Origin of the sequence: Novosphingobium aeonii, from assembly GCF_052279045.1 — a bacterium.
In the GTDB taxonomy this organism is placed as follows: domain Bacteria; phylum Pseudomonadota; class Alphaproteobacteria; order Sphingomonadales; family Sphingomonadaceae; genus Novosphingobium.
On the sequence record NZ_CP176832.1, the window covers coordinates 1,492,373 to 1,546,471 of the forward strand.

General features: G+C 65.8%; 54 protein-coding genes and 1 tRNA gene (2 of these 55 only partly in view). 24 read left to right on the forward strand and 31 right to left on the reverse strand.

The features are described 5' to 3' along the window. Both ACLIMP_RS07380 and virB11 read left to right on the forward strand, forming a co-directional pair. Nucleotides 1–336 carry the end of a TrbI/VirB10 family protein gene (locus tag ACLIMP_RS07380; protein WP_324698510.1) on the forward strand. 762 nt of this gene lie to the left of the window's left edge, so 336 of the gene's 1,098 nt are visible here — the last part of the coding sequence; its start codon lies off the left edge, out of view; its stop codon occupies nt 334–336. Nucleotides 337–342: 6 nt separating this feature from the next. Next, nucleotides 343–1,383, forward strand: a complete 1,041-nt coding sequence (gene virB11, locus ACLIMP_RS07385; RefSeq protein WP_054440227.1) for a P-type DNA transfer ATPase VirB11 — start codon at nt 343–345, stop codon at nt 1,381–1,383. 34 nt (nt 1,384–1,417) lie between these two features. Here the strand turns inward: virB11 and ACLIMP_RS07390 are convergent, their stop codons facing one another. Then, complete coding sequence (locus tag ACLIMP_RS07390; RefSeq protein ID WP_082370498.1) at nt 1,418–1,585, reverse strand: DUF1674 domain-containing protein; 168 nt, start codon at nt 1,583–1,585, stop codon at nt 1,418–1,420. Between the two features lie 54 nt (nt 1,586–1,639). On the opposite strand from ACLIMP_RS07390, the gene ACLIMP_RS07395 reads away from it, so the two are divergent. Further along, nucleotides 1,640–2,869, forward strand: a complete 1,230-nt coding sequence (locus ACLIMP_RS07395; protein WP_324698513.1) for an RsmB/NOP family class I SAM-dependent RNA methyltransferase — start codon at nt 1,640–1,642, stop codon at nt 2,867–2,869. A gap of 88 nt (nt 2,870–2,957) precedes the next feature. Here ACLIMP_RS07395 and ACLIMP_RS07400 read toward each other — a convergent pair whose 3' ends face one another. Both ACLIMP_RS07400 and msrA read right to left on the reverse strand, forming a co-directional pair. Then, nucleotides 2,958–4,034: a choice-of-anchor A family protein gene (locus ACLIMP_RS07400; protein WP_054440229.1), complete on the reverse strand. Its 1,077-nt coding sequence runs from the start codon at nt 4,032–4,034 to the stop codon at nt 2,958–2,960. A 190-nt stretch (nt 4,035–4,224) separates the two neighbouring features. After that, the gene (msrA, locus tag ACLIMP_RS07405; protein WP_324698515.1) at nt 4,225–4,770 is read right to left on the reverse strand and encodes a peptide-methionine (S)-S-oxide reductase MsrA; all 546 of its coding nucleotides are present in this window, start codon (nt 4,768–4,770) and stop codon (nt 4,225–4,227) included. Between the two features lie 119 nt (nt 4,771–4,889). Here msrA and ACLIMP_RS07410 point away from each other — a divergent pair, with 119 nt between their 5' ends. The 4 genes from ACLIMP_RS07410 to ACLIMP_RS07425 all read left to right on the forward strand — a co-directional run bounded on the left by ACLIMP_RS07410 (nt 4,890) and on the right by ACLIMP_RS07425 (nt 7,299). Further along, on the forward strand, nt 4,890–5,750 hold the full coding sequence (locus ACLIMP_RS07410; protein WP_324698517.1) for a class I SAM-dependent methyltransferase: 861 nt from the start codon (nt 4,890–4,892) through the stop codon (nt 5,748–5,750). Nucleotides 5,751–5,764: 14 nt separating this feature from the next. Then, complete coding sequence (gene aguB / locus ACLIMP_RS07415) at nt 5,765–6,628, forward strand: N-carbamoylputrescine amidase (RefSeq protein WP_324698519.1); 864 nt, start codon at nt 5,765–5,767, stop codon at nt 6,626–6,628. A 45-nt stretch (nt 6,629–6,673) separates the two neighbouring features. After that, nucleotides 6,674–7,183, forward strand: coding sequence for a 2-amino-4-hydroxy-6-hydroxymethyldihydropteridine diphosphokinase (gene folK / locus ACLIMP_RS07420; RefSeq protein WP_054440232.1), 510 nt, complete (start codon nt 6,674–6,676; stop codon nt 7,181–7,183). Nucleotides 7,184–7,223: 40 nt separating this feature from the next. Continuing rightward, nucleotides 7,224–7,299, forward strand: a tRNA-Lys gene (locus tag ACLIMP_RS07425). Between the two features lie 85 nt (nt 7,300–7,384). Here the strand turns inward: ACLIMP_RS07425 and ACLIMP_RS07430 are convergent. From ACLIMP_RS07430 to ACLIMP_RS07450, 5 genes are all read right to left on the reverse strand, one after another. Continuing rightward, a complete protein-coding gene (locus ACLIMP_RS07430; RefSeq protein WP_324698554.1) occupies nt 7,385–8,626 on the reverse strand; it encodes an anaerobic sulfatase maturase in 1,242 nt (413 codons plus the stop codon). Between the two features lie 48 nt (nt 8,627–8,674). Beyond that, complete coding sequence (locus ACLIMP_RS07435) at nt 8,675–10,264, reverse strand: arylsulfatase (protein ID WP_324698556.1); 1,590 nt, start codon at nt 10,262–10,264, stop codon at nt 8,675–8,677. Nucleotides 10,265–10,472: 208 nt separating this feature from the next. Further along, entirely contained in the window at nt 10,473–11,030 is a 558-nt protein-coding gene (locus tag ACLIMP_RS07440; protein ID WP_324698558.1) for a hypothetical protein, read from the reverse strand. A 168-nt stretch (nt 11,031–11,198) separates the two neighbouring features. Then, nucleotides 11,199–11,474 (reverse strand): helix-turn-helix domain-containing protein, encoded by a 276-nt coding sequence (locus ACLIMP_RS07445; RefSeq protein ID WP_054440236.1) that lies wholly within the window; start codon nt 11,472–11,474, stop codon nt 11,199–11,201. Nucleotides 11,475–11,528: 54 nt separating this feature from the next. Further along, a complete protein-coding gene (locus ACLIMP_RS07450) occupies nt 11,529–12,437 on the reverse strand; it encodes a DMT family transporter (RefSeq protein ID WP_324698560.1) in 909 nt (302 codons plus the stop codon). 103 nt (nt 12,438–12,540) lie between these two features. On the opposite strand from ACLIMP_RS07450, the gene ACLIMP_RS07455 reads away from it, so the two are divergent. After that, nucleotides 12,541–12,999, forward strand: coding sequence for an Lrp/AsnC family transcriptional regulator (locus ACLIMP_RS07455; RefSeq protein ID WP_054440238.1), 459 nt, complete (start codon nt 12,541–12,543; stop codon nt 12,997–12,999). A 20-nt stretch (nt 13,000–13,019) separates the two neighbouring features. Here ACLIMP_RS07455 and ACLIMP_RS07460 read toward each other — a convergent pair whose 3' ends face one another. Beyond that, on the reverse strand, nt 13,020–13,427 hold the full coding sequence (locus ACLIMP_RS07460) for a low affinity iron permease family protein (protein ID WP_324698562.1): 408 nt from the start codon (nt 13,425–13,427) through the stop codon (nt 13,020–13,022). A gap of 182 nt (nt 13,428–13,609) precedes the next feature. Here ACLIMP_RS07460 and ACLIMP_RS07465 point away from each other — a divergent pair, with 182 nt between their 5' ends. After that, nucleotides 13,610–15,424: a diguanylate cyclase gene (locus ACLIMP_RS07465; protein ID WP_324698564.1), complete on the forward strand. Its 1,815-nt coding sequence runs from the start codon at nt 13,610–13,612 to the stop codon at nt 15,422–15,424. A 27-nt stretch (nt 15,425–15,451) separates the two neighbouring features. Here the strand turns inward: ACLIMP_RS07465 and ACLIMP_RS07470 are convergent, their stop codons facing one another. Both ACLIMP_RS07470 and ACLIMP_RS07475 read right to left on the reverse strand, forming a co-directional pair. Next, nucleotides 15,452–16,579, reverse strand: a complete 1,128-nt coding sequence (locus ACLIMP_RS07470; RefSeq protein ID WP_324698566.1) for an acyltransferase family protein — start codon at nt 16,577–16,579, stop codon at nt 15,452–15,454. A 7-nt stretch (nt 16,580–16,586) separates the two neighbouring features. After that, the gene (locus ACLIMP_RS07475; RefSeq protein ID WP_324698568.1) at nt 16,587–17,627 is read right to left on the reverse strand and encodes a sulfotransferase; all 1,041 of its coding nucleotides are present in this window, start codon (nt 17,625–17,627) and stop codon (nt 16,587–16,589) included. Nucleotides 17,628–17,973: 346 nt separating this feature from the next. Here ACLIMP_RS07475 and ACLIMP_RS07480 point away from each other — a divergent pair, with 346 nt between their 5' ends. Both ACLIMP_RS07480 and ACLIMP_RS07485 read left to right on the forward strand, forming a co-directional pair. Beyond that, nucleotides 17,974–18,987: an SDR family NAD(P)-dependent oxidoreductase gene (locus ACLIMP_RS07480; protein WP_279388376.1), complete on the forward strand. Its 1,014-nt coding sequence runs from the start codon at nt 17,974–17,976 to the stop codon at nt 18,985–18,987. Continuing rightward, nucleotides 18,984–19,406, forward strand: a complete 423-nt coding sequence (locus ACLIMP_RS07485; protein ID WP_324698571.1) for a GtrA family protein — start codon at nt 18,984–18,986, stop codon at nt 19,404–19,406. The genes ACLIMP_RS07480 and ACLIMP_RS07485 overlap by 4 nt, the downstream gene beginning before the upstream one ends. Here the strand turns inward: ACLIMP_RS07485 and ACLIMP_RS07490 are convergent. From ACLIMP_RS07490 to ACLIMP_RS07520, 7 genes are all read right to left on the reverse strand, one after another. Next, nucleotides 19,360–20,340, reverse strand: a complete 981-nt coding sequence (locus ACLIMP_RS07490; RefSeq protein ID WP_324698573.1) for a glycosyltransferase family 2 protein — start codon at nt 20,338–20,340, stop codon at nt 19,360–19,362. The genes ACLIMP_RS07485 and ACLIMP_RS07490 overlap by 47 nt on opposite strands. Before the next feature lie 3 nt (nt 20,341–20,343). Then, entirely contained in the window at nt 20,344–21,330 is a 987-nt protein-coding gene (locus ACLIMP_RS07495) for an NAD-dependent epimerase/dehydratase family protein (RefSeq protein WP_165913221.1), read from the reverse strand. Nucleotides 21,331–21,353: 23 nt separating this feature from the next. Beyond that, complete coding sequence (locus tag ACLIMP_RS07500; protein ID WP_324698576.1) at nt 21,354–22,613, reverse strand: class I SAM-dependent methyltransferase; 1,260 nt, start codon at nt 22,611–22,613, stop codon at nt 21,354–21,356. Further along, nucleotides 22,606–23,826: a DegT/DnrJ/EryC1/StrS family aminotransferase gene (locus ACLIMP_RS07505; RefSeq protein WP_443478143.1), complete on the reverse strand. Its 1,221-nt coding sequence runs from the start codon at nt 23,824–23,826 to the stop codon at nt 22,606–22,608. The genes ACLIMP_RS07500 and ACLIMP_RS07505 overlap by 8 nt, the downstream gene beginning before the upstream one ends. Next, on the reverse strand, nt 23,817–24,965 hold the full coding sequence (rfbG, locus tag ACLIMP_RS07510; protein WP_324698580.1) for a CDP-glucose 4,6-dehydratase: 1,149 nt from the start codon (nt 24,963–24,965) through the stop codon (nt 23,817–23,819). Before rfbG ends, ACLIMP_RS07505 begins: the two co-directional genes overlap by 10 nt. Next, nucleotides 24,958–25,794, reverse strand: a complete 837-nt coding sequence (gene rfbF / locus ACLIMP_RS07515; RefSeq protein ID WP_054440260.1) for a glucose-1-phosphate cytidylyltransferase — start codon at nt 25,792–25,794, stop codon at nt 24,958–24,960. Before rfbF ends, rfbG begins: the two co-directional genes overlap by 8 nt. A 131-nt stretch (nt 25,795–25,925) precedes the next feature. Beyond that, entirely contained in the window at nt 25,926–27,551 is a 1,626-nt protein-coding gene (locus tag ACLIMP_RS07520) for a glycosyltransferase family 39 protein (RefSeq protein ID WP_443478144.1), read from the reverse strand. A 256-nt stretch (nt 27,552–27,807) separates the two neighbouring features. Here ACLIMP_RS07520 and ACLIMP_RS07525 point away from each other — a divergent pair, with 256 nt between their 5' ends. From ACLIMP_RS07525 to ACLIMP_RS07535, 3 genes are read left to right on the forward strand one after another with little or no spacing between them, the layout of a single operon-like run. Further along, on the forward strand, nt 27,808–29,040 hold the full coding sequence (locus tag ACLIMP_RS07525) for a glycosyltransferase family 4 protein (RefSeq protein ID WP_443478145.1): 1,233 nt from the start codon (nt 27,808–27,810) through the stop codon (nt 29,038–29,040). After that, nucleotides 29,037–30,011 (forward strand): ATP-grasp domain-containing protein, encoded by a 975-nt coding sequence (locus ACLIMP_RS07530; RefSeq protein ID WP_185997838.1) that lies wholly within the window; start codon nt 29,037–29,039, stop codon nt 30,009–30,011. Before ACLIMP_RS07525 ends, ACLIMP_RS07530 begins: the two co-directional genes overlap by 4 nt. Next, the gene (locus ACLIMP_RS07535) at nt 30,004–30,684 is read left to right on the forward strand and encodes an HAD family hydrolase (protein WP_324698588.1); all 681 of its coding nucleotides are present in this window, start codon (nt 30,004–30,006) and stop codon (nt 30,682–30,684) included. The genes ACLIMP_RS07530 and ACLIMP_RS07535 overlap by 8 nt, the downstream gene beginning before the upstream one ends. Here ACLIMP_RS07535 and ACLIMP_RS07540 read toward each other — a convergent pair. The 5 genes from ACLIMP_RS07540 to ACLIMP_RS07560 all read right to left on the reverse strand — a co-directional run bounded on the left by ACLIMP_RS07540 (nt 30,670) and on the right by ACLIMP_RS07560 (nt 37,824). Next, nucleotides 30,670–31,248 (reverse strand): sugar transferase, encoded by a 579-nt coding sequence (locus tag ACLIMP_RS07540; protein WP_324698590.1) that lies wholly within the window; start codon nt 31,246–31,248, stop codon nt 30,670–30,672. The two genes, ACLIMP_RS07535 and ACLIMP_RS07540, sit on opposite strands and share 15 nt — an antisense overlap. Nucleotides 31,249–31,262: 14 nt before the next feature. Then, on the reverse strand, nt 31,263–33,632 hold the full coding sequence (locus ACLIMP_RS07545; protein ID WP_185997835.1) for a GumC family protein: 2,370 nt from the start codon (nt 33,630–33,632) through the stop codon (nt 31,263–31,265). A gap of 120 nt (nt 33,633–33,752) precedes the next feature. Beyond that, a complete protein-coding gene (locus ACLIMP_RS07550) occupies nt 33,753–34,922 on the reverse strand; it encodes a glycosyltransferase (RefSeq protein WP_054440277.1) in 1,170 nt (389 codons plus the stop codon). Further along, the gene (locus ACLIMP_RS07555) at nt 34,919–36,385 is read right to left on the reverse strand and encodes a lipopolysaccharide biosynthesis protein (protein ID WP_054440279.1); all 1,467 of its coding nucleotides are present in this window, start codon (nt 36,383–36,385) and stop codon (nt 34,919–34,921) included. Before ACLIMP_RS07555 ends, ACLIMP_RS07550 begins: the two co-directional genes overlap by 4 nt. Beyond that, nucleotides 36,382–37,824, reverse strand: coding sequence for an O-antigen ligase family protein (locus ACLIMP_RS07560; RefSeq protein ID WP_132469051.1), 1,443 nt, complete (start codon nt 37,822–37,824; stop codon nt 36,382–36,384). The genes ACLIMP_RS07555 and ACLIMP_RS07560 overlap by 4 nt, the downstream gene beginning before the upstream one ends. A 214-nt stretch (nt 37,825–38,038) precedes the next feature. On the opposite strand from ACLIMP_RS07560, the gene ACLIMP_RS07565 reads away from it, so the two are divergent. Continuing rightward, on the forward strand, nt 38,039–39,445 hold the full coding sequence (locus tag ACLIMP_RS07565) for a pectate lyase family protein (RefSeq protein WP_292634683.1): 1,407 nt from the start codon (nt 38,039–38,041) through the stop codon (nt 39,443–39,445). Further along, nucleotides 39,442–40,638, forward strand: coding sequence for a glycosyltransferase family 4 protein (locus tag ACLIMP_RS07570; RefSeq protein ID WP_324698596.1), 1,197 nt, complete (start codon nt 39,442–39,444; stop codon nt 40,636–40,638). Before ACLIMP_RS07565 ends, ACLIMP_RS07570 begins: the two co-directional genes overlap by 4 nt. A 92-nt stretch (nt 40,639–40,730) precedes the next feature. Here the strand turns inward: ACLIMP_RS07570 and ACLIMP_RS07575 are convergent, their stop codons facing one another. Together ACLIMP_RS07575 and ACLIMP_RS07580 are read right to left on the reverse strand one after the other, a co-directional pair. Then, entirely contained in the window at nt 40,731–41,963 is a 1,233-nt protein-coding gene (locus ACLIMP_RS07575; protein WP_324698597.1) for an outer membrane beta-barrel protein, read from the reverse strand. Between the two features lie 4 nt (nt 41,964–41,967). After that, entirely contained in the window at nt 41,968–42,573 is a 606-nt protein-coding gene (locus tag ACLIMP_RS07580; protein ID WP_054440285.1) for a polysaccharide biosynthesis/export family protein, read from the reverse strand. 419 nt (nt 42,574–42,992) lie between these two features. On the opposite strand from ACLIMP_RS07580, the gene ACLIMP_RS07585 reads away from it, so the two are divergent. Further along, nucleotides 42,993–43,199, forward strand: a complete 207-nt coding sequence (locus tag ACLIMP_RS07585; RefSeq protein WP_054440287.1) for a cold-shock protein — start codon at nt 42,993–42,995, stop codon at nt 43,197–43,199. A 346-nt stretch (nt 43,200–43,545) separates the two neighbouring features. On the opposite strand, the gene infA is transcribed toward ACLIMP_RS07585, so the two are convergent. The 5 genes from infA to ACLIMP_RS07610 form a co-directional block, all read right to left on the reverse strand. After that, nucleotides 43,546–43,815: a translation initiation factor IF-1 gene (gene infA, locus ACLIMP_RS07590; RefSeq protein WP_054440289.1), complete on the reverse strand. Its 270-nt coding sequence runs from the start codon at nt 43,813–43,815 to the stop codon at nt 43,546–43,548. A gap of 505 nt (nt 43,816–44,320) precedes the next feature. Then, entirely contained in the window at nt 44,321–44,458 is a 138-nt protein-coding gene (locus ACLIMP_RS07595) for a hypothetical protein (protein WP_165913223.1), read from the reverse strand. 157 nt (nt 44,459–44,615) lie between these two features. Beyond that, a complete protein-coding gene (locus ACLIMP_RS07600) occupies nt 44,616–44,924 on the reverse strand; it encodes a hypothetical protein (RefSeq protein ID WP_324698601.1) in 309 nt (102 codons plus the stop codon). A 31-nt stretch (nt 44,925–44,955) separates the two neighbouring features. Next, nucleotides 44,956–45,180, reverse strand: a complete 225-nt coding sequence (locus ACLIMP_RS07605) for a hypothetical protein (RefSeq protein ID WP_054440292.1) — start codon at nt 45,178–45,180, stop codon at nt 44,956–44,958. A gap of 1,041 nt (nt 45,181–46,221) precedes the next feature. Then, on the reverse strand, nt 46,222–46,638 hold the full coding sequence (locus ACLIMP_RS07610) for a hypothetical protein (protein WP_324698603.1): 417 nt from the start codon (nt 46,636–46,638) through the stop codon (nt 46,222–46,224). A gap of 616 nt (nt 46,639–47,254) precedes the next feature. On the opposite strand from ACLIMP_RS07610, the gene rpsL reads away from it, so the two are divergent. The 4 genes from rpsL (at nt 47,255) to tuf (ending at nt 51,694) form a co-directional block, all read left to right on the forward strand. Beyond that, nucleotides 47,255–47,626, forward strand: a complete 372-nt coding sequence (gene rpsL, locus ACLIMP_RS07615; RefSeq protein WP_007682177.1) for a 30S ribosomal protein S12 — start codon at nt 47,255–47,257, stop codon at nt 47,624–47,626. A 102-nt stretch (nt 47,627–47,728) separates the two neighbouring features. Further along, on the forward strand, nt 47,729–48,199 hold the full coding sequence (rpsG, locus tag ACLIMP_RS07620) for a 30S ribosomal protein S7 (RefSeq protein WP_054440295.1): 471 nt from the start codon (nt 47,729–47,731) through the stop codon (nt 48,197–48,199). A 129-nt stretch (nt 48,200–48,328) separates the two neighbouring features. Further along, a complete protein-coding gene (fusA, locus tag ACLIMP_RS07625; protein WP_054440298.1) occupies nt 48,329–50,413 on the forward strand; it encodes an elongation factor G in 2,085 nt (694 codons plus the stop codon). Nucleotides 50,414–50,503: 90 nt separating this feature from the next. Further along, a complete protein-coding gene (tuf, locus tag ACLIMP_RS07630; protein ID WP_054440300.1) occupies nt 50,504–51,694 on the forward strand; it encodes an elongation factor Tu in 1,191 nt (396 codons plus the stop codon). A 116-nt stretch (nt 51,695–51,810) separates the two neighbouring features. Here tuf and ACLIMP_RS07635 read toward each other — a convergent pair whose 3' ends face one another. Next, nucleotides 51,811–52,311, reverse strand: coding sequence for a hypothetical protein (locus ACLIMP_RS07635; protein ID WP_324698608.1), 501 nt, complete (start codon nt 52,309–52,311; stop codon nt 51,811–51,813). 212 nt (nt 52,312–52,523) lie between these two features. Between ACLIMP_RS07635 and rpsJ the strand changes: the two genes are divergently transcribed. The 3 genes from rpsJ to rplD form a co-directional block, all read left to right on the forward strand. After that, nucleotides 52,524–52,835 carry a 30S ribosomal protein S10 gene (rpsJ, locus tag ACLIMP_RS07640; protein WP_007011873.1) on the forward strand — a complete coding sequence of 104 codons (312 nt, stop codon included), beginning with the start codon at nt 52,524–52,526 and terminating at the stop codon, nt 52,833–52,835. Between the two features lie 353 nt (nt 52,836–53,188). After that, nucleotides 53,189–53,944, forward strand: coding sequence for a 50S ribosomal protein L3 (rplC, locus tag ACLIMP_RS07645; protein ID WP_054440304.1), 756 nt, complete (start codon nt 53,189–53,191; stop codon nt 53,942–53,944). Between the two features lie 2 nt (nt 53,945–53,946). Beyond that, a protein-coding gene (rplD, locus tag ACLIMP_RS07650) for a 50S ribosomal protein L4 (RefSeq protein ID WP_054440306.1) crosses the window boundary here: on the forward strand, nt 53,947–54,099 show its start. It continues 474 nt past the right edge of the window; 153 of the gene's 627 nt are visible here — the first part of the coding sequence; the start codon lies at nt 53,947–53,949; the stop codon falls past the right edge of the window.

Here is a 54,099-nt window from a genome sequence, read left to right on the forward strand (position 1 = left end):
CGCGCCTATGTGATCTGGAGCCGCGTGATCCGGCCGGACGGCGTCTCGGTAAACCTTGGTTCGCCCGCCATTGCCTTCGGCGGTGAGACCGGCCTTCCCGGCAAGGTCAACAGCCACTTCTTCGAGCGGTTCGGCTCGGCCATGCTGCTCTCCGTCGTGGGCGGGCTTTCCACGCTGGCCACCAGCGGTTCGAGCGTGGTCGTCGGCGGCGGCCAGTCGGCGGCGGCGGCAGCGGTCCAGCAGAGCGGCAGCGTCGGCCCGACGATCCGGGTGCGGCAGGGGGAGCCGATTCGCGTCTTCACCGCCAAGGACCTGGATTTCAGTCAGGTTCAGTGAGGCGTTATGGCTGACGTTCTTTCCCTGCAAGGCGCCCCGTCCGGGGTGCTCCTGCCTGACGGCGAGCCTATGCAGGTCGCTGCGCGCTCGGTCTACCTCGATGCCTATCTGGCGCCGCTGCGCCCCTGGCTTGAGCGTGAGAGCGTAACGGAGATCCTCGTCAACCGGCCCGGCGAAATCTGGGTGGAAGACGCGGCGCTTGCGGGCATGCAGCGCATCGCCTTACCGGAAATGGACAATCGCCTGCTCCAGCGCCTGGCCGAGCAGGTCGCGCGGATCAGCCATCAGGGCATCAATCGCGAGCATCCGCTGCTCTCCGCCACGCTTCCTGCCCATGGCGGGCAGAGCGGCGCGCGCATCCAGCTCGTGGGTCCGCCTGCGACACGCGCCAACTGGGCCATGGCGATCCGCCGCCACCGCCTGCTCGAACTGCCGCTGGACGCCTACGACCGCGGCCCTATCACGCCGCCCGCCGAAGAGCCCACGCCAGATGCCATGGCCGAGCCCATCGCCTTCCTGCGCGACGCGATCCGCCGCCGCCGCACGATCCTGATCTCAGGCGGTACGTCCACGGGCAAGACCACGTTCCTCAACGCCATGCTTTCGGAAATCCCGCAGCAGGAGCGCGTGGTTCTGGTGGAAGACACCGCCGAACTGCGGCTGCCTGGCGCCAACGGGGTAGGGCTGATCGCGGTGAAGGGCGAACTGGGAGAGGCCAAGGTCTCCGCCAACGATCTTCTTCAAGCCGCCTTGCGCCTGCGCCCCGATCGCATCGTGCTGGGCGAACTGCGCGGCACCGAGACAGTCTCGTTCCTGCGCGCCATCAATACCGGGCACCCCGGCTCATTCTCGACCGTGCACGCCAATACGCCGCGCGGCGCACTTGAGCAGATCGCGCTGATGTCGATGCAGACCGGAATCGGCCTGACCCGCGCAGAGACGCTGGAATATGCCGCTTCGGTGATCGATATCGTCGTCCAGCTCGATCGCCAGGACGGGAAGCGCGGCATCAGCCAGATCGCCGAAACCGCTACGCTGGTCGGCTAGGGGGTTTTCGTCATCCGCCTGCAGGCGGCGGGGGTCAGAAGTCCACGGCGATCCCGTTGCGCACCCAGTCGCCGTAGCGGGTGGGCGAAATGCCGTCCGGATCGGGCTCGGCCTTCTGCTCGGCCGGTTTCGGGGCGGGCTCGTTCGTCCAGTGGGTGGGCTTCGCGAAGCCTTCGGGACGTTGGGTGGCGCGCTGTGTCATGAAGCTCATGTGGTGGAGGTAGCGCGAAAACGCAATCCGCTATAGGGGCTGCACATGGACATTCCCGGCCTTCCCGCGCGCCGTGCCGCGCTCAACCTTATCGATGCCGTGCTGCGGCGGGGCGAAACGCTCGACCAGGCGGGCGGCTCCGCGCTGGCCCGCGTGGGCGGAGACGCCGACCGGGCGCTTGCCCGCGCCATTGCCGGCGAGGTGCTGCGCTGGCGCACCGACCTCGACGAACTGATCGACAGCGCCACCCGCCTGCCGCTCGCGCCCGACGCGAAGGCGCGCGCGGTGCTCCAGATCATGCTCGCGCAGGTACTGCGGCTGGAGACGCCCGGCCATGCGGTGATCGCCACCGGCCTGCCGCTGTTGATGGGCGGTCCGCGCCGGCTCGCGCACGGCGTGTTCTCGACCGTAACCAAGGGCGGTGCGCAGCTTCCCGATGTGCCGACCCTGCCCGAGGACGTCGCGGGCCGCTGGGGCGTGCGCGCCGAGGCGATCGCGGCGGGGCTGGCCGAGCCGCCGCCGCTGGACCTGGCGCTGCGTCATCCCGAACAGACCGCCGAATGGTCCGAGCGCCTGGGCGGAACCTCGCTGATGCCCGGCCACGTCCGCCTTGCGCGCGGTACGGCGGTGGAGCACCTCGAAGGATTCCGCGACGGCGCCTGGTGGGTGCAGGATCTCGCCGCGAGCCTGCCGGCGCGTCTGCTGGGCGCGGGTGAAGGAAAGCGGGTGCTCGATCTGTGCGCCGCGCCGGGCGGCAAGACGCTGCAACTGGCGGCGGCGGGCTGGCAGGTCACCGCGCTCGACAATTCCAAGCGCCGCCTCGAGCGCCTGCGCGACAACCTGAAGCGCATCGGGCTCGAAGCCGAAGTGGTGCAGGCCGACGTGCTGACGTGGGAGCCGGAAGAAGCGTTCGATGCGATCCTGCTCGATGCGCCTTGCACGGCAACCGGCACCGCGCGCCGCCATCCCGACGTGCTCCACCGCATTGGCGAGCGCCAGATCGAGGACATGACCGCGCTTCAGGAGAAGATGCTGGAACGCGCTTCGGGCTGGCTCAAGCCGGGCGGGCGTCTGGTCTATGCGGTCTGCTCGATGGAGCTGGAAGAGGGCGAGGAACAGGCCGAGAAGGTTTCGCTCACCAGGGTTCCGGTCACGGCCTCCGAATTGCCCGAAGGACTCGTACCCACGGCCGAGGGCTGGGTGCGGACCGATCCGGGGATGCTGGCGGAGGTCGGCGGGCTTGACGGGTTCTTCGTTGGCCGCTGGCAGAAATAAGCACGGGAAGTTCCGGGGGATGATCCCCCGGACCTTCGCCATATCGATATTGGCGCGCCGCTATCCGCGGCGCGCAGGCTTCATGGTTTCAGGCCGCGACGGCGCGGCGGCGGCGCCAGAACACCAGCGCTCCGAGACCCAGCGCGAACAGGCCGACCATGCCCGGCTCCGGCACGTCGGTGCTGCCGCCCGAAGTGCTGCCGCCAGAACTGGTCGAGGTGCCCGGATCGCCGCCCGGCGTGTACCCGCCGGTATAGGTGCCCACGTGCATCTCGCCGTTCTGCACGAGATTGCCGAACACGGCCGAGCCCTGGATGTAGTTCGAGGTCGTCGCATTGGCGCCCGGCGCGAGAACCGAGCCGCCCCATGCCGTGGCCAGCGAAAGATCGTCGGCCTCGTAGAAGTTCCAGACGACATGTTCGCCGAGGTTGGCGGTGCCGCCGAGGAAGTTGTCGTCCAGCTTGATCGACGTGCCCGAAACGTTGACGATCGCCGTGTCGGCGCCGTTGAGGTTGAACTTGATCTCGCCGATCTTGTCGAGGTCGGCGGCGGAGATGTTGAACACGGCCACGCCGTTGGCATCGGGCTGGGCGTTGAACGTGCCGGTATTGCCGCTGATCGAGAGCTGGCTGTTGGCCGTCTCGGTGCTCATCGAGTGGCTGAGCCCCTCCATCGAGGTTTCGATGAGGCTCTTCTGCTGGGTGAGGTTCTGGGCGAACTGCGGGTCGCTGGAGGCGAGGCCCGAGGTCACGGTGTTGTTGTTGACGTTGGTGTTGCTGATCGTGCCGCCCACCAGCACCGTCTGTGCCGCGCCGTTGAGGTTGAGCCCGCTGTTGACGTTGCCGCCGACAACCGCGCCGGAGCCGTTGTTGAGGTTCTTGTAGCCGCCGTTGACGTCGCCCACCACCGTCAGCCCCGGCGTGCCGGTGCTGGAGGCGGGCAGGGCGGTGATCTGGTAGTTCGAGGCATTGCCGTCGAGATTGCCGCCTACGAAGGTCCGGCCCTCCACTTCCGACGAGGACGTGAGATCGCCCAGCACCACGAGGTTCCAGGTCTTCAACACGTCGATCCCGGCGATCATGCCCGAGGAGGCAAGCACGGGGCTGGCCGCGAAGGCGACGGCGGCAACAGCAACGGAAAGTGACAGCTTGCGGAGACGGGACATGTGCGGGACTCGCCAGAATAACGGAGCAATGAGCGAGCTAAGTACTTGTCCCGTGTGTTTTGGATACTGCCCGTTTCGCCGTGTCTCATGGTGAGACACGGCGAAGAGTCATCCCTTGCGAACGGTTAACGCGGGCGATGTCTCGCCTTGTCCCATCCGTGGGAAGGGCCGGGCAGGGCCGCGCTTCAGGTCAGGCCTTGACCTTGTTCTGGAAGCTCTTGCGCAGCTTCATCAGCTTGGGCGGAATGACCGCGAGGCAATAGGGGTTCCGCTGGCCTTCACCGTCCCAGTATTCCTGATGGTAGTCTTCGGCCGGATACCATTCGTCGTTCTGCCTGCCGTCGGCGAAACCTTCGATCGTGGTCACGACCTTGCCGCCGTTGTCCTCGTTCGAACGGGCGATGGCGGCTTCTGCCTCGGCAGCCTGCGCATCGTCGAGCGGGAAGATCGCCGAGCGGTACTGCGTGCCCACGTCGTTGCCCTGGCGGTTCAGCTGCGTCGGGTCATGGGTGCCCATGAACACGTCGAGCAGATCGCCGTAGGACAGGACCGAAGGGTCATAGTTCACGCGGATCGCTTCGGCATGGCCGGTGTCGCCGCCGCAGACCTGCTTGTAGGTCGGGCTCGGCACGGTGCCGCCGATATAGCCGCTTTCCACGGAGCTCACGCCGATGACGTCGCGGAACACCGCTTCGGTGCACCAGAAGCACCCGCCTGCCACGATTGCCGTTTCCATGTCTGATTCAATTCCTCAAATGCGCGAAGTTTGTCGCTAGATAGGTACACTTGGATGGGTTGTCATTGGGCGGCCGGAAACTAGGTTCATTCGCGACCAGAGTTCCACGGGAGAATCACATGCGCCGCGCCCTGATCGCCCTTTCCTCGTTCCTCGGCGTTATCGCCATGCCCACCGCGGCCATGGCTGCCGAGGAGAATACCGAAGCGGAAGCCTGCAAGGGCTGCGAGGCGCTGCTCGAACTGGCCGCCTCCAGCCCCTCGCGCAAGGAAGACCGCGCGCGCGACAAGTATCGCCACCCGGTGGAGACATTGAGCTTCTTCCGCGTCGCGCCGACCATGAAGGTGGGCGAGTATGCGCCGGGCGGGGAATGGTACTCGCGCCTGCTCGGGCTTTACCTCGGCCAGCAGGGCCATCTCGTCGGACTCTACTTCAATCCCGATGCTCCGGCCTTCAAGCCCGAGACGAAGGAGGGCATCCGCAAGGGCGCGGCGGGCTATCCGGCCGATGTCGCCAAGTTCACCGGCATGCCCGCCGACAGGTTCGCCGCCTATACGCTCGGCGCGATCCCTGAAGGCGAGAAGGGCACGTTCGACGTCATCATCGTGCCGCGCATGATGCATAACCTGCTGCGCTGGAACATCGCCGGCAGCGAGTTCGCGGCGATGCGCGACCTGCTCAAGCCCGGCGGGCTGATCGGCGTGGAACAGCACCGCGCTCGTCCCGATGCTCCGGCCGACTATGCCGACGGCTCGAAGGGCTACTTGCGCGAGGCCGACGTGGTCCGCTTCATGAAGGACAACGGCTTCGATCTGGTCGCCCAGTCCGAGATCAGCGCCAACCCCAAGGACACCGCCAACTGGCCGGACGGCGTCTGGACCCTGCCGCCCACCCTGGCGCTCAAGGACAAGGACCGCGAGAAGTATCAGGCGATCGGCGAGAGCGACCGGATGACCCTTCTGTTCCGCAAGCGGGACTGATAAGGGCGCGCCGTATGACCGAGATTACCGTTGCCGCGCTCCAGTTGGCGCTCAATTCCGCCGACGAGAGCGAAAACATCGCTGCCGTCTCCACGCTGGTCGAGGAAGCCGCTGCAAAGGGCGCGCAGATCGTGCTGCCGCCCGAACTGTTCTCCGGCCCCTATTTCTGCAAGGTGGAGGAAGAGGAACTCTTCGTCCTGGCGCGCCCGACCGAGCAGCATCCTTCGGTGATCGCGATGAAGGCGCTGGCGAAGGCGTTGAAGATCGTCATTCCCACCAGTTTCTTCGAGCGCGACGGCCACCACTACTACAATACGCTCGCCATGATCGGCACTGATGGCGAGATCATCGGCACCTATCGGAAGAGCCACATTCCCGACGGCCCCGGCTACGAGGAAAAGTACTACTTCCGCCCCGGCAACGACGGGTTCAAGGTCTGGGACGTGCTCGGCACTAAAGTCGGCGTGGGCGTCTGCTGGGACCAGTGGTACCCCGAATGCGCGCGGGTGATGGCGCTGATGGGGGCGGAACTGCTGTTCTATCCCACCGCAATCGGCTCGGAGCCTTACGATGCCACGCTCGACACCAGCCGCATGTGGCGCCGCGCCATGGTCGGGCACTCGGTATCGAACTGCATGCCGGTGATCGCCGCCAACCGCATCGGCGTCGAATCGGAATGCGGTACCGAGCAGACCTTCTACGGGCACTCGTTCATCACCGACGAATGGGGTGATTACCTCGCCGAGTTCGGCAAGGAAGAGACCGGCGTGCTGGTTTCCACGCTCGATCTCGCGCGTGCGGCCAGGCACCGCGCGGGCATGGGCTTCTTCCGCGATCGCCGCCCGCAGCTTTATACGCGCATCGCGCAGGATATCTGATACAAGCCCCGGCAGTTACGGCATAATCGGGGGAGGGCAGCGGCCTTGGCCAAGCATCAGTATCTCGTCGCGCTCGGCTCCAACATGCGCCACCATCGCCACGGCGGGCCTCGCAAGGTGCTCGCCGCGGCGCTCTCGGCGCTGGGCCGGGGCAAGATGGAAGTGCTCGCCGCCTCCCCGGTGATCGAGACCGCGCCGCTCGGCCCCTCGCGCCGCCGCTACGCCAACGGCGTTGCGCTGGTGCGCAGCAAGCGCGAGCCTGACGAGATGCTGCACAAATTGCGTAAAATCGAGCACAAGTTCGGCCGCCGCCGCCTCGGTCGGGCCTGGGGGGCGCGCGTGCTGGACCTTGATCTCGTGCTCTGGAACGGCGGCCCCTGGGCGGGCGGAGAGGGCGAGGAAAGCCTTGTCCTGCCTCACCCCGCCTTCCGCGCGCGTGATTTCGTGCTCGGCCCGGCCCGGCGAATTGCCGGCACCTGGCGTGACCCTTTGACAGGTCTTACGATTAATCAGCTTCATGCCCGCTTGACCAAGCCTCGCCCTGCCCTTAGGTGACCCCTTCCGCAGCCGCTTCGCGTGCTGCGCCCGGTAACGGGGGCCCTTAGCTCAGTCGGTAGAGCAACTGACTTTTAATCAGTAGGTCGCTGGTTCGAACCCAGCAGGGCTCACCACCTTTTTCATCCATTTTCGCGAGGTGCGGTGGGTTGCCTGCGGGCTTTCCGCTGGGCGTTGTCGCGCCTCAGCGGAAAGCCCGGCCTAGATCCGTCCCAGGGACTGCACGATGCGCACGAGGTCGGGGCCTATGTGGTCGTAGAAGGCGTAAAGGCCCGAGCAGAGGTAGTTGAGCCCCGTTTCGCCGCTGCGTGTGCGGAGAAGGCGGTTCTTGGGGCATTCGCCGTAGCATAGCCGCAGATATTCGCAGCTGCGGCACTTGCCGGGCAGGCTGGCGCTCTTGTTGCGGGCGAACTGTTCCTGCCGGGGCGAAAAGGCGAGGTTGCCGAGGTGGGTCTGGTTGATGTTGCCGATGCGGTACTCGGGATAGACGAAGTGGTCGCACGAGAACACTTCGCCGTCATGCTCCACCGCCAGCGCCTTGCCGCAGAACTCGGCCTGGGTACACATTTGCGCCGGCATTCCCGCCGCCTGGGCCACTGCGGTTTCGAACAGGTTGACGTGGACGCGGCCGATATCGGTCGCGAACCATTCGTCCCATACGGCGCTCAGGAAGCGGCCATAGTCGTCGGGATCGACCGACCAGTCCGTGACGATCGAATCGGCAGCACCCGGCCGGGCGCGCGCGGTGCCTTCCACAGGCGGTTCCGCGAGCAGGGCGGGCGCTTCGCTGCGAAAGCGGCGCGGTTCCACGGCTGGAGTGAACTGCACGCGCCAGGTGCCAATCTCGTCGACGAGGAAGCGATAGACATCGCGCGGGTGCAGCGCGTTCTCGCGATTGACGACGCACAGGGCCGCGAAGGGAATGTCGGCCTCGCGCAGCATCGTGGCAGCCGCCATGACGAGATCGAACGTCGGCTTGCCGTTCTTGGTGACGCGGAAACGGTCATGAAGGTGCTTCGGACCGTCGATCGACAGCCCGACGTGGAAACCGTTGGCCTTGAGGAAGCTGATCCACTTGGCATCGAGCAGCAGGCCGTTCGTCTGAAGGTCGTTTTCGATCCGCTGGCCGGGCTTGCGGTACTTGTGCTGGAGCGCGACTACCTCTTCGAAGAAGGCGAGTCCCATGAGCGTGGGCTCGCCGCCCTGCCACGAGAAGACGACCTCCTCGCCCGTTTGCGCCTCGATATACTGGCGGACGTGCTGCTCGAGCGCGGCGCTGTTCATGCGGGCGCGCGGGCGGTGGTCTAGCAGGTCGGTCTTGTGGAGGTAGAAGCAATAGGCACAGTCGATGTTGCACTCCGCCCCCCCCGGCTTGACCATGGCGTGGAAGCGATAGGTCGATCCGGGGATCAGGGCGTTACGATCAAGCGTCGGATTGTTCATTGCAGCATTACAGACCCGGCGCCTCCATGCGCGTTGATGGCTTGCCGTTCAATTCGAGACGGTCTGGAGCTTTTCCGTCATCTTCGAAAGATTGAACGAAGGGGCGATCTGCAGCGGCGGATGTTCGGTCAGTGACTTTATATGGGCTGCTAGCAGATCCTGGATCGGCCCCATGAGCCACTGCTTGCGTTCGTTTCCATAAGTCAGATCAGTGACCGTATCGAACGTTTCGTACGGATCGAAGTGAATGTTCATGACCATCGGGAACTTGAGTTCCTTCCAGGCATCGAAGAACCCTTCCGAAGTCGCGAAGTGCATCTTCCACTGGTTCAGGCGGACGGCCCTGATCTCATTCCCTTCGTAGTAGATGTAATTGTTGCGGTTGGAATGGTCCGACTTGCCTTCCCACCAGTCGAGGTTGTTCACCCCGTCGATCACCTGGTTCTTTTCCTTCAGGACGCGCCCGACGGGGTCCTGGATGCCGGCGGCGGCGGCAAGCGTGGTGAAGACATCCATGTTGGCCTGGATGCCCTGCTTCACCTGGCCGGCGGGGATGTGGCCCGGCCACCAGGCGATGAACGGCACGCGGACGCCGCCTTCGTAAGTGGTCATCTTCTCACCCCGGAAAGGTGTGGTGCCACCGTAAGTGCGGGCGTTATGCGAGGGGCCGTTGTCGGTGGACCAGATGACGATGGTGTTTTCCAGCGCACCCATCGCTCTCAGCTTTTCGAGCATCGCGCCGACCTGCATGTCATGCTCGATCATGCCCGATCCGTAGATGTCGTCGGACATGGTGGCATCCTGCGCCAGATATTGGTTCTGGTCGGTAAGATGCTGGAACAAGTGCATCCTGCTGGGATTGAGCCAGACGAACCAGGGCTTGCCCGAATCCTTTGCGCGTTTCACGAAATCGAGGCTGGCATCGATGAAGTTCTGGTCGATGTTTTTCATGCGCTCGATCGTAAGCGCGCCGGTATCCTGGATCTTCTGCTTGCCGACCTTGCCGAAGCGCGGGTCGACGGTCTGGTCATCGGTGCCGGTGGCCCAACTGTGAAGCACGCCGCGGGGGCCGTACCTGGTCTTGAAGGCAGCGTCCTTGGGATAATCCCGCTGTTCGGGCGTTTCCTCGGCGTTCAGGTGGTAGAGGTTGCCGTAGAATTCGTCGAATCCGTGGACCGTGGGCAGGGAGGAATTGCTGTCGCCGAGATGATTCTTGCCGAATTGCCCGGTGGCGTAGCCCTGTTCCTTCAGCAATTCGGCCAGGGTGGGCGATCCGGCCTTCAGCCCGAGCGGCGATCCCGGAAGGCCGACCGAGGTCATGCCGGAGCGGATAGGATATTGCCCCGTAATCAGCGATGCGCGGCCGGCGGTTGAGGATGGCTGGCTGTAATGTTCGGTGAACATTGCCCCTTCCCTGGCCAGCCGATCGATATTGGGCGTGGTATAGCCCATCACGCCGTTGCCGTAGGCGCTAACGTTCGACCAGCCGACATCGTCGGGGTAGATGATGAGGATATTGGGGTGGCCGGCATCGCCGCCGCCCGACTGGGCATGTGCCATAGGGGCGGCTGCCGCGACCAGTGCGAGCGCCAGTGCTGCGCGTCCGATGCCTCTGCGGAAGTCGGCGAATTGCTTCATCGCGTAATGCCCTGTTGCTTGAGCCTGAGCGCTGTCCGGCGAACCTGCCCACCGGCTGCGCTCATCTCCAACCCATGAAGATTGCAATGATTTTGTCCGGGGCGGGGGCTGTCAGCTATCGGGGAAAACCCCGAGCCCGGTGCGCATTTTGCCTGAGTTCCCGCGGTTCTCCCTCAGGGGAGTGGCGCGGCGGCGGCCGGTGCCGTGTTCAGGGCTTCAGAAGGCGCAGGGCCATGTGCCGGAGGATGCGGTCCGGTCCGGGCTTTTCGCCGACCACGAAGTACCAGCATTGGCCGTGCGGTTCCGAGCCGGGGTCAGGCGGGACGATCGCCAGTCCCACCACCGGGGAAGGGGGCAGGATGACGCTGAGCCCATCCGGGGCCATCCGAAATCCGCTGAAGGCCATGAAAGCGCGGATCTCATCGGCAAAGCGGCAGGATTCGGGGTCTCCCGCCATGCCCGCCACCGCCCAGGGCCCGGTCTTGTCGAGCTCGGCCAGCATCCGCAGCTTGAGCAGGCGGGCGACCGGCGCGTCGAGGCGGCGTTCGGGCGTGGCGCTGCGCAACAGGCGGGCGACCGGGCCGGTGCGCCGGGGGCTCCGGCCCGCACCTCGCCCGGATCCCCAGACGAACAGCCATAGAACCGATGCGGTGCCAAAGAGGATGGCGCCCGCGACCGTCAGGGCGCGATCATGGCCGGCGATCCCCGCCGCCGCCATCACCGGACCGATGGCCAGCGAGCCGAGGATCGAGGCGATTCGGCGCATCAGGCGCGCGTGTGAGCGGTAAGGGTCCGGGACATAAAGGGAATTTACCGAGGAGCGGGGTGCCGCTCAATTCGGACTGGAGCCGGATCGACGGAAATCCCGCTTCCGCTGCCTATTCGTCGTTCCATTGCCTCCCGCGTCGGCAACTCCGACCGGAAGGCGGGCTCGTCAGGACTTGCTGAGCGCCTCGATCTGTTCGTCGGTCAGGTTTTCGCTGAAGGCCGGGGACAGCTTGCGTTCGAGGCGGCGGCACATGTCGGAATGGGCGATCAGGGCCCGGGCGGTTTCGCGCAGCGTCGCGTAATCGAGCGGGGTGTCGCCCGAGATCCGGTCGCGCACGTCGCGTTCGGCGATGCCGAGGTGACGGGCCAGCGCGCGCTGGCCGCCTACTGCGTCGACGGCCTGGGAGAAAATGGCGAGCTGGATATCGGGGGCTTGCGGCATGATGCAGTGACGAATGCGCGCAATCGCACCCACACGCAAGCCGTGGGGCCGGGATCAGCCCTCTCTACCGACAGCTTTCGTATCATCATCGCCATCGGGGCGCGCGGTCAGCGTGGTGCCGATGGTGGCGCCAACGATGGCGGCGATCCCGATCCACTTGGCAAAAGGCAGCATCTCGCCCAGCAGCAGCGCGCCCGCCAGCGCGCCCACGGCCGGTTCGCCGCTGGTCAGCACGCCGAAGCTCTTGGTCGGCAGGCGGCGCAGCGCGAACATTTCCAGCGAATAGGGGATCGCGCTGGAAAAGATCGCAACCACCAGCGCGACGGCAAGGACATGCGGCTGGAGCAAGGTCGCGCCTGCCTGCGCCACGCCGAACGGCAGGGCGACCAGGGCGGCGATGGTCATGCCGTAGGCCGGTGCGGCCGCGCCCAGCGCCTCGCCCGCGCGCTTGCCCATCAGGATGTAGGCACCCCAGAACACGCCAGCGCCGAGCGCCAGCAGCACGCCGACCGGATCGACCGCATCGCGCGAGAAATCGAGGGGCAGGAGCAGGCAGAGACCCGCTGCCGCCAGCGCGATCCACGCCAGATCGACCCGTCGGCGCGAGGCGAAAGTGGCCACTGCGAGCGGGCCGGTGAACTCGGTGGCAAGCGCGATGCCGAGGGGAATGCGCTGGATCGCGAAATAGAACAGCATGTTCATGCAGCCCAGCGCCACGCCGTAAGGCAGGGCCGCGCGCAGGATCGTCCGGTCGAACGGCAGGCGCCAGACGCGGAACACGCAGCACAGAATCACGGCGGCGAGCGAAAGGCGCAGCGCCGTCGTTCCGGCGGGGCCGATCAGCGGGAACAGCGTCTTGGCCACCGAGGCGCCCCAGCAGATCGAGACCATCGCCGCCGCCACCGCGGCAAGCGGTGCAAAGTCGCTGGAAGAAGATCTGGCGGCGAGACGGCGGACGACCATGGAAATCCCTTGATGGCGAGGTGGCGGGATTTTTATCGTCGAGGCGCGATAAATGCGGTCTATGATGCGGGTTCGGCGATAATCTTTATCGGAGTTCCCGCAAATGCCCGATGCGTTCGATCTGCGCATCCTCACCGAGCTTCAGCGCGATGCGCGAATCTCCATGCCCGAACTGTCGGAGGCGGTCGGGCTTTCGGCTCCGGCCTGCTACCGGCGGGTGCGGGCGCTGCGGGAGCAGGGGGCGATCGAGCGGGAGATGGCGCTGGTATCGCCGCGGACGATGGGATGGCTGGTCAAGATGATCGTGCTGGTCTCGCTCGATACCGACAAGGTGCGCGTGGTGGACGACCTGGTGGCCCGGCTGCGGCAGGCGCGCGAGGTGATCGATGTCTGGTACGTCACCGGGGACCATGACCTCGTGCTCCAGGTGGTCGCGCAGGACATGGAGCATTACGACGGTTTCGCCCGGCGCGTGCTGCACGGGGAGGAGCATGTGAAGGCGTTCAAGACGCTGGTGGTGATGCAGCACCCTAAGCGTTCGGCGCCGCTTCCGCCGGCCTGAGCCCGCTTGCTCACGCCGCCTCAATAACGGCTGAGCAACCTTTCGACGCTGGCATGGGCCTTGTGCCCGTCCTTGCACTCACCGGTCTGCTCTTCCAGCATCCTTCGCAGGCTTTCGATTTCCTCCACGCTGAGGTGTTCGATGCCGATGAAATCGTCCCGCGCTGTTTCGACCGCGCGCAGGAGTTCGTCGAGCTTGGCCTGGAAGGCGGCGGCATCGCGGTTCTGGCTGTTCTGGATGAGGAAGACCATGAGGAAGGTGACGATGGTGGTGCCGGTATTGATGACCAGCTGCCAGGTGTCGGACCATTTGAAGACCGGGCCGGAAAAGGCCCAGACAACCACGATCAGCAGCGCGATGATGAAAGTCTGCGCCTTGCCCGCGGCTCCGGCGACGGCGTTGGCGAAAACGGTGAAAGTCTTGCGCATGGAGGGCTCCTGCGGTGTTCTTCATCGAAACGCCCGGACGGGAGCCGATGTTCCGCCTCCGGACCGGAGCTATCCTCGGGGAACTCTCACGGAAATCTTGCTTTACGGACTGGCAAGTTCGTCCGCTTAGGATCATCACGGAGCAGAACCGGCGGAGCAGCTGGGTGGGGCGGGATCATGGCATGCGCATAGCGACGATAACCAACTGGGCTTATGGGGCGACGGTATGCCTCACCATCGCCGCCGGTATCGCAATGGTCCTGGCGTCCAACGCCGACCGGGTGGAGCGCGAGGCAGTGATCCAGCGCGACCGGTTCGACGCGCTCGCCTTCGAGGTGGAAAGCGACGAGGCCCAGCTGACCGACCAGGCAAGGCTCTATGCGGTAACCGGTAACCCCAGCCACGAGATCGTCTACAATCACGCCCTCGCGGCGCTCGGCCCGGTCGAGCAGCGTGTCGCCCGGCTCAAGGACAATGGCGCGAAGGAGGAGGAACTGCGCTCTCTGGCTGAAGGGCTGCGCTGGGCCGAAACCCTGCAGGACGAACAGAAGGCCGCCATCGCCGCCATGAAGACGGGCGACGATGCCACCGCCCGGCGGATCGTGTTTGGCGCGGAGTACGAACGCGAGCTGGAACGCGTCCACTTCCTGCTCGGCCGCTTCCGCTACATGCTCGACCAGCGATCCGACCGCACGATCGAGGATGCCAGTACGGCCTCGCAGCGGCTGCGCACGGTGTCCGAAGTCATGGTGGGCGTGACCGCGCTGCTGTTTCTCTTCGTGCTGGGCTTCGTGCTCAAGCGCCGTATCCTCAAGCCGGTCACCACCCTGAGCGACGTGGTGAACCGCCTGGCCGATCAGGATTATGCGGTAGAGCCGCCCCAGCTTTCCCAGATCGACGAGATCGGCGACATGGCTCACGCCATCCGCATCTTCCGCGAGAACGGCATAGAGCGCCAGCGGCTGGAACGGGAGCGCGACGCGGACTGGCATGTGCGCGACCTGCTTTCCCGCATGACCCAGCGCCTCCAGGGCTGCGAATCCGTGGCGGACCTGTTCGAGGTGGTGCGCCTTTTCGCACCGAAGATCGCACCGAACCTTGCCGGGCGGCTCTACACCCTCGATGACCGGCTGGGCATGATGGCCTGCGCGTCCGAGTGGCAATCGCCCCACGGCAGCGACGCCGCCTTCACCCCGGACGATTGCTGGGCGCTGCGGCGCGGGCAGGCGCACATGCCGGGCGGGGATATCGTGGACGTGCCGTGCAAGCACGTCACGCCCGATGCGGCCTCGGCAACGGTATGCGTGCCGCTGACCGCGCAGGGCGAGACGATCGGGCTGCTGGTGCTGGAGAACCTGGCCGAGACGCACGGGCCGGGAGAGAACATCCAAGCCTATATCGAGCTGATGTCGGAGACGGTGGGGCTGGCGCTCGCCAATCTCAAGCTGCGGGATGCCTTGCACGAGAAGGCGCTGTTCGACGCCCTCACCGGGCTGCGCAACCGCCACGAGCTGGCGGACACCTTGCGCCGCCACGTTGCCCAGGCCGATGCCGCCCGGACGCAGCTCAGCTGCCTGATGGTGGATATCGACCATTTCAAGCTGCTCAACGACCGTTACGGCCACGATGCCGGAGACCTGACGATCCGTTCGGTGGCGGGCGTGCTGGACAATGCCGTGCGCGAGGAAGGCGTGGCCTTCCGCTACGGCGGCGAGGAGTTCCTGCTACTGCTCCCCGGTTTCGACGAGGAGCGCGCGCTGGAGCGGGCACGGCTGATCCAGGAGCGTATAGCGGGGATGACGCTCGTCCATGACGGCGCATCGCTCGGCCGGGTGACTGTCTCGATGGGGCTGGCCACTTATCCTGCGCATGTGCCCGCCCATGCGCTGATCGCCAAGGCGGATGCGGCTCTGCTGCGGGCGAAGGAGGAAGGCCGGGATCGCGTGGTTGCCGCGGTCGATCGCCGCGATCCGGGGCAGGCCGTTCCGGCGAACTGACTGGCCACCTTCTCCGGTCCGCCGCGCTCAGCGGTGGAACACCCTTTCGTGGAAGAACCAGCGGTAGGGATAGCGCTCCAGCGCGCGGTAGACGAAATGGGTGAAGAGCAGCGTCACCGGGATCGCCGCGGCCAAGAACAACACCAGCGACAGCGGCCAGTTCGGCCCGAACCACCCCATGTGGACGAAGAGCTGCCGGGTGGCGAAATAGGTATAGGGATGGGCGAGGTAGAGGCTGTAGCTCACCGTGCCGAGGTAGAAGATCGAGGGACGATCCAGCAGGCGCGAGGTCAGGCTGCCGGGCGCGATCGCCATGTAGAAGTAGGCGGCGGTGAACAGGAATGTGCCGTAGGCGAGCGGATTGTCAACGTCCCTGAGGCCGAAGTCGTAGTGCTGCACCGATCCGAACACCAGGCATCCGGCGAAGGCGATGATCTCGAACAGCGGGCGCCAGGCGCGGGGCAGGTGGATATGCCGGTCGTCCAGCAGGCGCACGCCGATCCCGGCCAGGAAGAACGCCATGGCCGGGAAACGGCTCACCAGCCATGCCGAACACAGGACCAGCAGCACCGTCATGACCCGGTCCCGCCGCCGGATCGCGGCATGCACGGTAAGGCAGGCCATGGCATAGAACAGCACTTCGTAGCTCAGGCTCCAGGCGTTCGGGGTGAGCTGCTCGGTATGGGTCAGCAGGTTCACCATGAACAGGGCGGGAATGATCGTGCCGATCCTGTTCAGGTCGGGAAAGGCGTTGCTGGCGGCGTTGACCGCGATGAACAGGAGCGAGAAGGCGAGGAACAGCGGATAGAGCCGGAAGAACCGCCGCAGCGCGAACTCGCGCGGGGTGTAGCGCATCACGCTGGGCAGGATCACGTAGCCGCTGATCACGAAGAACAGCCACACGCCCCAGCGTCCGAAATTCCAGGGCGCGGTCGTCGCGGCCAGATAGCCGGGATCGGCGGAATAGACGTTCTCGCCGACCCCGCCGAGCACATGGGCAAGGAACACCATGAACGCGGCCACGCCGCGCAGGCCGTGGACGGTGGGATTGAAGTTCGCCCCGGCCTTCTTGCCGGGCGCCGTGCCGGTGGTGCGGTCCGGTTCCCCGGCGGCCGTGCGGTTCAGCGGCGGGGCAATGGCGGAAGCGTCGGTCATGGCCGTGTCATGCCGGCCGGGAGGCGCGCGCCGGGATCGCTGCGCGCGCTCTCGCCCTGCCGCCTAGGGCGATCGGGGGCAGGTCCTGCTGGGGCTGTGCAGGTGCGGGCAGGCAATAGCCGAAGCGGCGCAGGTCGTAGCCGGTCATGCGCTGCAGCTGCTGGTTGCTCTCGGCATAGCGTTCGCCCACGGCCAGTTCGATCTGGCGCATCAGCCGCCGCCGCAGCGGCCCCTCGAGCATGCGGGTGAACGCGAAGAGGGGGCGCAGCTTGCGGTAGTTGCGATCGAACGGCGGGAACAGCAGCGGGGCATTCGGGGCAAGCTGGTTGCGGTTGAACAGGGCGTTGAGCGGCCGGCGCAGGATCTGCATCAGCATCGGCATCCCCTCGTTCGCGGGCTCCCCGAAGATGTCGAGGGGAACGAGCGAGGGGTTCTGTTCACAGAACTGGGAAATCTCCCGCGCCACCCGACCGGGATCGGTCCGCAGCGCCTCGTACGGCAGGACCAGCACGCTTTCCGGCCCGAACAGGCGGCGATAGTACTCGATGCACTGGATGTAGGCGAACGTGCGGAAATCGAATTCGGGCTTGCGGTACAGGGTCCATTGCAGGGGCGTGGCCAGCCGGTTGAAAGACAGCGAGCCGCCGTCGCTGATGTACTGGAGATAGTACGAGAAGATCATCGAGCGCTGTTCGCGGATGAAAACCAGGATGCGCGCGTCGGGCAGGCATTCCTTCAGGCGATCGGCGATCAGCGGTGCATCGAAGCCGGCCGAGCCGGGATAGCCGGACAGGCGTTCGTGAGAGACCACCAGCGTATTGCCGCGCCGCTGCGCCTCGCGGGCGCGGCGGCGGTAGCTTTCGATCCGGTCGGGCGAGGGGCCGTCGAACGCACCCTGCTTCACGAAGTCGAGCTGGACGTGGTGGCGATCGTTCTCCAGCCGCTCGAAACCGAGGTCCGGACGGGCGAACAGCGCGTTCTGGAGCAGCGTGGAGGCCGTCTTGTGGAATCCGATATGGACAAGTGGTCTTGTACCCGATTCCTGCACGTCGCGCTCCCTGCTTGCTCCGCGGAAATGCCGGAAAAACGGACTGACGGCGGAGTGACCCTTTTATCTGGTCCCGGGGCGATCCTGCCGGACAACACCCTGAACACTAACGAAAGAACATGGCGCGCGGGGATGGGTCAATTGCCATGAATCGCCTGCGGCTCCCCCGAAAGTCTAGGTTATGACGTAGGTCTGCTTGGCGCAGCGGGCCGTTAAGCCGGACGGACCTTGCGGCACCCCCGAATGACCGCGCGGTTCATGCTTACGGGTGATTGCCGAGCACCCTGCGGATGCCCACCCTCGCGGCGGACAAGGCCACATCCGGCCCGCGCACGAGGATCAGCCCTTGAACTCCATCGCTTCTGCCCAAAGTCCGATCCTGGTAACCGGGGCCGCCGGCTTCATCGGCCACGCCACCGCGCATCGCCTGCTCGAACGCGGGGAACAGGTGATCGGGCTGGATGTGATGAACGATTATTACGACCCGGCGCTCAAGGAAGCCCGGCTGGCCTCGTTCGAGGGGATGGCCGGCTTCGAATTCCACCGGATCGACGTGGCCGACGCGGCGGCGGTGGCTGCGCTCGTGCGGGGGCGGGGGGTGCGCCGGGTGGTCCATCTCGCCGCGCAGGCCGGGGTGCGCTACAGCATCGAGAACCCCTTCGCCTACCAGCACTCCAACCTGGCCGGCCATCTCTCGGTGCTGGAGGCCTGCCGCCATGCTCCCGGCTTCGAGCATCTCGTCTATGCTTCCTCCAGCTCGGTCTACGGCGACCGTCCGCTGGCAGGGGCAGGCTTTTCCGAGGATGATCCGGCCGTGGCGCCCGTCTCGCTCTACGCCGCCACAAAGCGTTCGTGCGAACTGATGAGCGAGGCCTATGCCAGCCTTTACGCCCTGCCGCAGACCGGGCTGCGCTTCTTCACCGTCTACGGGCCGTGGGGAAGGCCTGACATGGCCTACTTCGGCTTCACCCGGAAGATCCTGGCCGGGGAGCCGATCGAGGTCTACGGCGAAGGCCGCATGGCGCGCGACTTCACCTATATCGACGATATCGTCGACGGCATTCTTGGCGCGCTCGACAATGATGCCGCGGGGCACCGCGTGCTCAACATCGGCGACAGCCGCCCGGTCGGGCTGATGGACATGATCGAGGCGCTCGAAACCGCGCTCGGCCGGAAGGCGGAGAAAGTGATGCGGCCGATGCAGCCTGGAGACGTGACCGCGACCTTCGCCGACGTGAGCAAGCTCCACGCGATCTGCGGCTATCATCCCCGCGTCATGCTGGAAGAGGGGTTGCAGCGCTTCGCCGACTGGTACCGGGAATTCCATGCGGTGGAGCCCGCCGGGACCGAGGCCCGATGATCCGTTCCGCCTGGGGCCGGGAAGCGGCCACGGCCGCGCGGTTCGTGCTGGTCGGCGCGGCGAACACCGCCATCGGCTATGGCCTGATCCTGGGCTGGCTTCATGCGGGGCTGGGAGACTATGCCGCCAATCTTGCCGGTTTCGCGATGGGGTTGCCGATCTCCTACGCCTTGCACCGCCACCTGACCTTCCGCGCCCGCCACCGCGCCACCGCTGCCGAGGGGCTGCGCTACGCCGCGGCCTTTCTGGTGTCCTATGCCGCCAATCTCGCAGTGGTGGCGATGGGCCGCGCCGCGGGCTTCGAACGCAGCGCGCTGGTGCAGGGACTGGCGATCTGCGTCTACGCGGGCGTGCTCTTCGTGCTGACCCGCCTCACGGTCTTTCGCGCGCGACCAGAGAGATCACTTCGGGAAAGTTGAGCCGTTCCTCCACGATCGGCTTGGTGCCGGGCTTGGCCTGCAGGAACAGCCGCCCGACATATTCGCCCAGGATGCCCATGAAGATCGCATTGATCGAGATCGACATGAGCAGCAGGATCGTGGTCGTGGCGAAACCCGCCGGCCAGGTCTGCCCCAGCAGCACCCGCCCGACCAGATAGGTGAACGTCAGCAGCAGGCTGAGCACGCCGATGACGATGCCCGAGATCGAGGCGATCCGCAGCGGCATCAGCGAATGGTTGAGCACGCCGTCCACCGCCAGCGAGATCATCGACTTGAGCGGGAACTTGCTTTCGCCGGCCACCCGGTCGCCCCGGTCGTATTCGAGACCAACCTGCGAGAAGCCCATCGCGCTGATGAGCCCGCGCAAGTAGGGCGAGGCATCGTCCACCTTCTGGAGTTCCACGAGGATACGGCGGTCGACGAGACGGAATTCCCCGGCGTTCACGGGCAGGTCGTCGTCGCTGATCCAGGAGATGAAGTGGTAGAAGGCCCGCCGCAGCGTGGCCACCATGAAGCCGTCCGCCAGCGTGCGCCGGATGCCGTAGACCACCTGATGCCCGACCCGCCAGAGCTTCAGCATCTCGGGGATCAGTTCGGGCGGGTCCTGCAGGTCGCAGTCGAGCTGGATCGAACAGGCGCCTGCCGCGGCCTTGTAGGCGCAGAGCAGGGAGCGCTGGTAGCCGTAATTGCGCGAGAAGCGGATGACCTTGAGCGCGGAATCGCGGCGGGCCAGTTCTTCCAGCAGTTCGAAAGTGCGGTCGCTCGAATGGTTGTCGGTGACGATTATCTCGTACTGGTATTCGGGCAGCTTCTCGAACGTGCGCACGATCGCCTCGTAGCATCGCACGACGTTGAGTTCCTCGTTGAAGGCGGGAACAAGAATGGAAACCAGTGTCTTCGCTTCGCTGCTCACCCGTCACCCCGCCTTCATCTGGATATGTTGCTGCTGGAGTTGCCGGTGGGCGGCGACCGTGCGGCGCAGCCCTTCCTCGAAGCCGATGAGCGGTTCCCACCGCAGCCGGCTTCGCGCCCGTGCCGGATCGGAGCGCAGTTCCGTCGGTTGTCCGCCGCTTCCCGGCTCGGTGCTCTGTGCGGGGCGGAGCGTCACGATACCGGGAGCGCAGCCGGCCAGTGCGGCGATCCGCTGCGCGACCTGGGCCATGGTGGGCGCGATGCCGGTGCAGATGTTGACGGTGCCGAAATCCCGGGGCGCCATCCGCGCAATGTGCAGCAGGGCATCGACGGCATCGTCGACGTGCAGCAGGTCGCGCCGGTCGAGCGGGCGCTGTACGGTGATCGGCCGGTTCGCCATGCAGGCCTCGACAAGCGCCGGGATCAGGAAGCTGGTGGCCTGGCCGGGGCCGTAGCAGAGGGCGAGGCGCGCGGTCACCACCGGGAACGGCATGAGCGGGGCGAGCATCGCGATGCTGTCGGTAGTGGCCAGCATCCCCGCGCCGTAGGGCGTGGTGGGGAAAGCGCGGCGGGTCTCGGAATAGGGCAGCTCCGCCCGGCCATATTCGGCGATGGTGCCCGCCCGCACCACCACGTCCGGCGGCTCGGCTAGCTCCGCCAGCGGTTCCAGCAGGTTGAGCGCGGGCTGGAGGTAGGTTCCGGCCGCAGCCCGCGCTGCGGCGAAGGAGGGCTGGGCGGGCAGGCGCGTTTCGGCTGCCAGGTGAAACACCCGGCGCGGGCGGATCCCGGCGAGGCAGCGCCTGATCTCGGCGCGGTCGGCAAGGTCGATGCGGTGCACGACCAGCCGGTCCACGAACGGCGCGAGCCGCGCCAGCGAGGTCGAGGGGCGGACGATCACATGGACCGGGTCGCCCGCGGCGACGAGCCGCTGGGCCAGGTGTGCGCCGATGAAGCCCCCGGCGCCGGTCAGCAGCGAGACGGCATTGCGCACACTCAGGCCCTCCGGTGTTGGAGTCAGCAGACGATCCGGGGAATCGGCAGCGGAACGAGGAATTTGCCGCCGCGCGCCCGGAAGGCCGCCTGCTGCTCGAAGATTTCGTCGAAGAAGTTCCAGGCGAGCACGAAGAGCACGTCGGGCTGCTCCTCCTCGATGGCCTGGACCGGCCGGATCGGAATGCGGGTGTTCGGCGAATAGAGGCCGTGCTTCAGCGTGTTGCGGTCCACCAGGAAATCGAGATAGCGCCTGTCGATCCCGAAATGGGTGATGAGCGTGTTGCCCCGCGCCGAGGCGCCGTAACCCGCGATCTTCAGGCCTTGTGCCTTCATTTCGTCGAGCATGGTGCGGATGTCCACGCCCATGGCCGCGACGTCGAGCGCCAGCCGGTCGTAAGTGGCCTGCTCCAGCATGCCGCCGGACAGTTCGTCCTCCAGCATTTCCGCCACTGCGGGCGAGGGCGCGATGCCGGCGGCCTTGCGGTTGAGGAACACGCGTATCGAACCGCCGTGAATGTCGGGCAGCGAAAGCGCGTCGGTCACTTCGAGGTCGAAGAACGCCGCCAGCTTCGCGATCGACAACAGGCTGAATTCCGAGACGTGCTCGTGGTAGATATTGTCGAATTCGGTGTGGTCGATGTACTCCTTGGCGCGGGGAACCTCGATCACGAAAGTCCCGTCCGGCGCCAGCAGGATGCAGATCGCCTCCATGAAGGTGTGGAGGTCGCCGATGTGGTTGAAGGTGTTGGTGGTGACGATGACTTTTGCCTCGCCGCGCTGGCCCCGCACCAGTTCCGCCGAGGCGGGGTAGAAGTAATCGATATGGGTTTCCACGCCGCGCTCGGCGGCCATGGCGGCGATGTTCTCGGCCGGGTCGAAGCCCAGCGTCGTGCAGCCCAGCAGGTTGCAGGCGGCGAGCAGCAGGCCGTCATTGCTGCCGATGTCGACGATCAGCCCGCCGCGCGCCTTGTCGGACAGCACCCGCGCGAAATCGGAGAAGTGGCAGTGCATCCGCGCCGCGCCCGAGGGGACGTAGAGGTAATGGCGGAAGAAATCGGCCGGGATCTGGTCGGCGATCTCCACCAGCCCGCATTCAAGGCAGACCTGGGTGTTGAGCGGGAAGGAAGGCTGTTCCCGGTCGAGGTCTTCGGGGCGGATCAGCATCTGGCCGGGGGCATGGTCGCCCAGTGGCAGGAAGAGGTAAGGCGATGGCGCCTTGCAGGCACGGCAGGTCGTGAGGGTCGAGGCGTGGGTACGCTCGGCGGTCATCGATTCAGGCATTTGCGGCCTCGCGGGACGTTGCAGGGGAGAGCGATCGCACGAAGGCCTCGAAGCATTCGTGCATGAAGTCGATATGGGCGTCGGTCAGCCCGTGATGGCAGGCGAGCAGGATGCCGCCCTTCATCACCGCGTCGGCAACCGGGCAGCCTTCCGGCGGCGCCTTGAGCGGCACGCCCTGCATCGCCGGCTGGCGCAGGATGTTGCCGGTGAAGACCGGGCGGGTCTGCACGTCGCGCTCTTCCAGCCAGATCTGCATCTGGGTGCGGGTGAAAGGCGCGTCCTCGCGGATGGTGAGCGGGAAGGCCAGCCAGCCGGTGCGTGATTCCGGCATTTGTTCCGGCAGGACGAACCAGTCCTCGTACTGCTTGAAGAAGGCATACTGGCGAGCGAAATTATGTTCGCGCGCCGAGATGTTGTTATCGAGCTTCTTCAGCTGCACCAGCCCGAAGGCCGCGCCCATTTCCGAAGGCTCGACGTTGAAGCCCAGTTCGTCGAACAGGAACTTGGCGTCGTAGTCGATCCCGTCGAGCGCGACGTTGAAGCGCTTCTCGATGCTTTCGGAATCGACGTAGAGCGAACTGGTGCGCCCCCATGAGCGCAGCAGCAGTGCCCGGCGGGCGAGAGCCTCGTCCGAGACGCAGAGCATGCCGCCGTTGCCTGCAGCATTGATGACGTGGGAGCCGTAGAAGCTGGTGGTGGAAATGTCGGAGCGGGTGCCGGTGCTGGTGCCGCGCAGGGTGGCGCCCAGCGTATCGGCGCTGTCTTCCACCACCATGAGGCCGTGCTTGTCGGCGATCTCGCGGATGCGGTCCCAGTCGGGCAGGTTGCCGATCAGCGAGGGGATCATCATCGCCCTGGTGTTCGGCCCGATCATCGCCTCGATCTTCTCGACGTCGATGTTGTAGGTGCCGACCGCGGAATCCACGAAGGCCGGTACGAGGCGAGAGCGCACGATCGGCGCCACGGTGGTGGCGAAGGTCAGGACCGGGGTGATGACCTCGCTGCCCTCGGGCAGGTTCAGCAGCTCGATGGCGAGGTAGTTCGCCGAGGAGCCGGAGTTGACCATGATCCCGTGGTCTTTGGCGAACAGCGCGGAGACCTGCTCCTGCATGGCGCGCACTTTCGGACCCATCTGGGTCGAGGTCCGCAGGACTTCGAGGACGGCGGCGATCTCTTCCTCGCCGTGGACGGTCTGGCCATAGTTCACGCGCATCTTGCTGCTTCCCCCTCGGTCAATTCGGTGGTGCTCCCGGCATTCCCGTGGGAATACCGGGCGATCTGCGCCTCGCTGAAGGCGCGCATCCGGGTGTTTCCGCGCGCGAAGGCGCGGTACCATTCGGCCGTCATGGTCACCGCTTCCTCGGTCGAAAGGCGCGGGCGCCAGCCGAGCCGGGCCTGTGCCTTGCTGCTGTCGAGCGTCAGCATTCCCGCCTCGTGCGGATCGTCGGTACGGCGACCGAAGGCGATCTGCGCCACGCCGGGCCCCCAGGCCCGCTGGAAGTGGCGTGCGATTTCCTCGACGTCGATGAAGCCCTGGGCGCTGGGGCCGAAGTTCCAGGCTTCGGCAAAGCGCGGCGCACCCTCTCCAAGAAGCCGCGCACCCAGCATCAGGTATCCCGCCAGCGGCTCCAGCACGTGTTGCCACGGGCGCACGCTGGCCGGGTTGCGGATCGTCACAGCCGTGCCCGCGATCGTGGCGCGCACAACGTCGGGCAGCAGACGGTCGAGCGAATTGTCGCCCCCGCCGATCACGTTGCCGGCGCGCACGGTGGCGATCTGGCAACCGGCGGCGTCCGAGAAGTAGGAGCGCCGGAACGCGGCGGCGACCAGTTCGGTGCAGCCTTTCGAGGCGCTGTAGGGATCGGCCCCACCCAGTTCGTCGGTCTCGCGGTAGGGCCATTCCCACTCGCGGTTCTCGTAGCACTTGTCGCTGGTGACGACGACGACGCCGCGCACGCTCTTCATCCGGCGCACCGCATCGAGCACGACGGCGGTGCCGGTGACGTTGGTGGCGAACGTCTCCACCGGATCGTCGTAGGAAGGCCGCACCAGGGCCTGGGCGGCGAGATGGAACACGAGGTCCGGCTCAAGCCCCTCGCAGGCCCGGGCATAGGCCCCGGCATCGCGGATGTCGGCGATGCGGTGGTCGACCAGCCCCCCGAGGTCGACCGTATGGAATAAGTCAGGGCCTTGCGGGGGGCGGTGCAAGGCGATCCCGGTTACTTCTGCACCCAGTTTCCTGAGCCAGAGGCACAACCAGCCACCCTTGAAACCGGTGTGGCCGGTTACCAGAATCCGCTTGCCCCGGTAAACCGAAGCAAACGCCTGATCCAGTGAGCCTTGCTCAGGCATGTTGCAGCTTGGTGGGCATGTCGGTGCTGAGCACCGGCTGTCCGTTCTCGAAGTCCATCCACGGCGGCAGCGTCTGCGTGCCCAGCTTGTCCAGCGTGTCGCGGTCGCGGATCGTGTCCATGGGGTGCCAGAAGCCCTTGTGCTTGTAGGCCATGAGCTGGCCGTCATGGGCGAGGCGGGTGAGCGGGGCCTGCTCCAGCGGCTCCTCGTCTCCGGTGAGGTAATCGAGCACACCCGGTTCGAAGACGAAGAAGCCGCCGTTGATCCAGGTTTCGTACTTGATGACCTTCTCGGTGAATTCGATCACCTCGCCGCCCGCGCCCGCGCACTGGCCGAGTTCGAGATTGCCGAAGCGGGCCGGCGGCTGGACCGCGGTGACCGTGGCGAGCTTGCCGTGCGAGCGGTGGAATTCCAGCAGGGCGGAGATGTCCACGTTGCCGACCCCGTCCGAGTAGGTGACCATAAAGGTCTCGTCGTCGAGCCAGGAACGCAGGCGCTTCAGGCGGCCGCCGGTCATCGTCGCGAGGCCGGTGTCGACCACCGAAACCCGCCAGTCGACCTTGGTGGTGGGGTGCAGGGCCATTTCGCCATTGCCGATGCCGACCGTAAAGTCGTTCGACATGAGGTGAAGGTCCTGGAAGAAGCTCTTGATCGCCATGGCCTTGTAACCGCAAGCCACGATGAAGTCGTTGTGACCCCAGCGATCGTATATATCCATGACGTGGAGCATGATCGGGCGCCCCGCCACTTCCACCATGGGCTTGGGAACCCGAACCGTTTCTTCGGCAAGGCGGGAGCCGAGGCCCCCGGCAAGCAGGACGACTTTCATGATCGTGTCTCCGGCGTCGGTATTTTCAGGAGAATTTCTCCTGTCGATGGGGCAAGGTTAAGGGCAGAGCCTGCCGTCGGAGAAATGGTCATCCGGGTTAGGCAGCTTTAGCCAATGCGGCTATCAAAGGGTTACCGGCGTGCCTCCAAGGGGCGTTCGGGCCTACGGAAAAGACGCGGATAGCCGCCGTTCCCGGTGCCCTGGGTCAGGATGTAGCCATGGCTGCGGGCATAGTCCTCGAAAGGTTGTTCCAGCGGTTCCTCGCCGCTTATCAGGATCGCCGAGGGCTGGTCCGCGTCGAGAAAGGCGGTGAGCTGCGCAGGCGAGGTCGTGGTCCAGTAGGGCCGGTCGCGCGGGGGGATATATTCGGCCACGCGGTAGACGAACTGGCCTGCCGCGAATTCCGGCGGCACGGTGAGCCCGCCCTCCACTGCGAGCAGCGGCGAGAGCGTCGCCACCCGGTCGCCCGAGGAAGCCGCGGCGCGGCGGACGAGTTCGCGCATCTCGCGGTGGACCGCCACGCCTTCCCATGATGCCGGGCGGGCGAAGGAGACCAGCCCCGGTCCAAGCCGGGAGGCGGCGCAGAGCAGCGCCAGCAGCGCCAGAGACAGCAGCACGGCATCGGCGGCCACGCGGTTCTCACTCAGCATCCGGGCGCGCAGCAGCACCGCCAGCAGCACCAGGAACGGGATCGGCGGCACGAAATACTGCGGGAACGAGGGGCTCGGCACGAAGGCGACGACGAAGCCCATCGCGGCCAGCGCGGCGGTCAGCACCACCGGCCATGACCAGACCGTCAGCAGCCCGTCGCGCCATCCGCGCCGCAGCAGCGGCAGGGCCACGAGGGCGACGATTGCGGCCATGGACAGCAAGGAGGCGTTCGAGGTCCAGATATCCTCGGCGAACAGCACCTTGGCGGCAAGGCCGACGACCTTGGGCTCGGTCGAATGGGCCCAGTAGGCGGCCTGCAGCTCGGTGAAGTAGCGCACGGTGTGGGCGAGCATGGCCTCGGGATCGGTGGCCATCGCGATAAGCACCGGGATCCCGGCGGTCAGCCCGCCCAGCGCCAGCGGGACGGCGCCGCAGACCAGCCGCGCGCGCAGCGGCCGCGCCGCCGGTGCCAGGATCGTCGCCATCGCCAGGAACGGCGCGAGGAACACGTAGTTCGCCTTGAGCCCGATCGCGCAGGAAACCATCATCCCCGCCACGAAGCACAGGGTCCACGAAGGGCGTTCGCGGTCCAGTCCGCACAGCAGGAAATAGAGCGCGAACAGCGCGAAGGGGATCGGCAGGAAGTTGTTGGTGGCCATCATGCCCGGACCGCCGAGCAGCAGCACATTGCCCATGAGCAGGACGGCGGCGGTGAAGAAGGCGGGAAAGCCTGCGCGCTGGCGCCGGGCGATCAGCCATAGCGCCGTGATTGCCGCCGCCCAGGCCAGCAGCACCAGCAGGCGGCCGAGCAGGAGGAGATGGCCGGTTCCGGTCAGCCAGTAGAGACCGCCCAGCAGGTAGGGCAGATAGGGCAGGTGGTTGAACCCGAAGTCGCGGTAGATGTCGCCGCTGCCCCAGAGGCGCGAGACGGTGATGAACAGGTTCTCGTCGCGGCCGATGGGAAAGTCCATCAGGCGGCCGGCGAGTCCCACGAACAGCACGCCGAGCAGCGCATAGCCCGCCACCCTTGCGAGCGAGCGCGGCCGCGTCTCGGGCCGTTCGCCCTGTTGCAATTCGCGTTCCTGCAGAACGTCGCCCATCGTCATCGCGGAAGGCCCCTTTCCCGATTGCCGGCGCTGCCGACGCCGCGCGGAAGTCTGGCGGATCACGGCCCCCCGCGTGAGCGCGATTAGGGCGTAATCACTCAGGATGAAGGCAGCGCGCGAGGCGGGTGGCGAGGGATGGATGCCTTTGCCAATAAAGGGTTAGACCGCATGAACCCTGCCGTGCGGCCGGGCCTTTCGATAGACTGGAGGCGATCGATCACACGCTTCGCGCGGCATCCGGACGGGCTCTTCCTCCTTGGCAATTCTCCCGACATCGACGCATATCGCGATCCTGACCTCCGGTCTGGGGGCAGGCGGTGCGGAGCAGGTGATCGCGCAGCTGGCCCGCCACTGGTGCGAGGCCGGGCATCAGGTGGACGTGATCGCCTTCGACCGTCCCGCCGATCCGATATTCCACCGCCTTCCCGAAGACGCGATGCTGCACCGGCTGGGCGGTTCGAGCGGCTTTGCCGGCATGGCGGGGCGGGTGGCGGCGCTGCGGCGCGTCCTTGCGGCGCGGCAGCCGCAGGTGCTGGTGTCCTTCCTGACCAAGAATAACCTGATCGCTGCGCTGGCGACCACGGGCACCGGCATCCGGCTGGTCTGTTCGGAGCGCAACAACCCCGAGCGGCAGGCCGCCCACCCGCTGTGGAACCTCCTGCTGCGCCTGCTTTACCGCCGCGCCGACGTCATCGTCTGCCAGACCGATGCGGTGCGTCGTTGCTTCCCCGCCTCGGTGCGCGGCAAGCTGGTGACGATTGCGAACCCGGTGCCGCCACCCGACGTGCTGCGCGCCGCCGGCGATACCCGGCGGCTCTGCGCGGTGGGGCGGCTGACGCACCAGAAGGGCTTCGACCTGCTGGTGCGGGCCTTTGCCGAAGTGGCGCCGCGCTGGGCGCGCTGGGGGCTGGATATCTGGGGTGAGGGTCCCGAACACGGCGCCCTTGCCGCGCTGATCGCCGGTGCCGGGCTGGAAGGGCGGGTCGTGCTGCGCGGGTTGACGCCCCGGCCGCGGGCCTGGGTGGCGCAGGCGGATATCTTCGTCCTCTCCTCCCGCTACGAGGGTTTTCCCAATGTGCTGGGCGAGGCGATGGCGGCGGGCTTGCCGGTCGTCGCGGCCGATTGCGATTTCGGGCCTTCCGACATGGTGCAGCACGGCCGCAGCGGGCTGCTGGTTGACAGCGAGGACGTGGAGGGACTGGCGGCGGCGATGTCCGCGCTGATCGCCGATCCGTTCGAACGGATGCGCATGGGCAGGGCCGCGCGCACGGCCATGGCACGGTTTCATCCGGAGCGGATACTCCAGAACTGGGACCAGGTGCTGGGGAACGGGCTTTCCGAAGCGGGGCACCCGGACGACCGGCGGCTGGCGCAGTCCCGCGCGGCGGGGCATGGAGAGGGGGGAGCCGCCAGGCATGCCGGGGAGGCTCCCGTCGGAAAGCCCCTCATGGCAAAGGCCCTCATTGGAAAGGCGGGAACGCGCAGATGAACGTGGTACGCATTCTCTTTACTTCGGCGGGTCGCCGTGTCGAACTGACGCGCTGTTTCCGCCGGGCTGCCGAAAAGCTCGGCATGAGGGCGGAAATCCATGCCTGCGACCTGGAGCCCGAACTCAGCGCCGCCTGCCTGGAGGCCGAAGCCGCCTTCAAGGTGCCGCGCTGCACCGACCCTGACTATGTGGCCCGCCTGCTCGACCACTGCGCGCGCGAGAAGATCGCCTTGCTGGTGCCGACCATCGATACCGAGCTGGACGTGCTCTCCCGCGCGCGGGACAGGTTCGCCGAAGTGGGCACGATGGTCCATGTCGGCGCGCCGGAGATCATCGACGTCGTGCGAGACAAGGAGCGCACCATTACCGTGCTGCGCGACGCGGGAGTGCCGGTTCCGCGCACCGCGCGGATAGAGGCCCTGCGCGCCGATCCCTCGGGCTGGACTTTCCCGCTGTTCGTGAAGCCGGTGGGAGGAAGCGCCAGCCGGGGCATCGGAGTGCTCGAATCCGCCGCCGATATCCGCGAAGACTATCCCGAGCCGATGCTGGTCCAGGAACTGCTGCGCGGGCCGGAATATACCATCAACATGTACCTCGACGCGCGCGGGCGGATCCGCTCGGCGATCCCGCACTTGCGCATCTCGGTGCGGGCGGGCGAAGTCGAGAAGGGGCGCACCGTGCGCGATCCGCGCATGATCGAGATCGCCGCCAACGTGGCCGCGGCGCTGGGCCGGGGGCGGGGGGCGGAGGGCGTCCTGTGCTTCCAGCTCATCGACGACCCCGATCGCGGCCCCCGCGTGTTCGAGATCAACGCCCGCTTCGGCGGCGGCTATCCGCTGGCCGACCAGGCGGGCGGTCGCTTCGCCGAAAGCCTGCTTGCGCGGGTGGCGGGCCTGCCCGAATGTGCAAGCGACCACTGGCGCGAGGGCGTGACCATGGTACGCTACGACAGTGCCGTGTTCCGTGGTTGATATCTCGCGCCGTGTCGTCGTGCTCGATCTTGACGATACGCTCTATCTCGAACGCGATTTCGCGCTGAGCGGCTTCGCGGCGGTGGGCCGTCATGTCGAGGAACGCCACGGCCTGCCGGGCTACGGCGCTGAATGCGTGCGCCTGTTCGAGGAGGGGCATCGCGGCACCGTGTTCGATGCGGCGCTGGGCGCGCTGGGGCTTTCCGCGATCGACGTCGGCCCGCTGGTGGCGCTCTATCGCGGCCATGCGCCCGAGATCGCGCTGGCCGGGGACGCCGCGCGCCTGATCGACCGGCTGGACGGCCACGCGACCGCGATCATAACCGACGGTCCCGGCCAGACGCAGGGCAACAAGGTGGCGGCGCTCGGCCTTTACGCGCGGATCGGCAAGGTGGTGCTCACCGGCATCCTGCCAGAGGGCTGCGCCAAGCCCCATGCCATGGCTTATGCGATGGTCGAGCAATGGTCGGGACGTCCTGCCGCCGAACATGTCTACATCGGGGACAATGCGGCCAAGGACTTCGTCACCCCGCGCGCGCGCGGCTGGCTGACGGTGCAGATCCTGCGCGAGGGGCATATCCATCCCTGCATCGCGCCGACCCCCGAACATGCCGCTCACCATGTGGTGGATTCGCTGGACGATCTCGTGCTGGAACCGTCAGTCCGCGCCTGAAGCTAGGGCGATATCCGGCGAGCGCCGCTCGCCGCCGACCATGACCCAGGCCGTCAGCGCCAGGATGCGCAGGTCCAGCAGCGGCCCGGCATGAGCGACATACCACAGGTCCAGCGCGATCTTCTCGTCGAGCGAGAGCAGGGTATTGCCGTTGACCTGCGACCAGCCGGTCAGCCCGGGGCGAACCTCGCCGCGCATCGCGCCGCGCTGGCCCAGTCCGGCGATGGTCTCGGGGAGCAGGGGGCGCGGGCCGACGAAGGCCATGTCGCCGGCGGCCACGTTCCACAGTCCGGGCAATTCGTCGAGCCGGCTGCGGCGCAGGAAGCGCCCGAAGCGGGTGACGCGCGCCTCGTCGGGCAGCGGCTGGCCGTCCTTTCCGGCGGCCTCGCGCATGGAGCGCAGCTTGAGCAGGGGGAAGGCCTGTCCGTGCAGGCCCGCCCGGCGCTGTCGGAACAGCACCGGGCGACCCATTGACAGGACTACGCCGATCCCGAGCACCACCAGCAGCGGAAGCACGGCCAGCAGGAGCAGCGCGGCGAGCAGACGCAAGGGGAGCTTCTGCACGCCGCGCGCCCCGCTCAGGCTTCCACCGGCCGCCAGGAGTGGCCCCGGAACATGCGACGGATACGGGCGGCCATGGCCTCCCGGGCGGCGACCGGCGAGCTGTAGTAGCTGGCCGAGTCTGCATAATACTGCACCGAGTCCCCGTAGCGGCGGCGGGCATGTTCGGCGTAGTCCACCTGATCGAAGATCACGCCGCCCACGCTGTCGTCCAGCATTTCGAGCGCGGCGCGCATCTGGTCTCCGGTGGTGTGGCCCCAGCGGGCGACCAGCACGGTCTGGTCGGCGAAGTGGCACATCGCCCGCGCATCGCGCACGGCCAGGGCGGCCGGGGCATTGATGATGACCAGTTCGAAACGCTCGCGGAGCTGTTCGAGCAGGGTCTTGAGGCGGCTGGAGGACAGCAGCAGCGCCGGTTCCGCCACCGGTTCCTTGGCGCTCAGCAGCACGATCTGGTGCGGGCTGGCGGCTTCGACGGGGATCGGCACCCCGGCCTCGCCGTCCAGCGTCACGGGCATGTCCGGACCGTCATAGGGGTTGGCCGAGCGCGGGCTCACCAGACTGTCGAGATTGGCGCGACCGCAGACGATGTCGACCAGATCGGGCACCTGCATGTCGCTCTGGAGGCGCTGGAGGGCGCCGCGCTTGCGCAAGTCGAGGTCGAGGATCACCGTGCGATCGCCCATGGCGATGCCCGCGGCGGCCAGCGTCAGCGAGACGGTGGACTTGCCGTCGCCGGGCAGCGGCGAGGTGACGAGCACGACCTGCGAGTTGCTGCGCTGGGCCGGCGGGCGCCGGTCGAGCGCACGCACTTCGGTATAGGCCGAGCGGGCGACTTCGGCGAAGAGCGACTGCGGCTCGCGGATGACCGGGCTTTCCTTCGGATCTTCCGAAAGGTCCTGGTTGAGCAGCGGCAGCATCCCCAGCGTCGGCAGCCCGAACAGGCGGCGGATCTGGGCGGTGGTGCGCAGGCGGTCGTCAAGGAAGTCGCGGGCAAACGCGATCAGGAAGGCGAGCACGGTGGAGCCGAGCAGCGCGGTGATCGCCATCTTGACCGGGGCCGGGGCGATCGGATCGTAATTGGGAACCGCCGGCGAGACGATCGAGGAGGACACGCCTTCGAGCTGCATCTGCGCGCGAACCTGTTCGACGCGGCCGGCGATCGCCTTGTAGGCATCGTCGGCGAGAGTGGCCTCGCGGACCAGCTTTTCGAGCTGCACGGTGTTGGAGGTGTTGCGGTAGGCCATCGAGCTGAGCCCGGCGACGATGCCTTCGAGGCGCGAGGCCTGCGCGGAATCGCCGGCGGCTTCGCTGCGGGCGATCTGCGCCATCTGCGCGCCGCGCGCGGAAGCGTCGGCCTGGGCGGCGGCCTGCACGCGGCCGCGTTCCTCGGCGATGCTGCTGTCGACCGCGGCAAGCTGAGAGCCGAGGCGCTTCACGTCGGGATGGTTTGGCCCGAGGCTGGTGCCGAGCTTGGAGGCTTCGGCCACGAGTTCGCCGCGGCGGCGTTCGAGCTGGTCAAGCGCGCCGGAGGTGGCCAGCGCGGTGCTCTGCATCTGGCTGGCGCGGGCGATGCCGGCGCTGCGGGCGGCGGCGCCGTCACGCGCGGCGGTGGCTGCCGCGCTCTGCACGGCGATGCGATTGATCTGGGCGAGGTCCTCCGCGCCGCCCGCGCCCACCAGCATCTGGTGGGTTTCGCGGAAATCGGCGACGTGCCTGGCGGTTTCCTCGGCGGCGCGGGCGCGGGCCTGCTGTTCGTATTCCAGCGAGGAGAGCAGCTCGGCGCGGCGCTCGTTGCTCTTGCTGGTGCGCAGGGCGCGCACCGAAGGCGGGATCTGGTTGGCGATCTCGGCGGCCAGTTCGGGCGAGCGCGCGGTCACGGCGATCTCGATGAGGTCGGAACCCGTTTCCGAGTTCATCGTCGTCATCGACAGGACCTTGTTGGTCGCGGCCTGGTAAAGGACCTTGGCGTCCGAGGGGACATTGCCGAGTTCGCGCAGGAAGACCGGGTTGTGAACCAGATCGAGATCCCGGATCACCTGTTCGGCGGCGGAGCGCGAACGGTGCAGGCGCACCGCATTGGCGACGCGTTCCGCGTTGCGGGAATTGACGTCCGCCTGGTTGGTGCCGACTTCGTCGATCAGTTCGACCTGCACCGTGGAGGAGGAGCGATAGAGCGTGGGCGAAAGCAACTGCTGCACAAGCACCGCGAGCGTGATCGTGCCGACGATCAGGGCCATCATCGTGCGATAGCGGTAGACGACACGAAGCAGGTCGCGCGGACCGACCTGCTGTTCGGGTGGTTGGGAACCTTCCTGCGACAGCGCCGGTCCTCGATAATGTACCGGCGCGCCGCCCATTTGGCTTGGCGCGATTGCAGTCGACATGTGCCCCTCCTGCGAGGTGAAGATAGGTGCCGCCGGGTCAGGTGGCCTTCCATGTTCGACTATGCGGTGAAAGGCGGGACAGGCAAAAAGGGCATCCGTGAACGGCGCCGCTAATAGAGACTAGTCCTTTTGGGGGGCGCGGCGGCGCAGCAGGGACGAGTAGAGTTCGAGATGGCGCGCGGCCGCGTTCTCGATCGTGTACTCGCGGCTGGTGGTCAGCGCGCCCGCGGAAAACTGCCGGTAAAGCGAAGTATCCTGCATCAGCCGCATGATACCCGCGGCCAGCGCCTGCGGTCTGTCGACCGGGCAGAGCAGCCCGTTCTGGGCGGGCCGCACGAGCCCGCGATTGCCCGAGACATCCGTGGCGACCACCGGCAGGCCCATGGCCATGGCTTCAAGGATCGCCACCGAAAACCCCTCGTAGTGGGAGGTGTTGAGGAAGAGATCGCTGCGCGCGAGCAGTTCGGGCACGTCGCGCCGCTCGCCCAGGAACTGCACGACATCCTCCAGCCCCAGCTCGCGCACCTGGGCGCGGAGCGTCTCCAGCCCCTCGCCGCCACCGGCCACGCGCAGCAGCGGGGCGGGACAGGCCGGGGTCGCGCGGTCGCGCAGGATGCGGGCGGTCTCGATCAGCAGCGGATAGTTCTTCTGGTCCGAGATCGCGCCGACGCTGAGGATGCGGCAGGGCCGTTCGGGCACGAGGCGCGGCCCGGCGGCGCGGTAGCGCGCGGCGGGGGCGTTCTGGATCAGCGTGAAGGGCCGCTTCGACAGGTGCCGGTAGATGCCTGCGGTGTCGTTGCTGATGGCGACGTAGTGATGGACCACCCGGTCGAGCAGGGTGAACAGGCCGGGTGGGAAGCTGAGGCGGCTGTTGTGGTAAGTGAACACCACCGGCCCTCGGTAGCCGCAGAAGGCGAGCATGGCCACCGCGCGCACGGTATGGGCGTGAACCACGTCGGGCCGTGTTTCGGCCAGGTGGCGGCGCAAGGCGAGGATTCCCGGCAGCAGCCGCCGCCGCCGTCCGAGCGAGAGCGATTCGAAACGGCAGCCGGTGCGGTCTATCTGCGCGGCGAGTTCGGCTTCCATCTCCGCTGAATTGCCCAGCGTTCCCGCGTCGCAGAAAGCGACCACGGTGCCGGATGCGCCTTTGGCGGCAAACGCGCCGTTGAGGTTGGTGACGAGGATTTCGGCGCCGCCCGACGTCAGGCTGGTGATGATCGAGCTGACCCGGAGCGGCTGCGGCGGGCTGACGCTGCGGGCGAAGCCTTCGCTGGGGGCATGAACCGTCATGTCCGGGAATCCGCCGGCATCGGGGTAGGCACGGGTGCCGGATGCAGGGAGCCCAGGGAATCGGATGCCGGGACGGCAGTGCGCCGGGCGCTGCGGATGCCGCGCCAGAACGCGGTGTCGAGCAGGGCCACCGTGGCGATTCCGAAGGCGATATGGGCCATGTTGGCGCCGAGCGCGCCGTAATGCGGGATCAGCACGAGTGCGGAAGCGAAGAAGCTGACGGTGGCGGCGAGGCTGGAGAGCAGCACGAAAGTCGGCCGGTTCATCGCCAGCAGCGCGGCGCGGGTAGGGGTGGCATGAAGCGTCAGCAACACGGCCACGAGTTGGACCAGCAGCATGGGATAGCTGTCGGCAAAGCCGGGGCCGAACACCAGTTCGATCGCCTGCCGGCCGAGCAGCCAGCACGCCCCCACCGTGGCCAGCGCGATTCCCGCCAGCACCAGTTGCAGCACGGAAACGAGCTGGGCCATCGAATCCGGCCCCATCTTGCGCCAGAGCCGGGCGAGATCAGGGTAGATCACCGTCTGGATCATGTCGCCCGCGGTCTGCGCCACCTTGGCGATGCGGCGGGAGAGATAGTAGAGCCCGGCCGCTGCCGGTCCCGCGAAGCTGCTGACCAGCAGGGTGTCCATCTCGTGCGTCATCGTGCGCAGGGTGGAGGAGAGGTTGGTGGAGATGGCGAAGCGCATGAAGCCGGGGAAGCGGCCCGGCAGGTCGCGCAGGTCCGCCTTGAGCGGGCTGGGAATGCCGGTATCGCGAAGCGCCCGGAAACCGAGGTAGTTGAACAGCGCCGAATCGAAGATCTGGCTCACCGTCCACACCACGACGAACCAGACCAGTCCTTCTCCCAGTACGTAGAGCAGCGCCGAAAGCGCGAATCGAGCCACGAACGAGGCGAGCTGGACATAGGCGAGGATGCGGAAGCGCCCCGCCAGTCGCAGTGCCGCGCTGGCCATGCCGCGCGGGTTGCAGGCGATGGCGCAGGCGTAGATCGCCACGAGGTCCACGTCATGGGGCTGGATGCCGATCAGGTTGCCCGCCAGCCAGGCGACCAGGACGCTCATCAACGCCGCCACCAGCGCGCTGCCGACGTCCAGCAGCAGGCCATAGGCGTAAAGCGAGGACATTCTGCCGGCATCGCCGTTTTCCTCCTCCACGGCGACGAAGCGGACCAGCGGCTGCCAGGATTCGAACCGGATCAGCCGTTCGCACACCCTGCCGATGGAAAGCACCACGGCGAGGGTGCCGAACTGTTGCTGGCCCAGCGCGCGGGTGGCGATGGCGAGGCTCGCCATCATGATCATCACGCCGCCGAAATTGCCCGAGAGCAGGTGGATGATGCTCATGAGATGCGGGCGGAGCATCTCCGAGCCCTGCCAGCGTTCGCGCTGGCGGGCGATGAAGGAGGCTCCACGGCGCCAGATCGGCGCCGCGCCCTCGCTGGCACTCTCTCTCCGGTTCATCCTGCTTCCAGCGTCCGTATCGTTTGCGGGCGGAGGGAGGGCTCGTCGCCTTCCCGTTCGTCCGGTTTCCAGCTCCCGTGTCTCGGGCGCCGTTCCCGCCGTGCTGCCGTGAAAGTGGCGGCCCCGGCAAGCGCGAACATCAGCACCACCGGTCCGTTCCACATCCGCGCGAACATGTGCGGCAACGACATGGCGTACATGAAGAACACTCCCAGGCTGGCGAGCGCGGACACGCCGGCCGCCTTGTTTCTTCGGGCTATGAACAACCCCTCCACCAGCATGGCGAGGAACATGACGAAGAGTCCGAGGAAGGAGACGATCCCGCCTTCGTTGAGCACCAGCAGGTAGAGCTGGTGCACGGGCATCCCGTAAGAGCTGGCCTTGCGGTATCCGTCACTGCCGAGACCGATCAGCAGGTTGTTGCCCGACATCTGCCAGGCTTCCTCGATCAGCACCGAGCGGCCGACGAAAGTACCCGCCTTGGTCGGATCTCCGGTGACCACCGCGTCGCCCACGCGCTGCTCGAACACGGCGGGCACCGGCCCGCCGAGGCCGACATAGGCAGTCACCACCAGCAGCACCGGCACCGCGATCGAGATGACCGTGCGGATGCGCGAGAAGGCGAGGATGAAGCCGATGGACAGGATCGTCGCGGTGAAGGCGGTGAAGCTGGCGCAATAGACCAGCCCGGCCACGATCACGAGCGCGAGGGGAACCGCGAAGACCGTCTTCAGGCGCTTGTCGATCACAGCGTGGATCAGGAAGATCAGCGCGAAGACGCAGACCGCGCCGTTCGAGTTCGGCTCGCCCGTCATCGCGCCGAGGCGGCCATTGCCGGTCACCACGTACTTGTTGACGTATTGGGTGATCGCCGCGCGGCTCAGCAGGTTGACCATGGCGATGCCGATGGCCTGCGATACGGCGACGCCCAGCACATAGGCGATCGCGCATTTCTGGAGCAGTGCGTGGCTGCAGTTCGCCAGCAGCATCGGGATCAGCAGCAGCGCGAAGGCATATTGCCCGGCGACCACCGGCCAGCGTTCGGAATCGCCGTGCGTGACCGAGCCGACCAGCATCCCGCCCAGCAGCATGACCAGGCCCAGCACCCAGATCGCCGACATCCGCCCCATCATCGCCGCGTTGAGCCCGCGCGAGGCGAGCATGAGCAGCGTGCAGACGAGAAGCAGGATGTCGGACATGGTGAGGTTGAAGGCGGGAATGCGGCCCACCTGCCACCAGCTCAGGAAGAAGGCGGCGACAGGCAGCAGCACGGCGATCACGCGTTCGTATGGGGATACCGAAGCGGTCGCGGGCCGATATGCGGAATGGCCCGGAAGTCTCGCCGGCTGCTGCCACCCCGCGTCGGGGATCACGCCGGGAACCGGCTTCGGAAGCCCCGCCGGAAACTCGGGGGATGCCTGTGTGATGATAGCGGCCATGGCGGCGATCATGGTCAGGGGGGGAGGCGAAGGCAAAGGCCAGTCCGGGCAGTCCGCCAGCGCATAGATGTTAGCGCAAAAGGGTGAGGGCCGGTCCCGCGCTAAGTCGAATTGGTGACTTGTGCGCACTGGGGGCGAGGATCAAGGTCCTGCCGCAAACGGCTTTGCGGGGGGCGGGGGGCAAAGTGCTCCTGAGCCAGGCTGGAGATATGGCATGACCGCGGCAGACACCTCGAGGACAGCCCGCCCCGTTGCGAGGAAACGCGCGAACTGGCGTCCCGTCTGGTTCGGCGGCGCGGTGCTGGCGATCGTGGCCCTGGTGCTCGGCCTTGCCGGAACCGCGGGCGAGCCGGTGCTGGCGGCGGCGCCCGTGGTGCGCGCCATCGCGGGCAAGAAGGCGTTCCCGGCAGCCGTGGGCTACGGCGCCACCAGCGTGGGCGGGCGCGGCGGGCGTATCATCTACATCACCACGCTGGCCGATTCCGGCGCCGGTTCCTACCGCGCCTGTGTGACCGCGACCGGTCCGCGCGTCTGCGTGTTCCGGGTCAACGGGGTGATCCGCTTCACCCAGCGCCCGCCGTGGATCATGACCCCCTACCTGACGATCGCCGGCCAGACCGCGCCCGGCGGCGGGATCACGCTGGCCCATGCGGGCGGGTCCAACGGACTGACCCCGCTGGTCATCAAGAACACGCATGACGTGGTCGTGCGCGGCATCCGCGTGCGCACCGACCGCATCGGCCGCAATCCCGGCGGCGAGGACGATATCACCATCGAGCGGAGCAGCCGCGTGGTGATCGACCATGTCAGCGCCTCCTGGGCGCGCGACGAGGTGATCAACGGCTACGACGACAACGACGAGATCACCATCAGCAATTCGATCTTCGCCTGGGGTATCCCCAAGCATGACAAGTGCGCGCTGCTCGCCAGCGATCCGGTGGACAAGCAGAAGCTGAGCTTCATCGGCAACGTCTGCGCCCACAACGGAGACCGCAACCCCGACATCAACTTCCCGCGCGGCTCCTGCGTGGAGGTCATCAACAACGTGCTCTACAACGCCGCCTCCGAGTTCGCGGAAGTCTGGGAGAGCTACGGGGGCTCGCCGGTATCCATCGTCGGCAACAGCTTCATCGCCGGGACCAACACCAACACCAACAGCCGCGGCGTTGCCCGCGAGACGGTGGGATCGACGGGAACCGCGTCGATCTATCTGTGGGACAACAATTTCAGCGGCAATTTCAAGCATGTCAGCCCGGAAGTCGTGCCCGCGCAGGTCCAGCAGGCGCCGTGCCCGCTGACGCTCCAGCCAATGGCCGCGACGGCCGCCTATTCCTCCGTGCTCGCCCGCGCCGGGGCATTCCCGCGCGATGCCATCGACCAGCAGGTGCTCGCCGACGTGCGTGGCATCACCGGACGTATCGGCGCTCCTGTCCCGGCGATCCCCTACCAGCCTCCGGCCGCGCCTTATGCCGATAACGACAAGGACGGCATGGACGACGCCTGGGAGCGCGCCAACGGGCTCGACACCACGAAGAACGACGCTTGGGGCGACCGGAACGGCAACGGGATCGAGAACTTCGAGGAATTCCTGGCATATCGCGAGAAGGGGTTCGGCCTGTGAACAGCCTGGCTGCGCCGGTTCCCCTTGGCGGCGAGATTCCGGCCCGTGGGCGGACCGGCGGGCCGCTCACCATCTGCTTCCCCTTCGCGGGGGACGAACTGGGCGGCAGCCATGTCTCGGCGCGGGGGCTGATGGAGGGCCTCGATCAGGCGCGCTACCGCCTGCTGGTGGTGCCGGAAGTGCCGGACGGAACGATTGCGGAGTTCTTCGGCGCCTTTACCCGGATGCCTGATCCCGCCGCGCCGCGCCGCTCCTTCGTGCCCGGCGCGCGCTTCGGTCCCGGCAAGGTGCTGCGCGCGCTCGCAGGGGTACCCCGCCGGGCGCGCTTCCTGCGGGAGCATGGTATCGACGTGGTTCACAGCAATGACGGCCGCAGCCATGCGAGCTGGGCGCTGGCGGCGCGGCTGGCGGGGGCGCGGCTGGTCTGGCACCATCGCGGCGATCCCGATGCCCGCGGCCTGCGCTTCGTCGCCCCCTTGCTGGCCAGCCGGATCTTCACCGTCTCGCGGTTTTCCCTGCCGCAGGGATCGAGCGAGGCGGCCAGGGCCGCGCAAGTCGTCTACAGTCCCTTCGACACGTCGGTCAGCGCCGACTGGGCGGCGATGCGCGCCCGGATCGTCGAGGAACTCGGCTGTCCGCCCGATGCCTTGCTGTGCGGTTGGTTCGGCAACTTCGTGAAGCGCAAGCGGCCATTGGAGTTCGTGGAGGCCGTGGAGCGGCTGGGCGCCATGCTCGACCGTCCGGTCGTCGGCCTGATGTTCGGCGATCCGCGCAACACCGAGGTGGGAGACGCATTGCCCGAGCGGATCGCGCGGGTATCCGGCAATGCCCGCGTCCATATGATGGGCTATCGCTCGCCGGGGCATGAATGGCTGGCGGGCTGCGATCTGCTGCTGGTTCCCGCCGCGCGCGAGCCGCTTGGCCGCACGCTGGTGGAGGCGATGCTGGTCGGCACGCTTGTCGTCGCCACGGATTCGGGCGGCAACCCCGAGGCGCTGGAGGGCGGCTGCGGCGTGCTCTGCCCGCTCGACGATCCCGCCGCCATGGCGCGCGCGGCCGCCGACCTGCTTGCCGATCCGGAACGGATCGACGCGATCCGCCGGCATGCACGGCTCGAAGCCAGGCGGCGCTTCTCAAAGGAGAATCACGTCCGTCAGGTCAGCACGGTCTACGAGGAACTGGCGCGAGGCTGAAGGGGAAGGGCGCGCGGCACGGGCCGACCCCGCACACGGCAGCACACACCCGGGGCGCTCCCCTGGGTGTGTGCTGCCGGCGGGGTGCCCGGTCAGAACCGGATGCGCAGTGCGACGCCGGTGCGGAAGCGGTCGAACTCCTGGGTGCCGTCATCGCCGGTCCGCTTGCCGAAATTGGCGTAGCCGGCCAGCGACATATTGCGCGACATCACATATTCGATCTCGCCCGATGCCGTTACGGTCTGCTCCTTGGTTCCCGAGCCGTTGTAGCGCGAGCGGCGATAGCCGGCGCCTACCGTTGCGAACAGGTTGTGCCTGATCTCCTGCTGCACCGCCAGCTTGACGGTCGTGTCCGTGCGGGACTGGGCGCCGGTGCGGAAGGTTGCGACGTCGCCGTTGAAGGCGTCGAGGATCACCGCAGTGCGTCGCGTGGGATGATAGGTCAGGTTGCCCGAGACCGAGAGCCCGGTGCGGCCCGGCGTGCCCGGGTCGTCGGGTTCGAGGCGGAAGAAGCCTGCCGACAGATTGCCCTCCAGCACGCCTCCCGGCTGGATCTGGATGCCTCCGCGCATGCCCCAGGTGGTGGTGTTGCGCTTGTCGCCCTCGGAAGTCCTTTCGATCCTGAAATCACGCCGCACGGCAAAGGCGCTCAGGGTGACGAAGGTGATGCCCGATACCCGCCAGCCGGCCGTGGTAAGGGCGCTGTAGCCGGTGAAGTCCCGGTTGGCGTCCGCCGCGGAAACCGCGTCGTACTGGGTAATGTTGCCCTGAAGGTCGAACAGCAGGCGCGCCGTCTCATGGTGTGCGCGCAGTTCGCCGCCGAGGCTGTCGATCTCGCGGGGGCCGGAGTTCGGGTCCTGCCGGGATTCCGGCGAGCCGCGCTCCTCGACCGCGCGCTGCCAGAACCCGCGCCCCGTTACCGAGGTGGAAGGATCGGGAGACCAGCGCGCCGAGCCCTGGAGCAGCCAGGCCTCGGTATTCTCGGTCTTGAGATCGGCGAAGCGCCGGATCGTGGACGTGGCCAGCACTTCGCCGCTGACGACGCCGGGCGCGGTCCGGGCCCTGATTTCGGGCGTGATTTCGAGATGCACGTCGTCCCGGGCATTGGCGGGTTCGGCGTAGACGTTGCTGTCGTACTCGATCCGGGCTTCGCCGCCCATGGTGACGTCGATCGAGCCGAGGTGGATCGGCAGTTCCCGATAGGACCTATCGTTGGGATAGACCGCCGGAGCGGTCGAGCCGATGTCGCGTGCCTGGGCCAGTGCCTGCTGCGGAGTCGCCAGCAGGAGCGGGACCGGGACGGCCAGTGCGATTGCCCCCCGCACGGCGTCAGAACCAGCGCTCGTAGACCCGGATACGGTCTCCGGGGAGGATGATGGTGGTTTCGTCCGCCTGCGCGGTCACGTCCTTGCCGTCGACCTGCCGGGTGATCGCCACCTTGCCGGTCTGCGCGCGGTAAGTGTAGCCCCCCGCCGCCGAAAGCGCTGCCAGCACGGTCATGCCCTGGCGATAGGCGAACTGGCCGGGCTGGTTGACCTCGCCCACCACATAGAACGGGCGCAGTTCCACCGGGCCGACGTTGACCACCGGGTCGCCGGTCATGATCCCCTGGCGCAGCAGCGTGGCGGCGATGCCCTGTTCGATCTCCCGGTAGGTGAGCCCGGCGACGTTCACCTGCTTGATATAGGGCAGCGAGATCGCGCCGGTATCCTCGACGATGTAGTCGCCGTCGGCGGTCGTCAGATCCTGCACCACGATATGCAGCTTGTCGCCCGCACCCACGCGGTAGGGACCTGCCTGCGTGGATGCGAGCGTGGGCAGAGATGCCGTGGGCGAGGAACATGCCCCGAGCATCAATGACGAAGCGAGCGTCGCGGCAAGCGGGGCCGCGAGAATGTGCCTGAAACGGAACAGGCGCGATAACTGGTGCGACATATGGGGTGCCCTCCCTGGAAAGACCTGCCACCCGGCGCCCTGCCTTCGGGGGGAAACCGCCCCGCCGATGGCTGACACGCCCATGGATTCGTCACCTGATAGGTTACGAAAATGACGGCGGATTTCCTTGGTTATTAAGGGCTAGGTGGTGGCGAACTCGGAGAACAGGCCGCGAAAATACTCGGGCGAAGGGGGATCATCCGCCCGAGAACAGTTCCAGCTAGGGACCGGGGCGCTGTTGTGATATAGCCGTTGGCGCTGACGTCGAATTTGCGACGGGTTTCGGCAATATTGGGTCCGGGCCGGAATTTTCCGATCCGAACTTCAACTGCGACGATTTCCTTTCACTTGACGATTTGACGCACTACCGGACTGCAATCTCGCAGGCCGAAAACACCGTTTCTTGAAAGGAAACACCCATGCCGATCGGCACCGTGAAGTTCTTCAACACCGACAAGGGTTACGGCTTCATTTCGCCCGAGGACGGCGGCCAGGACAGCTTCGTCCACATCAGCGCCGTTCAGAACGCCGGGATGCAGACGCTGAACAAGGACCAGCGCGTTTCCTACGAAGTCGAAGTCGGCCGCAATGGCAAGGCTTCTGCCGTGAACCTGCAGTCGGCCTGATTGCAGAAGAACCGGGGCGCGGCATATGCCGACCCCGGTTCTTACCCCGCAAGCTGCGGTTTGTGGGTTTTTGCCCGAGGCGGCGCGTCCTGCGCGCCGCCCGGTAAGTGCCTTCAGGAGGAAGGGTCGACCTCAGTCGACCATCGCGGCGACAAGCCGCTGGAGATCCTCTCGTGACAGGCTGGTCCGGCTGGCGTCCCGCGCAGGGCGCGGGAGATGCCGGATCTGATGTGTATTGAAGGCATTGGTAGAGCGATGGATCGCTCCCGAAAAATCTGTAATCATCTATTCCTGAATTTCGCGGCTCATGGCCGCCCTGAATCAGCGGCCCTTGGCCGCATTGCGTTTATCGTTTGAAGCCGCCGCGCTTGCGCGGCGGGCCACCGGCCTGGCCGGGGGTGCGTTCGCGGAACACGATGCGACCCTTGGTGAGGTCGTAAGGCGTCATTTCCACGTGTACGCGGTCGCCAACGACGGAGCGGATGCGGAACTTGCGCATCTTGCCCGCGGTGTAGGCGATGATCTTGTGCTCGTTGTCGAGCAGAACGGCGAAGCGCCCATCGGGGAGGATTTCCTCGATGTAGCCTTCCATAGTAAGCAATTCTTCCTTGGCCATCCGGTTCCGTCCATAGTCAATTTGCGTCAGGTCCCGCCGTCCGCACATCGAAAGGCGAGCCATCAAGGCCAAGCAGCTAGAAATGGGAGGCAGGGCTGAAGTTCCAGCCGGCAAAATCCCGTCGCAGGCGACGCAGCACCCGCCACATGGTGTCTAAACGTCAAAATTGCAAGCTATTCCGTGCTGCATCGGCGCATCGATTTCTGTTTGCGGCCACTTCTACGCCGGTTTGGGCGCGGGATTTTCAAGCCGTTTCAGGCCTCATGAAGGTTGCAGGGCCGATTCAGGGGCCGGAGCAATTATCCTTGCCGTCATCCCCGTCATTTCATGGCGGGCCGGTTTAACGCGGTCGGCGGCGTGTAGGAAAATGTTTCGTGAGGGCCGTGGCTCTGCAATGCACTGGCCGAACGGGGATCGCCGGTGGGCGGATGCTCCCCGCGCCCCTCCGCCAGCCGGGGGTGTGGCGGGCGGAGGGGCGGGATCAGGGCCTCAGGGGGTCAAGGCCTCACAGCTTGTCCCTGGGCTTGCGGATGGTGGTGACGACCTGCGAGTCCGTGGAAAGGCCCAGGGAAGGCGCGGGCTTGGTCTTGGCTGCCTTGGGCTTGCGGATTTCCCGCGTGCTGCGCTTCTGCGACTTGGCCATGTTCGTGCTCCTGCTTTCAAGCGGGGGCGCGTTTTATCCCTCAGCCGCGGGAGGCTTGGTGTCCGGTTCCCGCGATGGCTGCTTCTAGCACCGATCGCCCGAAGACGTGTACGAATTCGGGGAAAGGCCGCTTCGGCCGATTCGATCCTGCGCGAGATCAGGCCCGGGCGGATACGGTGGCGGACCAGGCCTCGCTGCGCAGCAGGTCCACGGCCGCCGCCGCCAGCGCCTGGCTGCGATAGCCGCCGCACTCGACCAGCACAGTGCCCACGCAGGAAACCAGCCGCCACCGCCAGTCGCCCCCGGCGAACAGGGTGGAGGTCACGCTGACGGATTCCGCGCGGAAGATGTCGAAGTGGGAAGGTGCATCGCCCTGCACTCCAGGGCGGGCCGCGTTGCTGCGGTCCAATGGCCGGGCGCCCTCGCGGATGGGGGCTTGGACGATCAGGTTGAGTTGCGGTGCCATCGGACGGTCCTTCGCGTCGGCGCGTCCGGGCCTACCAGGGGCCCCGGGCGCGATAGAAGGGGAAGCGCCTGACGACGCCTTCGACGATATGGCCCTTGAGCCTGCGCCGCATTTCGTCCGCGCCTTCTCCCCGCGTGCAGACCAGATGCGTCCCGCCCGTGGGCAAGGGCTCGATGGTGCTGATAGACACGGCGAACTTGTCGCAAAGCGCGATCACGTCTGCCTCGGGCAGGTTCACGTTGATGGCGCGGCTCATCGTGCGGATGCCGATGACGTGAAATAACGGGTGAGATGAAAAGCCATGGCCTTGCTCCACTTCATAAGCGGGAGCACGGAGCTCTCAGTCGAAGCATTGCCTGTAGACGGAATTCTCTTCGATGGTTCCTAGATAGATATTTGCACGAGTTCGCACAAGCCGGACAGAAAATAATAAAATCCCTTGTTCACGGCGTGAGTCGATTCTCGCTCTTCTGACGTCGCGGGGGCGTGGCCCAATTCCTCCGGCCGCTTTTTCGGTCTCTCGATCCTCACGCCTCGATTGCGGACAATTCAGCGGGTCGGAGCCGGATCAGCGACTGCCTTGCACCCATTACCGCCGGACGGCAGGTATCTTCCATTGATCGAAAGCGGCCGCTCGTTCAGGCGAGGCCGCCCTATGTTACGCGAGAAAAGCTGTCGGTCCGCGACCGCCCCATTACGGACATTAGGCGCGAGGTTAAACATAGCCTTATGACAAGAAAAATTGTGGCACTACTTCTGCTATGCCTTGGGTCTGCTTGCGCCAAAGACATGTATTCTGACACGCCAGCTTGCCGTGATGGTGACGCGAACACGGTTTGTCCGGTCGATGGCTCAAGGGATGGAGACGAAAACGCTAAACCAAGCCGTTTCGCATCGGGGGAAAGCAAGCCTGAGCTTCTCAGGCAAATACAACTGGCGGTCGAAGGAGACATTAGCTTCGCAGGTCACTACTCTACTGCCTACGTTCCCTGTGGCACTGCATGCGGCAGCTACTGGTTTGTGGACCGCCGCAGTGGGCTAGTCTTTTCCGCTCCGGGCGAAGCGGGTGACGGACAGATGATTTGGGACATCAAGACCAGTCATGATAGCGATGTCGTGGAAGTGACCTACGGGTCGCGCGACGGCAGCAACACTGGCGCGTGTGCGAAGCAGGCGTTCCGCTGGATAGGAACGAAGTTCGTTGAGGCAATGCCAAAGGAACCGACTAGCTGCCCCGCCTAATGACAGCTTCCCCCCCGTTGCGGCCCTCGCGATCCGTCTCAAGGCCCATCAGCGTCTACATCGCCATCCTCAAAAAGAGCGTGTGTTCTGTCGATCGGGCATCGCTCGCCAGCGCCTTCATAGTTTTCAGGGGTTCAATTAAGTCCGCCCCGGAGACACCATGATAGGAAAGTTCCTTTGATCGCGCCCATCGATCCGCCGCGTTCGCAAAGCTGTCCTCGTTTAATTCATCCAAACGAATGACAAGCTCATCAGGTATTGCAAAGACCCAAGGTCCCTCGGGCGAGCCAATCGCGACTAAAAACTCTTCTCCAGCCAAGCGTGAAGCATCCGCACTCTGATCCACGGCTTTCCAGAGCGCAGCAAGAACTGAGTTATCAGCGTTGTTCGTGCGGTAGATGGGCGTGCGAGCCATGTCCGTGGAGAGCGCGACGCCATCGTCAGCGCGGCCTAGAAAGAATTCCGTCAGCAAAGCACACTCCTCGGTTGACGTTGCTCAGGTCGACACTGAAGCGCAAAAGCCGATCGTCCGCAATCCACCCCTTCCTGACGTCAAAGCTATCTTCCGCAGCTTCCGCATAGGGATGGGAGGGGAGGCGGATTGCGCCTGAACTTGACCCTGCGGCTCGGATCACCTAAGGGCCGCCATCTCCTGCGGGTTCGCTCGTGGGAAACGACATAGAGCTGAACATTGTCATGTCGGCATTTTTTGGGACTTTTCCGTGGCTTGGCCATGAGGAGGTCTCTTCGGAAATACCTTGTGCCGAGTCGTGCAGGGGGTTTTCGAAGGTGCGCATGGCAAAGTAATCCGGTGTTTCTGACCGGGTGGAGTGTTTTTCGGCTCACGTTCGACGGTTGCCAGGTTGCAGACCGCCATCGTTCCCGATCCGGGATCGGCGCGGCAGGTGCGGCCCGGGTGTTCACCGTTCGGCGTGACTCTCGAATTTCCTCATCCTTTCAGATGCTCCGGGGCCCGTTGTCGGTTTGGTCCCTTGGGGTGCGAAGGGTTCGCGCCGGTGCTGTCCGTCTCGACGGGCAAGATGCTCCGGCCCGGATCCATCGCACTCCCATTTGAAAGAAGAGTATAGATGCCCACTATCAACCAGCTGATCCGCAAGGGTCGCGAACCGCAGAAGGCCAAGTCGAAGGTTCCTGCGATGGAGCAGAACCCGCAGAAGCGCGGCGTCTGCACCCGCGTGTACACCACGACCCCGAAGAAGCCGAACTCGGCTCTCCGCAAGGTCGCCAAGGTGCGCCTGACCAACAGCCGCGAAGTCATTTCGTACATCCCGGGTGAAGGCCACAACCTGCAGGAGCACTCGGTCGTGCTCATCCGCGGCGGCCGCGTTCGCGACCTTCCCGGCGTGCGCTACCACATCCTGCGCGGCGTGCTCGACACGCAGGGCGTCAAGGATCGCAAGCAGTCGCGCTCGAAGTACGGCGCCAAGCGTCCGAAGTAAGCTGGTAGCGGCATGAGGGCCTGACGTTCTCTGCCGCACGGTACTGGATCTACCGGCCGGTGATGCTCACGCTCCCGCCCGAAACAACAAGGAATACCAACGATGTCACGTCGTCGTCGTCCCGAGAAGCGGGAAATCCTGCCTGATCCCAAGTTCGGTGATCAGACCCTGTCGAAGTTCATGAACAACCTCATGCTCGACGGCAAGAAGTCGGTCGCTGAATCGATCGTCTACGGTGCTCTCGACACCATGGAAACCCGCGCCAAGGCCGATCCGGTCCAGCTGTTCCACGATGCCCTGAACAACGTGAAGCCGCAGATCGAAGTCCGCAGCCGCCGCGTCGGTGGCGCGACCTACCAGGTTCCCGTCGAAGTGCGCCCCGAGCGCGCCCAGGCCCTGGCCATCCGCTGGCTCATCACCGCCGCCCGCAACCGTCCCGAGACCACCATGTCGGCGCGTCTCTCGGGCGAGCTGCTCGACGCTGCCAACAACCGCGGCAACGCCGTGAAGAAGCGCGAAGACACGCACCGCATGGCGGACGCGAACCGCGCCTTCTCGCACTACCGCTGGTAATGTGCGTGGTGTCGCCCGGATCGGCCCCTTCAGAGGCGGTCATCCGGGCGTCACACTTTTAATTCAGGGGGCGGGGGCCTATCTGACGGTCGGTCCCAACCCCGAACACTCCTGCTAAGGATTCTCACCATGGCACGCAGCCATCCGCTCAATATGTACCGCAACATCGGTATTATGGCGCACATCGACGCCGGTAAGACCACGACTACCGAGCGCATCCTCTATTACACCGGCAAGTCCTACAAGATCGGCGAAGTCCACGACGGCGCCGCGACCATGGACTGGATGGAGCAGGAGCAGGAACGCGGGATCACCATCACCTCGGCTGCGACCACCTGCTTCTGGACGTCCGAGGGCCAGGAATACCGCATCAACATCATCGACACCCCCGGCCACGTTGACTTCACCATTGAAGTCGAACGTTCGCTGCGCGTGCTCGACGGTGCGGTCGCCTGCTTCGACGGCGTTGCCGGCGTTGAGCCGCAGTCGGAAACCGTGTGGCGCCAGGCTGACAAGTACGGCGTTCCGCGCATGTGCTTCATCAACAAGCTCGACCGTACCGGCGCGAACTTCAAGTACTGCGTGCAGTCGATCATCGACCGCCTCGGTGCCAAGCCTGCCGTGCTCTACATTCCGATCGGCCTCGAAGCCGACCTGAAGGGCCTGGTCGACCTCGTTCACAACCGCGCGATCATCTGGAAGGACGAATCGCTCGGCGCCGAATTCTTCTACGAAGAAATCCCGGCTGAACTCGCTGACGAAGCTGCCGAATACCGTGAAAAGCTGCTCGAACTCGCTGTCGAGCAGGACGATGCGGTTCTGGAAGCCTACCTCGAAGGCAATGAGCCCGACGTCGCCACGCTGAAGTCGCTGATCCGCAAGGGCACGCTGAACCACTCGTTCGTTCCGGTCGTTTGCGGCTCGGCGTTCAAGAACAAGGGCGTTCAGCCCCTGCTCGACGCCGTCGTTGACTACCTGCCTTCGCCGCTCGACATCGAAGACGTCCAGGGCGTCAAAGTCGACAGCGACGAGCCCGACAGCCGTCCGCCGGAAGACAACGCTCCGTTCTCGGCGCTGGCCTTCAAGGTCATGAACGATCCCTTCGTGGGCTCGCTCACCTTCATCCGTATCTACTCGGGTACGCTCTCGAAGGGTTCGTACCTGAACTCGGTGAAGGGCAAGAAGGAAAAGGTCGGCCGCATTCTCGAAATGCACGCCAACGACCGTAAGGACATCGACGAATCCTTCGCGGGTGACATCGTTGCTCTTGCCGGCATGAAGGAAACCACCACGGGCGACACGCTCTGCGCCGAACGCGCGCCGATCGTGCTCGAACGCATGGAATTCCCCGAGCCGGTCATCGAACTGTCGGTGGAACCGAAGACCAAGGCCGACCAGGAGAAGATGGGCGTCGCGCTCAACCGTCTCTCGGCCGAAGATCCCTCGTTCCGCGTCACTACCGATCACGAATCGGGCCAGACGATCATCAAGGGCATGGGCGAACTTCACCTGGACATCATCGTCGACCGCATGCGTCGCGAGTTCAAGGTCGAAGCCAACGTCGGCGCTCCGCAGGTTGCCTATCGCGAATACCTCGCGAAGCCGGTGGACATCGACTACACCCACAAGAAGCAGTCGGGCGGTACCGGTCAGTTCGGTCGCGTGAAGGTCAAGGTCACGCCGGGCGAGCGCGGTGCGGGCATCACCTTCAAGGACGAGATCAAGGGCGGTAACATTCCGAAGGAATATATCCCCGCGATCGAAAAGGGCATGCGCGAAACCGCTGCCTCGGGCTCGCTGGTCGGCTTCCCGATCATCGACTTCGACATCGTCCTCTACGACGGTGCCTACCACGACGTCGACTCGTCGGCCCTGGCCTTCGAAATCGCCGGTCGCGGTGCCATGCGTGAAGTCGCCCAGAAGGCCGGCATCAAGCTGCTCGAACCGATCATGAAGGTCGAAGTCGTTACCCCCGAGGAATACCTCGGCGACGTCATCGGCGACATGAACAGCCGTCGTGGCCAGATCCAGGGCACCGACAGCCGCGGCAATGCCCAGGTCGTCGAATCGATGGTCCCGCTGGCCAACATGTTCGGCTATGTGAACCAGCTCCGCTCGTTCACCCAGGGTCGTGCGAACTACTCGATGTTCTTCTCCCATTATGACGAAGTCCCGGCGAACGTCGCGGCTGAGGTCAAGGAGAAGCTTGCCTAAACGGCAAGATCATTCTAGGGGCGGCGCCTGTTTCGGCGGGCGTTGCCTCACATCCCGCAGATACAATTCAAGCGAAAGAAGGTTTGTAAGATGGCGAAGGCAAAATTCGAGCGGAACAAGCCGCACTGCAACATCGGCACCATCGGTCACGTCGACCACGGCAAGACCACCCTCACGGCTGCCATCACCAAGGTCATGTCGGAAGCGTTCGGCGGTGAAGCCGTTGACTTCGCAAACATCGACAAGGCTCCGGAAGAGCGCGAGCGCGGCATCACGATCTCGACCGCTCACGTCGAGTACGAGACCGAAGCCCGTCACTACGCGCACGTCGACTGCCCGGGTCACGCTGACTACGTGAAGAACATGATCACCGGTGCCGCCCAGATGGACGGCGCGATCCTGGTTGTGAACGCTGCTGACGGCCCGATGCCGCAGACCCGCGAACACATCCTGCTCGCCCGCCAGGTCGGCGTGCCGCAGCTGGTCGTGTACATGAACAAGGTCGACCAGGTCGATGACGAAGAGCTCCTCGAGCTCGTCGAACTCGAAGTGCGCGAACTGCTCTCGTCGTATGACTTCGACGGCGACAACATCCCCGTCGTCAAGGGTTCGGCTCTCGCCGCCCTCGAAGGCCGTGACGACAACATCGGCAAGGAATCGATCCTTGCGCTGATGAAGGCTGTCGACGACTACATCCCGCAGCCCCCGCGTCCCACCGACAAGGCATTCCTGATGCCCGTCGAAGACGTGTTCTCGATCTCGGGTCGTGGTACGGTTGTTACCGGCCGCGTCGAAACCGGCATCGTCAAGGTTGGTGAAGAAGTCGAAGTCGTCGGTATCCGCGACACGCAGAAGACCACCGTCACCGGCGTCGAAATGTTCCGCAAGCTGCTCGACCAGGGTGAAGCCGGCGACAACATCGGCGCGCTGGTTCGTGGCCTGAAGCGCGACGACGTGGAGCGTGGCCAGGTTCTCGCCAAGCCGGGCACCGTGACCCCGCACACCGAGTTCTCGGCTGAAGTCTACGTTCTGTCGAAGGACGAAGGCGGCCGTCACACGCCGTTCTTCGCCAACTACCGTCCGCAGTTCTACTTCCGCACCACCGACGTGACCGGCGAAGTGATCCTTCCCGAGGGCACCGAAATGGTGATGCCGGGCGACAACGTTTCGCTGACCGTGAAGCTGATCGCTCCGATCGCCATGGACGAAGGTCTCCGCTTCGCAATCCGCGAAGGCGGCCGCACCGTCGGTTCGGGCGTCGTTGCCACGATCACGAAGTAATTCGCTGATCTTGCAGCTACGGCTAAAGTGATTGGCCCGGCGTCTCGAAAGAGGCGCCGGGCTTTTCGCGTTTATGGAGTTAAGGCGTTTGTGGCGCTCGAGGCCCCGGCGTAGGGCTAGTGTGCCCGCAACTCGCCCTGTCCGATCTTCCATGCATCCGAGCCTTTGGGTGCTGCGGGAATGGACGCCAGGTCGATGTAGTAGACAGGTTCCGGCACGTGGCCGAACGGTATGGTGATGCAGGGGCCTAGGCAGCCAGGCAGGTCCCAGAGGTCGGGCGGGTAGGCCGCGCCCGTACGCGTGCTTTCGTCGACGGATTTCGAAGCCGGGACGCGCTGGTCAGTGCCATCGCCGCCGTGGGAGCAGACGACGATCGTGCCGTCATTGCCGCCATTGCTGGCACGGGCGGCAGCACGGCAGGCCTCATCAACGGCAGCGCCCTTGGCGTCTGGCATGGTGGCGTGGGCGGAAAGCGTGTTGGTATCGTCGATGTCGATGGGGACGCCCGTTTGGCCGGGGCCGTAGCCGGAGCTGTCGGCTGCTGCGGTGGCGGGCGCCAGGCATGCAAGGGTGAGCGCGGCAAGCGTGCTGGAAATTGTCGTGGTGATGGAGGGCATTGAAAGCGCCTTCTGCTAGGCGTCGCCATGCCAACCTAGGATGCGGAACGGAGGTAGGGAAGGGGCGATGCGACGAACCGCGTTGGCGACCTTCGGGAACCTGCCGGACTTCGTGAAATCAGGGCTTGCTCGACTCGGCATCACCGTGTAGTGGCGCGGTTCGAATTTGACGGGGCTTCGGCCCTTTGGCTCTTTCTCATCGGTAGTAGGTAATGGAAGCTCAGAACATCCGTATCCGCCTCAAGGCGTTTGACCATCGCGTGCTCGACCAGGCTACTGGCGAAATCGCTGACACGGCCCGCCGTACCGGCGCTCTGATTCGTGGGCCCATTCCTCTGCCGACGAAGATCGAGAAGTTCACGGTCAACCGTGGCCCGCACATCGACAAGAAGTCGCGTGAGCAGTTCGAAGTCCGCACCTACAAGCGTCTGCTTGACATCGTGCAGCCGAACGCAGCTACCGTCGACGCTCTGATGAAGCTCGATCTGGCTGCCGGCGTGAACGTCGAAATCAAGCTGGCCTAAGCCGGTTTGCGGGGTGACCGAAAGGTTGCCCCGAAAGTCCTTTCCGATCGGACTTTAAACGATCGAGGCGAAATTCGGATCTTCGGATCCAAATTGTCCTTGTCGGCCCGATGGCCGGCTTTGCGGGGAGAAACCCGCAGAGACAGCGCCCCGGGCGGCAAGCCGCCGGGGGACACAAGGGATACCTCCGCCGTCTCCTTCGGGAAGCGTCGGGAATGCGTCCCCCGTCTCGTTTCCGCGGTCCATGATGGGCTGGCAGGGAACACCTGACCCGGACGGGGTTCGTATCACAACCAGGGTTGGACACGCGTACGGGGGATGGTCCTGCGTACGCCTCTGTAAGGAGAAAGGTCATGCGTACAGGCGTGATCGCCAAGAAAGTCGGGATGACCCGCCTGTTCCAGGAGGACGGTCGCCACGTGCCCGTCACTGTCCTGGCACTTGAAGACTGTCAGGTGGTTTCGGTTCGTACTGCTGATCGTGACGGCTACGTCGCGGTTCAGCTCGGTGCGGGCGAAGCAAAGCAGAAGAACGTTGCCAAGCCGCAGCGTGAGCACTTCGCCAAGGCTGAAGTTTCGCTCAAGATGCGCGTCGCGGAATTCCGCGTTGCCGACGATGCCCTCCTCGAAGTCGGTTCGACGATCGCTGCCTCGCACTTCGTGCCTGGCCAGCTGGTCGACGTTGCCGGCCACACCCAGGGCAAGGGCTTCCAGGGCGCTATGAAGCGCTGGGGCTTCGGCGGTATGCGCGCCACCCACGGTGTGTCGATCTCGCACCGTGCGCACGGTTCGACGGGTAACCGTCAGGATCCGGGCAAGGTGTTCAAGAACAAGAAGATGGCCGGCCACATGGGCGACCGTCAGCGCACCCAGCAGAACCTCGAAGTCGTCCGCGTGGACGACGAGCGTGGCCTGATCTTCGTCAAGGGCTCGGTCCCGGGTTCGAAGAACGCCTGGCTCACCGTTTCGGACGCCGTCAAGGTCGACCGTCACGGCGAGGCTCCGTACCCCGCCGGCCTCAAGCTGGCTGCCAACACCAATGATACGGCCGCTGCCGAGACCCCTGCTGACGTGGCGGCTCCCGAAGCGACCGAAGGCCAGGAGGGCTAATCATGAAGGTTCAGGTCCTCAATATCGACGGTTCGGCCGCTAACGCCGACATCGAGCTTTCGGACGACGTGTTCGGCCTCGAGCCGCGCGCGGACATCCTGCACCGCGTCGTCACCTGGCAGCTCGAAAATCGCCGCGGCATCGCCCGTGCGACC

What these genes read in the sequence shown, in the direction of transcription:
- virB11 (WP_054440227.1), top strand. Translation starts at nt 343, where the DNA reads ATGGCTGACGTTCTTTCCCTGCAAGGCGCCCCGTCCGGGGTGCTCCTG.
- ACLIMP_RS07390 (WP_082370498.1), bottom strand. Translation starts at nt 1,585, where the DNA reads ATGACACAGCGCGCCACCCAACGTCCCGAAGGCTTCGCGAAGCCCACC.
- ACLIMP_RS07395 (WP_324698513.1), top strand. Translation starts at nt 1,640, where the DNA reads ATGGACATTCCCGGCCTTCCCGCGCGCCGTGCCGCGCTCAACCTTATC.
- ACLIMP_RS07400 (WP_054440229.1), bottom strand. Translation starts at nt 4,034, where the DNA reads ATGTCCCGTCTCCGCAAGCTGTCACTTTCCGTTGCTGTTGCCGCCGTC.
- msrA (WP_324698515.1), bottom strand. Translation starts at nt 4,770, where the DNA reads ATGGAAACGGCAATCGTGGCAGGCGGGTGCTTCTGGTGCACCGAAGCG.
- ACLIMP_RS07410 (WP_324698517.1), top strand. Translation starts at nt 4,890, where the DNA reads ATGCGCCGCGCCCTGATCGCCCTTTCCTCGTTCCTCGGCGTTATCGCC.
- aguB (WP_324698519.1), top strand. Translation starts at nt 5,765, where the DNA reads ATGACCGAGATTACCGTTGCCGCGCTCCAGTTGGCGCTCAATTCCGCC.
- ACLIMP_RS07430 (WP_324698554.1), bottom strand. Translation starts at nt 8,626, where the DNA reads ATGAACAATCCGACGCTTGATCGTAACGCCCTGATCCCCGGATCGACC.
- ACLIMP_RS07435 (WP_324698556.1), bottom strand. Translation starts at nt 10,264, where the DNA reads ATGAAGCAATTCGCCGACTTCCGCAGAGGCATCGGACGCGCAGCACTG.
- ACLIMP_RS07440 (WP_324698558.1), bottom strand. Translation starts at nt 11,030, where the DNA reads ATGCGCCGAATCGCCTCGATCCTCGGCTCGCTGGCCATCGGTCCGGTG.
- ACLIMP_RS07445 (WP_054440236.1), bottom strand. Translation starts at nt 11,474, where the DNA reads ATGCCGCAAGCCCCCGATATCCAGCTCGCCATTTTCTCCCAGGCCGTC.
- ACLIMP_RS07450 (WP_324698560.1), bottom strand. Translation starts at nt 12,437, where the DNA reads ATGGTCGTCCGCCGTCTCGCCGCCAGATCTTCTTCCAGCGACTTTGCA.
- ACLIMP_RS07455 (WP_054440238.1), top strand. Translation starts at nt 12,541, where the DNA reads ATGCCCGATGCGTTCGATCTGCGCATCCTCACCGAGCTTCAGCGCGAT.
- ACLIMP_RS07460 (WP_324698562.1), bottom strand. Translation starts at nt 13,427, where the DNA reads ATGCGCAAGACTTTCACCGTTTTCGCCAACGCCGTCGCCGGAGCCGCG.
- ACLIMP_RS07465 (WP_324698564.1), top strand. Translation starts at nt 13,610, where the DNA reads ATGCGCATAGCGACGATAACCAACTGGGCTTATGGGGCGACGGTATGC.
- ACLIMP_RS07470 (WP_324698566.1), bottom strand. Translation starts at nt 16,579, where the DNA reads ATGACCGACGCTTCCGCCATTGCCCCGCCGCTGAACCGCACGGCCGCC.
- ACLIMP_RS07485 (WP_324698571.1), top strand. Translation starts at nt 18,984, where the DNA reads ATGATCCGTTCCGCCTGGGGCCGGGAAGCGGCCACGGCCGCGCGGTTC.
- ACLIMP_RS07500 (WP_324698576.1), bottom strand. Translation starts at nt 22,613, where the DNA reads ATGCCTGAATCGATGACCGCCGAGCGTACCCACGCCTCGACCCTCACG.
- ACLIMP_RS07505 (WP_443478143.1), bottom strand. Translation starts at nt 23,826, where the DNA reads ATGCGCGTGAACTATGGCCAGACCGTCCACGGCGAGGAAGAGATCGCC.
- rfbG (WP_324698580.1), bottom strand. Translation starts at nt 24,965, where the DNA reads ATGCCTGAGCAAGGCTCACTGGATCAGGCGTTTGCTTCGGTTTACCGG.
- rfbF (WP_054440260.1), bottom strand. Translation starts at nt 25,794, where the DNA reads ATGAAAGTCGTCCTGCTTGCCGGGGGCCTCGGCTCCCGCCTTGCCGAA.
- ACLIMP_RS07520 (WP_443478144.1), bottom strand. Translation starts at nt 27,551, where the DNA reads ATGACGATGGGCGACGTTCTGCAGGAACGCGAATTGCAACAGGGCGAA.
- ACLIMP_RS07530 (WP_185997838.1), top strand. Translation starts at nt 29,037, where the DNA reads ATGAACGTGGTACGCATTCTCTTTACTTCGGCGGGTCGCCGTGTCGAA.
- ACLIMP_RS07545 (WP_185997835.1), bottom strand. Translation starts at nt 33,632, where the DNA reads ATGTCGACTGCAATCGCGCCAAGCCAAATGGGCGGCGCGCCGGTACAT.
- ACLIMP_RS07550 (WP_054440277.1), bottom strand. Translation starts at nt 34,922, where the DNA reads ATGACGGTTCATGCCCCCAGCGAAGGCTTCGCCCGCAGCGTCAGCCCG.
- ACLIMP_RS07555 (WP_054440279.1), bottom strand. Translation starts at nt 36,385, where the DNA reads ATGAACCGGAGAGAGAGTGCCAGCGAGGGCGCGGCGCCGATCTGGCGC.
- ACLIMP_RS07560 (WP_132469051.1), bottom strand. Translation starts at nt 37,824, where the DNA reads ATGGCCGCTATCATCACACAGGCATCCCCCGAGTTTCCGGCGGGGCTT.
- ACLIMP_RS07565 (WP_292634683.1), top strand. Translation starts at nt 38,039, where the DNA reads ATGACCGCGGCAGACACCTCGAGGACAGCCCGCCCCGTTGCGAGGAAA.
- ACLIMP_RS07580 (WP_054440285.1), bottom strand. Translation starts at nt 42,573, where the DNA reads ATGTCGCACCAGTTATCGCGCCTGTTCCGTTTCAGGCACATTCTCGCG.
- ACLIMP_RS07585 (WP_054440287.1), top strand. Translation starts at nt 42,993, where the DNA reads ATGCCGATCGGCACCGTGAAGTTCTTCAACACCGACAAGGGTTACGGC.
- infA (WP_054440289.1), bottom strand. Translation starts at nt 43,815, where the DNA reads ATGGCCAAGGAAGAATTGCTTACTATGGAAGGCTACATCGAGGAAATC.
- ACLIMP_RS07595 (WP_165913223.1), bottom strand. Translation starts at nt 44,458, where the DNA reads ATGGCCAAGTCGCAGAAGCGCAGCACGCGGGAAATCCGCAAGCCCAAG.
- ACLIMP_RS07600 (WP_324698601.1), bottom strand. Translation starts at nt 44,924, where the DNA reads ATGGCACCGCAACTCAACCTGATCGTCCAAGCCCCCATCCGCGAGGGC.
- ACLIMP_RS07605 (WP_054440292.1), bottom strand. Translation starts at nt 45,180, where the DNA reads ATGAGCCGCGCCATCAACGTGAACCTGCCCGAGGCAGACGTGATCGCG.
- rpsL (WP_007682177.1), top strand. Translation starts at nt 47,255, where the DNA reads ATGCCCACTATCAACCAGCTGATCCGCAAGGGTCGCGAACCGCAGAAG.
- rpsG (WP_054440295.1), top strand. Translation starts at nt 47,729, where the DNA reads ATGTCACGTCGTCGTCGTCCCGAGAAGCGGGAAATCCTGCCTGATCCC.
- fusA (WP_054440298.1), top strand. Translation starts at nt 48,329, where the DNA reads ATGGCACGCAGCCATCCGCTCAATATGTACCGCAACATCGGTATTATG.
- tuf (WP_054440300.1), top strand. Translation starts at nt 50,504, where the DNA reads ATGGCGAAGGCAAAATTCGAGCGGAACAAGCCGCACTGCAACATCGGC.
- ACLIMP_RS07635 (WP_324698608.1), bottom strand. Translation starts at nt 52,311, where the DNA reads ATGCCCTCCATCACCACGACAATTTCCAGCACGCTTGCCGCGCTCACC.
- rpsJ (WP_007011873.1), top strand. Translation starts at nt 52,524, where the DNA reads ATGGAAGCTCAGAACATCCGTATCCGCCTCAAGGCGTTTGACCATCGC.
- rplC (WP_054440304.1), top strand. Translation starts at nt 53,189, where the DNA reads ATGCGTACAGGCGTGATCGCCAAGAAAGTCGGGATGACCCGCCTGTTC.